General features: G+C 67.8%; 59 protein-coding genes, 1 tRNA gene and 1 pseudogene (2 of these 61 running past the window's edge). 20 read left to right on the top strand and 41 right to left on the bottom strand.

What is annotated here, in order from left to right; genetic code table 11:
• From purU to BP68_RS05145, 3 genes are all read left to right on the top strand, one after another.
• Window positions 1–743 carry the 3' portion of a formyltetrahydrofolate deformylase gene (gene purU / locus BP68_RS05155; protein ID WP_496369540.1) on the top strand. It extends 106 nt beyond the left edge of the window, so only the last 743 of its 849 coding nucleotides appear in the window; its start codon lies beyond the left edge, outside the window; it ends in the stop codon at window positions 741–743.
• A gap of 14 nt (window positions 744–757) precedes the next feature.
• Window positions 758–1,681: a LysR substrate-binding domain-containing protein gene (locus BP68_RS05150; RefSeq protein WP_496369539.1), complete on the top strand. Its 924-nt coding sequence runs from the start codon at window positions 758–760 to the stop codon at window positions 1,679–1,681.
• A gap of 144 nt (window positions 1,682–1,825) precedes the next feature.
• Entirely contained in the window at window positions 1,826–3,313 is a 1,488-nt protein-coding gene (locus BP68_RS05145; protein ID WP_496369538.1) for an FAD-linked oxidase C-terminal domain-containing protein, read from the top strand.
• A 63-nt stretch (window positions 3,314–3,376) separates the two neighbouring features.
• Here BP68_RS05145 and BP68_RS05140 read toward each other — a convergent pair whose 3' ends face one another.
• The 3 genes from BP68_RS05140 to BP68_RS05130 all read right to left on the bottom strand — a co-directional run bounded on the left by BP68_RS05140 (window position 3,377) and on the right by BP68_RS05130 (window position 6,717).
• Entirely contained in the window at window positions 3,377–4,723 is a 1,347-nt protein-coding gene (locus BP68_RS05140; protein ID WP_496369537.1) for a DUF445 domain-containing protein, read from the bottom strand.
• A gap of 87 nt (window positions 4,724–4,810) precedes the next feature.
• Entirely contained in the window at window positions 4,811–5,950 is a 1,140-nt protein-coding gene (locus BP68_RS05135; RefSeq protein WP_496369536.1) for an aminotransferase class V-fold PLP-dependent enzyme, read from the bottom strand.
• Window positions 5,951–5,994: 44 nt separating this feature from the next.
• Complete coding sequence (locus BP68_RS05130) at window positions 5,995–6,717, bottom strand: YggS family pyridoxal phosphate-dependent enzyme (RefSeq protein ID WP_496369535.1); 723 nt, start codon at window positions 6,715–6,717, stop codon at window positions 5,995–5,997.
• 39 nt (window positions 6,718–6,756) lie between these two features.
• Between BP68_RS05130 and BP68_RS05125 the strand changes: the two genes are divergently transcribed.
• The 4 genes from BP68_RS05125 (at window position 6,757) to BP68_RS05110 (ending at window position 10,703) form a co-directional block, all read left to right on the top strand.
• On the top strand, window positions 6,757–7,800 hold the full coding sequence (locus tag BP68_RS05125; RefSeq protein ID WP_496369534.1) for a type IV pilus twitching motility protein PilT: 1,044 nt from the start codon (window positions 6,757–6,759) through the stop codon (window positions 7,798–7,800).
• Between the two features lie 76 nt (window positions 7,801–7,876).
• A complete protein-coding gene (locus tag BP68_RS05120) occupies window positions 7,877–8,506 on the top strand; it encodes a cyclic nucleotide-binding domain-containing protein (protein ID WP_496369533.1) in 630 nt (209 codons plus the stop codon).
• A 52-nt stretch (window positions 8,507–8,558) separates the two neighbouring features.
• On the top strand, window positions 8,559–9,695 hold the full coding sequence (locus BP68_RS05115) for a PilT/PilU family type 4a pilus ATPase (protein ID WP_496369532.1): 1,137 nt from the start codon (window positions 8,559–8,561) through the stop codon (window positions 9,693–9,695).
• 81 nt (window positions 9,696–9,776) lie between these two features.
• The gene (locus tag BP68_RS05110) at window positions 9,777–10,703 is read left to right on the top strand and encodes an NAD(P)-dependent oxidoreductase (RefSeq protein WP_496369531.1); all 927 of its coding nucleotides are present in this window, start codon (window positions 9,777–9,779) and stop codon (window positions 10,701–10,703) included.
• Window positions 10,704–10,793: 90 nt separating this feature from the next.
• On the opposite strand, the gene BP68_RS05105 is transcribed toward BP68_RS05110, so the two are convergent.
• From BP68_RS05105 to BP68_RS05095, 3 genes are all read right to left on the bottom strand, one after another.
• On the bottom strand, window positions 10,794–11,462 hold the full coding sequence (locus BP68_RS05105) for a BON domain-containing protein (protein WP_496369530.1): 669 nt from the start codon (window positions 11,460–11,462) through the stop codon (window positions 10,794–10,796).
• A complete protein-coding gene (locus BP68_RS05100) occupies window positions 11,459–12,061 on the bottom strand; it encodes an SIS domain-containing protein (RefSeq protein WP_496369529.1) in 603 nt (200 codons plus the stop codon). Before BP68_RS05100 ends, BP68_RS05105 begins: the two co-directional genes overlap by 4 nt.
• Before the next feature lie 75 nt (window positions 12,062–12,136).
• Window positions 12,137–12,535, bottom strand: coding sequence for a YraN family protein (locus BP68_RS05095; RefSeq protein WP_496369528.1), 399 nt, complete (start codon window positions 12,533–12,535; stop codon window positions 12,137–12,139).
• Here BP68_RS05095 and rsmI point away from each other — a divergent pair.
• From rsmI to BP68_RS05070, 5 genes are all read left to right on the top strand, one after another.
• Complete coding sequence (gene rsmI / locus BP68_RS05090; RefSeq protein ID WP_496369527.1) at window positions 12,535–13,464, top strand: 16S rRNA (cytidine(1402)-2'-O)-methyltransferase; 930 nt, start codon at window positions 12,535–12,537, stop codon at window positions 13,462–13,464. The two genes, BP68_RS05095 and rsmI, sit on opposite strands and share 1 nt — an antisense overlap.
• A 124-nt stretch (window positions 13,465–13,588) precedes the next feature.
• Window positions 13,589–15,916 (top strand): ATP-binding protein, encoded by a 2,328-nt coding sequence (locus BP68_RS05085; protein ID WP_496369526.1) that lies wholly within the window; start codon window positions 13,589–13,591, stop codon window positions 15,914–15,916.
• A gap of 21 nt (window positions 15,917–15,937) precedes the next feature.
• Window positions 15,938–16,645, top strand: coding sequence for a methyl-accepting chemotaxis protein (locus tag BP68_RS05080; protein WP_496369525.1), 708 nt, complete (start codon window positions 15,938–15,940; stop codon window positions 16,643–16,645).
• Window positions 16,642–17,208: a hypothetical protein gene (locus tag BP68_RS05075; protein ID WP_496369524.1), complete on the top strand. Its 567-nt coding sequence runs from the start codon at window positions 16,642–16,644 to the stop codon at window positions 17,206–17,208. The genes BP68_RS05080 and BP68_RS05075 overlap by 4 nt, the downstream gene beginning before the upstream one ends.
• A gap of 49 nt (window positions 17,209–17,257) precedes the next feature.
• Window positions 17,258–17,626 (top strand): response regulator, encoded by a 369-nt coding sequence (locus BP68_RS05070; protein WP_496369523.1) that lies wholly within the window; start codon window positions 17,258–17,260, stop codon window positions 17,624–17,626.
• Window positions 17,627–17,653: 27 nt separating this feature from the next.
• On the opposite strand, the gene BP68_RS05065 is transcribed toward BP68_RS05070, so the two are convergent.
• Together BP68_RS05065 and BP68_RS05060 are read right to left on the bottom strand one after the other, a co-directional pair.
• Window positions 17,654–18,583: a lysylphosphatidylglycerol synthase transmembrane domain-containing protein gene (locus tag BP68_RS05065; RefSeq protein ID WP_496369522.1), complete on the bottom strand. Its 930-nt coding sequence runs from the start codon at window positions 18,581–18,583 to the stop codon at window positions 17,654–17,656.
• On the bottom strand, window positions 18,580–19,611 hold the full coding sequence (locus tag BP68_RS05060) for a glycosyltransferase family 2 protein (RefSeq protein ID WP_496369521.1): 1,032 nt from the start codon (window positions 19,609–19,611) through the stop codon (window positions 18,580–18,582). The genes BP68_RS05065 and BP68_RS05060 overlap by 4 nt, the downstream gene beginning before the upstream one ends.
• Window positions 19,612–19,718: 107 nt before the next feature.
• Between BP68_RS05060 and BP68_RS05055 the strand changes: the two genes are divergently transcribed.
• Genes BP68_RS05055 through BP68_RS05045 form a run of 3 tightly spaced genes read left to right on the top strand, consistent with a single transcriptional unit; the run spans window position 19,719 to window position 23,574 of the window.
• Entirely contained in the window at window positions 19,719–21,236 is a 1,518-nt protein-coding gene (locus BP68_RS05055; protein WP_496369520.1) for an ArnT family glycosyltransferase, read from the top strand.
• Entirely contained in the window at window positions 21,233–22,246 is a 1,014-nt protein-coding gene (locus BP68_RS05050) for an NAD-dependent epimerase (RefSeq protein ID WP_496369519.1), read from the top strand. The genes BP68_RS05055 and BP68_RS05050 overlap by 4 nt, the downstream gene beginning before the upstream one ends.
• Window positions 22,243–23,574, top strand: coding sequence for a UDP-glucose dehydrogenase family protein (locus BP68_RS05045; protein WP_496369518.1), 1,332 nt, complete (start codon window positions 22,243–22,245; stop codon window positions 23,572–23,574). The genes BP68_RS05050 and BP68_RS05045 overlap by 4 nt, the downstream gene beginning before the upstream one ends.
• A gap of 227 nt (window positions 23,575–23,801) precedes the next feature.
• On the opposite strand, the pseudogene BP68_RS05040 reads toward BP68_RS05045, so the two are convergent.
• The 20 genes and pseudogenes from BP68_RS05040 to BP68_RS04945 all read right to left on the bottom strand — a co-directional run.
• Window positions 23,802–23,945: pseudogene (locus BP68_RS05040) on the bottom strand (IS3 family transposase); the annotation flags it as partial.
• A gap of 154 nt (window positions 23,946–24,099) precedes the next feature.
• Window positions 24,100–24,176: transfer RNA gene (locus tag BP68_RS05035), tRNA-Met, on the bottom strand.
• A gap of 24 nt (window positions 24,177–24,200) precedes the next feature.
• Entirely contained in the window at window positions 24,201–24,599 is a 399-nt protein-coding gene (gene rplQ, locus BP68_RS05030) for a 50S ribosomal protein L17 (RefSeq protein WP_496369517.1), read from the bottom strand.
• Window positions 24,600–24,689: 90 nt separating this feature from the next.
• Entirely contained in the window at window positions 24,690–25,682 is a 993-nt protein-coding gene (locus tag BP68_RS05025) for a DNA-directed RNA polymerase subunit alpha (RefSeq protein WP_496369516.1), read from the bottom strand.
• 112 nt (window positions 25,683–25,794) lie between these two features.
• Window positions 25,795–26,418, bottom strand: coding sequence for a 30S ribosomal protein S4 (gene rpsD / locus BP68_RS05020; protein ID WP_496369515.1), 624 nt, complete (start codon window positions 26,416–26,418; stop codon window positions 25,795–25,797).
• Window positions 26,419–26,508: 90 nt separating this feature from the next.
• Entirely contained in the window at window positions 26,509–26,913 is a 405-nt protein-coding gene (gene rpsK / locus BP68_RS05015) for a 30S ribosomal protein S11 (protein WP_011793799.1), read from the bottom strand.
• A gap of 15 nt (window positions 26,914–26,928) precedes the next feature.
• Window positions 26,929–27,294, bottom strand: a complete 366-nt coding sequence (gene rpsM / locus BP68_RS05010; protein WP_020227961.1) for a 30S ribosomal protein S13 — start codon at window positions 27,292–27,294, stop codon at window positions 26,929–26,931.
• Between the two features lie 23 nt (window positions 27,295–27,317).
• Window positions 27,318–27,431, bottom strand: coding sequence for a 50S ribosomal protein L36 (gene rpmJ, locus BP68_RS05005; protein ID WP_003050535.1), 114 nt, complete (start codon window positions 27,429–27,431; stop codon window positions 27,318–27,320).
• Between the two features lie 145 nt (window positions 27,432–27,576).
• Window positions 27,577–28,896 carry a preprotein translocase subunit SecY gene (gene secY / locus BP68_RS05000; RefSeq protein ID WP_496369514.1) on the bottom strand — a complete coding sequence of 440 codons (1,320 nt, stop codon included), beginning with the start codon at window positions 28,894–28,896 and terminating at the stop codon, window positions 27,577–27,579.
• A gap of 23 nt (window positions 28,897–28,919) precedes the next feature.
• Complete coding sequence (gene rplO / locus BP68_RS04995; RefSeq protein WP_496369513.1) at window positions 28,920–29,351, bottom strand: 50S ribosomal protein L15; 432 nt, start codon at window positions 29,349–29,351, stop codon at window positions 28,920–28,922.
• A 10-nt stretch (window positions 29,352–29,361) separates the two neighbouring features.
• Window positions 29,362–29,544: a 50S ribosomal protein L30 gene (gene rpmD, locus BP68_RS04990; RefSeq protein WP_496369512.1), complete on the bottom strand. Its 183-nt coding sequence runs from the start codon at window positions 29,542–29,544 to the stop codon at window positions 29,362–29,364.
• Window positions 29,545–29,558: 14 nt separating this feature from the next.
• Window positions 29,559–30,080, bottom strand: a complete 522-nt coding sequence (gene rpsE, locus BP68_RS04985) for a 30S ribosomal protein S5 (protein ID WP_496369511.1) — start codon at window positions 30,078–30,080, stop codon at window positions 29,559–29,561.
• Between the two features lie 15 nt (window positions 30,081–30,095).
• Complete coding sequence (rplR, locus tag BP68_RS04980) at window positions 30,096–30,461, bottom strand: 50S ribosomal protein L18 (RefSeq protein ID WP_496369510.1); 366 nt, start codon at window positions 30,459–30,461, stop codon at window positions 30,096–30,098.
• 11 nt (window positions 30,462–30,472) lie between these two features.
• On the bottom strand, window positions 30,473–31,006 hold the full coding sequence (gene rplF, locus BP68_RS04975; RefSeq protein WP_496369509.1) for a 50S ribosomal protein L6: 534 nt from the start codon (window positions 31,004–31,006) through the stop codon (window positions 30,473–30,475).
• Between the two features lie 24 nt (window positions 31,007–31,030).
• Window positions 31,031–31,426, bottom strand: a complete 396-nt coding sequence (gene rpsH, locus BP68_RS04970; RefSeq protein ID WP_496369508.1) for a 30S ribosomal protein S8 — start codon at window positions 31,424–31,426, stop codon at window positions 31,031–31,033.
• A 20-nt stretch (window positions 31,427–31,446) separates the two neighbouring features.
• Window positions 31,447–31,752, bottom strand: a complete 306-nt coding sequence (gene rpsN, locus BP68_RS04965; RefSeq protein WP_011803856.1) for a 30S ribosomal protein S14 — start codon at window positions 31,750–31,752, stop codon at window positions 31,447–31,449.
• Between the two features lie 9 nt (window positions 31,753–31,761).
• Window positions 31,762–32,301, bottom strand: coding sequence for a 50S ribosomal protein L5 (gene rplE / locus BP68_RS04960; RefSeq protein ID WP_496369507.1), 540 nt, complete (start codon window positions 32,299–32,301; stop codon window positions 31,762–31,764).
• A gap of 9 nt (window positions 32,302–32,310) precedes the next feature.
• Window positions 32,311–32,631, bottom strand: a complete 321-nt coding sequence (gene rplX, locus BP68_RS04955) for a 50S ribosomal protein L24 (protein ID WP_428163017.1) — start codon at window positions 32,629–32,631, stop codon at window positions 32,311–32,313.
• A 9-nt stretch (window positions 32,632–32,640) separates the two neighbouring features.
• Window positions 32,641–33,009 (bottom strand): 50S ribosomal protein L14, encoded by a 369-nt coding sequence (rplN, locus tag BP68_RS04950; protein WP_496369506.1) that lies wholly within the window; start codon window positions 33,007–33,009, stop codon window positions 32,641–32,643.
• A gap of 190 nt (window positions 33,010–33,199) precedes the next feature.
• On the bottom strand, window positions 33,200–34,798 hold the full coding sequence (locus tag BP68_RS04945) for a glycerol-3-phosphate dehydrogenase/oxidase (protein WP_496369505.1): 1,599 nt from the start codon (window positions 34,796–34,798) through the stop codon (window positions 33,200–33,202).
• Between the two features lie 138 nt (window positions 34,799–34,936).
• On the opposite strand from BP68_RS04945, the gene glpK reads away from it, so the two are divergent.
• Entirely contained in the window at window positions 34,937–36,442 is a 1,506-nt protein-coding gene (gene glpK / locus BP68_RS04940; protein ID WP_496369504.1) for a glycerol kinase GlpK, read from the top strand.
• A gap of 157 nt (window positions 36,443–36,599) precedes the next feature.
• A complete protein-coding gene (gene proC, locus BP68_RS04935) occupies window positions 36,600–37,430 on the top strand; it encodes a pyrroline-5-carboxylate reductase (RefSeq protein WP_496369503.1) in 831 nt (276 codons plus the stop codon).
• 21 nt (window positions 37,431–37,451) lie between these two features.
• Here the strand turns inward: proC and ubiA are convergent, their stop codons facing one another.
• The 5 genes from ubiA to recG all read right to left on the bottom strand — a co-directional run bounded on the left by ubiA (window position 37,452) and on the right by recG (window position 43,692).
• Complete coding sequence (ubiA, locus tag BP68_RS04930) at window positions 37,452–38,324, bottom strand: 4-hydroxybenzoate octaprenyltransferase (protein WP_496369502.1); 873 nt, start codon at window positions 38,322–38,324, stop codon at window positions 37,452–37,454.
• Between the two features lie 54 nt (window positions 38,325–38,378).
• Complete coding sequence (locus tag BP68_RS04925; protein WP_496369501.1) at window positions 38,379–39,893, bottom strand: CYTH and CHAD domain-containing protein; 1,515 nt, start codon at window positions 39,891–39,893, stop codon at window positions 38,379–38,381.
• 32 nt (window positions 39,894–39,925) lie between these two features.
• Entirely contained in the window at window positions 39,926–40,444 is a 519-nt protein-coding gene (locus BP68_RS04920; RefSeq protein ID WP_496369500.1) for a Dps family protein, read from the bottom strand.
• Between the two features lie 85 nt (window positions 40,445–40,529).
• Entirely contained in the window at window positions 40,530–41,495 is a 966-nt protein-coding gene (locus tag BP68_RS04915) for a LysR substrate-binding domain-containing protein (RefSeq protein WP_496369499.1), read from the bottom strand.
• 70 nt (window positions 41,496–41,565) lie between these two features.
• Window positions 41,566–43,692 (bottom strand): ATP-dependent DNA helicase RecG, encoded by a 2,127-nt coding sequence (gene recG / locus BP68_RS04910; protein WP_496369498.1) that lies wholly within the window; start codon window positions 43,690–43,692, stop codon window positions 41,566–41,568.
• A gap of 164 nt (window positions 43,693–43,856) precedes the next feature.
• Between recG and queA the strand changes: the two genes are divergently transcribed.
• Both queA and BP68_RS04900 read left to right on the top strand, forming a co-directional pair.
• Entirely contained in the window at window positions 43,857–44,957 is a 1,101-nt protein-coding gene (gene queA / locus BP68_RS04905) for a tRNA preQ1(34) S-adenosylmethionine ribosyltransferase-isomerase QueA (RefSeq protein WP_496369497.1), read from the top strand.
• 92 nt (window positions 44,958–45,049) lie between these two features.
• Window positions 45,050–45,934 carry a DMT family transporter gene (locus tag BP68_RS04900; RefSeq protein WP_496369496.1) on the top strand — a complete coding sequence of 295 codons (885 nt, stop codon included), beginning with the start codon at window positions 45,050–45,052 and terminating at the stop codon, window positions 45,932–45,934.
• Between the two features lie 20 nt (window positions 45,935–45,954).
• Here the strand turns inward: BP68_RS04900 and BP68_RS04895 are convergent, their stop codons facing one another.
• The 8 genes from BP68_RS04895 to trpE form a co-directional block, all read right to left on the bottom strand.
• Window positions 45,955–46,695, bottom strand: coding sequence for a uracil-DNA glycosylase (locus tag BP68_RS04895; RefSeq protein WP_496369495.1), 741 nt, complete (start codon window positions 46,693–46,695; stop codon window positions 45,955–45,957).
• A gap of 45 nt (window positions 46,696–46,740) precedes the next feature.
• Window positions 46,741–49,398: a diguanylate cyclase gene (locus tag BP68_RS04890; protein ID WP_496369494.1), complete on the bottom strand. Its 2,658-nt coding sequence runs from the start codon at window positions 49,396–49,398 to the stop codon at window positions 46,741–46,743.
• 163 nt (window positions 49,399–49,561) lie between these two features.
• A complete protein-coding gene (trpC, locus tag BP68_RS04885) occupies window positions 49,562–50,362 on the bottom strand; it encodes an indole-3-glycerol phosphate synthase TrpC (protein ID WP_496369493.1) in 801 nt (266 codons plus the stop codon).
• A 28-nt stretch (window positions 50,363–50,390) separates the two neighbouring features.
• Window positions 50,391–50,558: a hypothetical protein gene (locus BP68_RS04880; protein WP_496369492.1), complete on the bottom strand. Its 168-nt coding sequence runs from the start codon at window positions 50,556–50,558 to the stop codon at window positions 50,391–50,393.
• Between the two features lie 11 nt (window positions 50,559–50,569).
• Window positions 50,570–51,613, bottom strand: coding sequence for an anthranilate phosphoribosyltransferase (gene trpD / locus BP68_RS04875; protein ID WP_496369491.1), 1,044 nt, complete (start codon window positions 51,611–51,613; stop codon window positions 50,570–50,572).
• 120 nt (window positions 51,614–51,733) lie between these two features.
• Window positions 51,734–52,309: an aminodeoxychorismate/anthranilate synthase component II gene (locus BP68_RS04870; RefSeq protein ID WP_496369490.1), complete on the bottom strand. Its 576-nt coding sequence runs from the start codon at window positions 52,307–52,309 to the stop codon at window positions 51,734–51,736.
• Window positions 52,306–52,647 (bottom strand): chorismate mutase, encoded by a 342-nt coding sequence (locus BP68_RS04865; RefSeq protein WP_496369716.1) that lies wholly within the window; start codon window positions 52,645–52,647, stop codon window positions 52,306–52,308. Before BP68_RS04865 ends, BP68_RS04870 begins: the two co-directional genes overlap by 4 nt.
• Window positions 52,647–54,146 (bottom strand): anthranilate synthase component I, encoded by a 1,500-nt coding sequence (gene trpE, locus BP68_RS04860; protein ID WP_496369489.1) that lies wholly within the window; start codon window positions 54,144–54,146, stop codon window positions 52,647–52,649. Before trpE ends, BP68_RS04865 begins: the two co-directional genes overlap by 1 nt.
• Before the next feature lie 377 nt (window positions 54,147–54,523).
• Between trpE and BP68_RS04855 the strand changes: the two genes are divergently transcribed.
• On the top strand, window positions 54,524–54,700 hold the 5' portion of the coding sequence (locus BP68_RS04855) for a chalcone isomerase family protein (RefSeq protein WP_496369488.1). 426 nt of this gene lie beyond the right edge of the window; the window shows 177 of its 603 coding nt (coding positions 1–177); it begins with the start codon at window positions 54,524–54,526; its stop codon lies off the right edge, out of view.

Genomic DNA, 54,700 nt, shown 5'->3' with positions numbered 1-54,700 from the left:
CCCAATACAACGACCAGGGCACCGGCCTGTTCTTCATGCGCGTGCAGTTCGCCTGCACCGGCGCCGACGAAGCCACCCTCAAGAGCGAACTGGCCACCTTCGCCGAGAGCCACGCCATGCGCTGGAGCCTGCACGCCGCCAGCGAGTCCATGAAGACCGTGCTGATGGTCAGCAAGGAAGGGCACTGCCTCAACGACCTGCTGTTTCGCTGGAAAAGCGGCCTGCTGCCCATCGACATCCGCGCCATCATCAGCAACCACCGCGACTTCTACCAGCTCGCGGCCAGCTACAACATTCCGTTCCACCACATCCCCGTCACCAGCGCCACCAAGGCGCAAGCCGAGGCCAAACAGTACGAAATCATCCAGGCCGAAGGGGCCGAGCTGGTGGTGCTGGCCCGCTACATGCAGGTGCTGTCCAACGACCTGTGCACCAAGCTGGCCGGCCGCGCGATCAACATCCACCACAGCTTCCTGCCCAGCTTCAAGGGCGCCAAGCCGTACTACCAGGCCCATGACCGTGGCGTCAAGCTGATTGGCGCCACCGCGCACTACGTGACGGCCGACCTCGATGAGGGGCCGATTATCGAACAAGACGTTACAAGAGCGGATCACACGGATACTGTCGAAGACCTCACCGCCCGCGGCCGCGACACCGAAAGCCTGGTGCTGGCCCGCGCCGTGAAATGGCACAGCGAGCACCGCGTGCTGCTCAACGGGCACAAGACCGTCGTCTTCCGCTGACCCCTCAGCCCGCCATGGCCACCCACTCCAGCGCCCACCTCTCGGCCAAGGCGGCGCTGGACGCCGCGAGCCTGCGGCGCATCCCGCCCATCCAGTGCCTGCTGACCTTCGAGGCCCTGGCGCGCCTGCGCAGCGTGACGCAGACGGCCGACGAGCTGTGCGTGACGCCCAGCGCCGTGAGCCACCGCGTCAAGCAGCTCGAGCAGATCCTGGGCACGCGCCTGTTCGGGCGCTCCGACTTTTCCCTGACCACCGACGGCAACGCCTACCTGGCCCATGTGCGCGAGGGGCTGACCGCGCTGCAGCGCTTTCCGGGCGCGGCCATCGCGCCGGGCAAGCGCCGGCTCAAGCTGGCCGTCACGCCCACGTTCGCGCGCGCCATCCTGATTCCGCGCCTGCGCCAGTTCACCGAGACCTACCCCGAGATCGACCTGGCGCTGCAGGTCTCCATTCCGCTGCTGGACGTGGTGGCCGAGGACGCCGACCTGGTCGTGCGCTTCGGCACCGGCCACTACGCCGACATGGAGCATGTGGAGATCGCGCGCGATGTGGTCACCCCGCTGGCCTCGCCCGCCTTCGTGCGCGAGCACGGCCCGTTCGACCGCCCCGCGGACCTGCAGGACATTCCCCTGCTGCGCAGCCCGCTGGAGCCCTGGCGCAGCTGGTTCGACGCCTGCGGCCTGGACTGGCCCGCGCCCACCGAGGGCTCGCAGTTCAACGACATCGGCCTGATGTGCGACGGCGCCGCCGCCGGCATGGGCGTGGCGCTGGTGCGCCTGAAGCTGGGCGCGCCCTGGCTGGACCAGGGCTCGCTGGTGCGCCTGTTCGACATCGACGCGCCCAGCCCGCACGCCCACTACCTGTGCTGGCGCACCGGCACCATGGACCGCTGGGAATGCGCCGCGTTCGCCGAGTGGCTGCGGCGCTCCATGGCCTGAACCGCAGGCCAAATCGGCCTGCAGCGCTTATCCAGCAAGCGCAAGTAGCTATAAATAACATAGCAAACAACGCAATCCGGCTCACGCCCGCCTGCAAGAAAACTCACGCCGCGCAGGGCCACCATGGCCTACAGTCACGCCACCATGTCCACCAGCCCCACCCCCACCGAACGCGCCCGGCGCCAGGCCGAGGTCGTGCAGGCCCTCTCGGCCTGCGTGCCGCAGCACGCGCTGCTCTGGCAGTCCGAGGACACCACGCCCTATGAATGCGACGGCCTCACGGCCTACCGCCAGCGCCCGCTGGTCGTCTGCCTGCCCGAGACAGAAAGCGAAGTGCAGGCCGTGCTCAGGGCCTGCCACCGGCTGCAGGTGCCGGTGGTCGCGCGCGGCGCGGGCACGGGCCTGTCGGGCGGCGCCATGCCCCACGCCATGGGCGTGACGCTGTCGCTGGCCAAGTTCAACCGCATCTTGGACGTGGACCCTGTCAGCCGCACGGCGCGCGTGCAGTGCGGCGTGCGCAACCTGGCCATCAGCGAGGCCGCCGCGCCCCACGGCCTGTACTACGCACCCGACCCCAGCAGCCAGATCGCCTGCACCATCGGCGGCAACGTGGCCGAGAACTCGGGCGGCGTGCACTGCCTGAAGTACGGCCTGACGGTGCACAACGTGCTGCGCGTGCGCGGCTTCACCATGGAGGGCGAGCCCGTCACCTTCGGCAGCGAGGCGCTGGACGCGCCCGGCTACGACCTGCTGGCCGCCGTGATCGGCAGCGAGGGCATGCTGGCCGTGGCGCTGGAGGTCACCGTGCGGCTCATCCCCAGGCCCCAGCTGGCGCGCTGCATCATGGCCAGCTTCGACGACGTGCGCAAGGCCGGCGATGCCGTGGCCGCCGTGATCGCGGCGGGCATCATCCCGGCCGGGCTGGAGATGATGGACAAGCCCATGACCGCCGCCGTGGAGGACTTCGTCAAGGCCGGCTACGACCTGACGGCCGAGGCCATCCTGCTGTGCGAATCCGACGGCACGCCCGAGGAGGTGGAGGAAGAGATCGGGCGCATGAGCGAGGTGCTGCGCGGCGCAGGCGCTACCGCCATCAGCGTGAGCGACAGCGAGGAGGAGCGCATGCGCTTTTGGAGCGGGCGCAAGAACGCCTTCCCCGCCAGCGGCCGCATCAGCCCCGACTACATGTGCATGGACTCGACCATCCCCAGGAAGCGCCTGGCCGACATCCTGCTGGCCATCCAGGAGATGGAAAAGAAATACCAGTTGCGCTGCTGCAACGTGTTCCACGCGGGCGACGGCAACCTGCACCCGCTGATCCTGTTCGACGCCAACGACCCCGACGAGTTGCACCGCTGCGAGCTGTTCGGCGCCGACATCCTGGAGACCAGCGTGGCCATGGGCGGCACGGTGACGGGCGAGCACGGCGTGGGCGTGGAAAAGCTGAACAGCATGTGCACCCAGTTCACCACCGAGGAGAACGCGCAGATGGCCGCCCTGAAGACGGCATTCGACCCGGCCGGCCTGCTCAACCCCGGCAAGGTCATCCCCACGCTGAACCGCTGCGCCGAGTACGGCAAGATGCTGGTGCGCGGCGGCAAGCTCAGCCACCCGGACCTGCCACGCTTCTGATTGAAAGCAAAATTAGCCCGAAGCGCTTGATGGACAAGCGCTGACAGCTATCAAATCAGGAGTTCAAGGGCGCGCCACCAGGGCCCAGAGCTCGCCCGCGTGCGAGACCGCGAACAGCAGCAGCCCGATGCAGCCGCCCACCACCGTGCCGTTGATGCGGATGAACTGCAGGTCGCGGCCGATGTGCAGCTCGACCAGCCGGGCCATCTCCTGCGCGTCCCAGCGCTGCATCGTGGCGCGGATATGCTCGGCCACGGACTGCGCCACGTCGGGCGCGAACGTGGCGGCCCACAGTTCCAGCCGCACGTTCAGGCGCACACGCAGGGCCGCATCGCCGGCCAGCGACATGCCCAGCCACTGCCCCATGCCGGCCACGCGGCGCGACAGCTGCGAGTCCTCGTCGGCCAGGTCCGCGCGCAGCCGCTCGCGCAGGCCCTGCCACAGGTCGCGCACATAGCGGCCCAGCACCTCGTCGTTCTGCAGGTAGCTGCGAACCTCCTCGCCGCGGCGCGCCCAGTCGGGGTCGGTCTGCAGGCGGGCGATGAGGCGCTGCACGGCGCCGTCCAGCGCCTCGCGCAGCTCATGCTGCGGGTCCTCGGCCACGGCCTGGAGCAGCGTCTCCACCGCATGGGTGATGGCCGCCGCACCCTTGCCCGACAGCCAGTCGGTGGGCAGCACCTTCTGCTTGAGCGGGTGCTCGCGCTTGATCCACTGCACCAGCGTGTCGGCCACGAAGGCGCGCGTGTCCTCCGACCGCACCATGGCGCCCAGGCGCTCCAGCAGATCGTCCAGCAGCGCCTGGTGGCGCCCCTGGTAGGTGAGCGCGCCCAGGGCCGAGGCCATGGAGCGCGTCAGATCGATCTGCCCCACGAGGGTGCGCGCGGCCTGGCTCAGGAAGGCCTGGATCTTGGCGTCCTCCACCGTCTCCAGCGCCGTGAGCGCCAGGCGCGCCACCTGCCGCCCCAGCAGCCCCGCGTTGGCGGGCGACGTGAGCCATTGCGCCAGCAGATTGGCCGGGTCATGGCGGCGGATCATGGCCACGAGCGAGGGCGCGTCGAGGAACCGGTCGCGCACGAACACCGCCAGGTTGCCGCCGATGCGGTCCTTGTTGCGCGCAATGATGTCGGTGTGCCGCTGCAGCAGCGGCAGCGGTATGCGCCGAAACAGCGCCGACACCGCGAACCAGTCGGCCAGCGCGCCCACCATGGCGGCCTCGGCCACGGCGCGCACGCAGGCCACGCCCAGGCTGCGCGGGAACAGATAGGTCAGGGCGAAGACGAAGACCACCGCCAGCAGCAGGCCCGTGGCCTGGCGCTTGGCGCGGGCCAGCTGGCCCGCGCGGTCTGCGAGCGCGGAGGCTTCAAACGGCGCGGCGGCGGGCGCGTCCGGCTCCAGGGGAGAGGCTTGCATGGCGGGGAGCATAGCCCCAGGGCCGCGGCGGCGTCCACCCTGCGGCTGTAGGAGGCGGGCGCGTCCGGCCCCGCCCTGGGCACCGGTTTACGGCGCGGCGGGTGCCACCTTGTCCAGCGCCGCGGCCAGCTGGCCCACGGTGCGGTCCACGTTGTGCCACTTCTCCAGGCCGAACAGGCCGATGCGGAAGCTCTGGAAGTCCGGCCCCTCGTCGCACTGCAGCGGCACGCCCGAGGCGGTCTGCAGGCCGGCCTCGATGAACTTCTTGCCGCTCTGGATGCCGGGGTCGGTGGTGTAGCTCACCACCACGCCCGGCGCCTGGTAGCCCTGGGCCGCCACGCTGGGAAAGCCGCGCGATGCGAGCAGCGCGCGCACCTTGGCGCCCAGCGCGACCTGCTCGGCCCGCACCGTGTCGAAGCCGTAGTCGCGGGTCTCCAGCATCACGTCGCGCAGGCGCACCAACGCGTCCGTGGGCATGGTGGTGTGGTAGGCGTGCTGGCCCTTTTCGTAGCCCTCGGCGATCTGCATCCATTTCTTGAGGTCGCACGAGAAGCTGGAGCTTTGCGTGTCCTCGATGGCCTGGCGCGCGCGCTCCGACAGCATCACCATGGCGCAGCAGGGCGAGCCGCTCCAGCCCTTTTGCGGCGCGGAGATCAGCACGTCCACGCCGGTCTGCTCCATGTCCACCCACATGGCGCCCGAGGCCACGCAGTCCAGCACGAAGAGCGCGCCCACCTCGTGCGCGGCCGCGCTCACGGTGCGCAGATAGTCGTCGGGCAGGATGATGCCGCTGGCCGTCTCCACATGCGGCGCGAACACCACCCGCGGCCTTTCGGCGCGGATGGCGGCGGCCACCTCGTCGGCCGGGCACGGCGCCCAGGGCGCCTGGGGGCCGTCGCCCAGCTGGCGCGCCTTGCACACGACCGCGCCGCCGCCCAGGCCGCCCGCGTCGAAGATCTGGCTCCAGCGGTAGCTGAACCAGCCATTGCGCACGATCAGCACCTTCTCGCGGTTGGCGAACTGGCGCGCCACTGCCTCCATGCCGAAGGTGCCGCTGCCGGGCACGAGCACGGCCGTGTGGGCGTGGTAGACCTGCTTGAGCGTCGCCAGGATGTCCTGCATCACGCCGGTGAAGCGGCGGGACATGTGGTTGAGCGCGCGGTCGGTATAGACCACCGAGAATTCGAGCAGGCCATCGGGGTCGATGTCGGGCAGCAGGCCGGGCATGTGTGCGTCTCCGTCAACAAAATTGAGCGGATCAGCTTAGCACCTCATGCGGTGGCGCCGTAGTCGCGCGCACCGAAGATGCCGCTGCCCACGCGCACCATGGTGCTGCCCGCGCGCACGGCGGCCTCCAGGTCGCCGGTCATGCCCAGCGACAGGGTGTCGAAGGCCTCGAACCCCGGCCCGCCCTCCGCACGCAGCGCGTCGAACACCTGGCGCACGCGCAGGAACACGGCCAGCTGCGCCTCGGCGGCAGGCGCTTCGTCGGGAATGCTCATGACGCCGCGCAGCCGCACCCGGGGCAGTTGCGCCACGGCCCGCGCCAGTTCCAGCGCATCGCCAGGGGGCACGCCGGCCTTGGTGGCGCCGCCGTCCACGTTCACCTGGATGCACAGCTGCAGCGGCGCCAGGTGCTCCGGACGCTGGTCGGACAGGCGCTGCGCCGTCTTCAGCCGGTCCACCGTGTGCACCCAGTCGAAATGCTGCGCCACCAGGCGCGTCTTGTTGCTCTGCACGGGGCCTATGCAGTGCCACTCCAGCGGCTGCGGCAGCCCCAGCGCCGCGACCAGGGCCATCTTTTCCACGGCCTCCTGGATGTAGTTCTCGCCGAAGCTGCGCTGTCCCGCCAGGGCCGCGTCGCGCACCGCCTCGGGGCGGAAGGTCTTGGAAACCGCCAGCAGGGCCACGGAATCCGGAGCCCGGCCCGCGGCCGCGCAGGCCCGCGCGATGCGCCCTTGAACGCGCTGGAGGTTGCTGGCAATCGTCGTCATAATGTTTGCCCAAGCGTATCAAACGATGAGAGGGAACCCGTGGACATCACCCAATTGCTCGCCTTCAGCGTGAAGAACAAGGCGTCGGACCTGCACCTTTCCGCCGGCCTGCCGCCGATGATCCGGGTCCATGGGGATGTGCGGCGCATCAACGTCGATGCGCTGGACCACAAGACCGTCCACGCCATGGTGTACGACATCATGAGCGACGCCCAGCGCAAGGCCTACGAAGAGTTCCTGGAGGTGGACTTCTCCTTCGAGATCGACGGCCTGGCGCGCTTTCGCGTCAATGCCTTCAACCAGAACCGCGGCGCGGCGGCCGTGTTCCGGACCATTCCCAGCAAGATCCTGACGCTGGAGCAGCTCAACGCGCCCAAGATCTTCGGCGACCTGGCGCTCAAGCCGCGCGGCCTGGTGCTGGTCACCGGGCCCACGGGCTCGGGCAAATCCACCACGCTGGCGGCCATGGTGAACTACCTCAACGAATCCGAGTACGGCCACATCCTCACGGTGGAAGACCCGATCGAGTTCGTGCACGAATCCAAGAAGTGCCTGATCAACCAGCGTGAAGTGGGCCCGATGACGCTGTCGTTCGCAGCGGCGCTGAAGTCCGCTCTGCGCGAAGACCCGGACGCGATCCTGGTGGGCGAAATGCGCGACCTGGAAACCATCCGCCTGGCCATGACGGCCGCCGAAACGGGCCACCTGGTGTTCGGCACGCTGCACACGTCCAGCGCCGCCAAGACCATCGACCGGATCATCGACGTGTTCCCCGCCGAAGAAAAGGAAATGGTGCGCGCGATGCTGTCGGAGTCGCTGCAGGCCGTGATCTCGCAGACGCTGTGCAAGACCAAGGACGGCGCGGGCCGCGTGGCCGCGCACGAGATCATGCTGGGCACCAGCGCCATCCGCAACCTGATCCGCGAGGCCAAGGTGGCGCAGATGTACTCCACCATCCAGACCAGCAACAGCGTGGGCATGCAGACGCTGGACCAGAACCTCACCGACCTGGTGCGCCGCAACATCATCAGCCCCGCCGAGGCCCGCGCCAAGGCCAAGATTCCCGAAAACTTCCCCGGCTGACCCCTCCGGGGCGGCGCACCCCCATCCACCCCGCCGGGCCCGCGAGGAGGCAGGCCCGGCACTTCGGAGCCCCACCATGAAAGGCATTCTCAGCCTGCTCAAGTCCAGAACCCGCAGGACCGGCGAAGAGAACGGCGACTCCGTGTTCTTCACCACCGCGTTCGCCGGCCAGGGTGTGGACGAGTCGCAGCTCATCCCCTGGGAGGCGCGCGCGGTGGAGGTGGGCGCCAAGCGCCTGCCCAAGAGCCGCGGCGGCAAGCTGCTGCAGTCGCTCTGGGCCAAGGACAAGTACATGGCGCATCTGGACCAGAACGCCGTGGAGCGCATGGAGCGCTTCTTCGAGTTCGCGGCCGTTCCACCCAACCGGGATGTGATCCGCCAGGACGAGTACGGCAACTTCATGGTGGTGCTGCTCACCGGCACCATCGCCGTGGACCGCGTGCAGCCCTGGGGCGAGCACCTGCGCCTGGCCGAGACCCGCCCCGGCGACATCCTGGGCGAGATGTCGCTGCTGGACAGCGGCATCCGCTTCTCGGCCTGCACCACGCTCACCGATTGCGAGGTGGCCGTGCTGGGCGCCGAGGCCATGGACGACATGATGTCGCAGGACCCGCAACTGGCCGCCAGCCTGGTGGCCCTGCTGGCGCGCAAGCTCTCGCTGCGGCTGCGCGTAGTGAGCGCTCGCCTGAGCGACAATCAACGCTGAATAGTCGGGTAGTACAACAAAGCCGACAAGGCTGACATAAGGGGGTATCGGGATGGAACGGGATCAGGCCAGTAAATTCATCAATGATCTGCTCAAGCTGATGGTCAGCCGCGGCGGCAGCGACCTGTTCATCACGGCAGAGTTTCCGCCCGCGATCAAGGTGGATGGCAAGGTCACCAAGGTCTCGCCCCAGCCGCTCACCCCGACCCATACGCTCACGCTGGCGCGCTCCATCATGAGCGACAAGCAGGTGGCCGACTTCGAGCGCACCAAGGAGTGCAACTTCGCCATCTCGCCCGCGGGCGTGGGGCGCTTTCGCGTCAATGCCTTCATCCAGCAGGGGCGCGTGGGCATGGTGCTGCGGACGATTCCGCTCACGCTGCCCACCATCGACGGCCTGGGCATGCCCCAGGTGCTCAAGGAAGTCACCATGACCAAGCGCGGCCTGTGCATCCTGGTAGGTGCCACGGGCTCGGGCAAGTCCACCACACTGGCCGCCATGCTGGACTGGCGCAACGAGCACTCCTTCGGCCACATCATCACGGTGGAAGACCCGGTGGAATTCGTGCACCCGCACAAGAACTGCGTGGTGACGCAGCGCGAGGTGGGCCTGGACACCGACAGCTGGGAGGCCGCGCTCAAGAACACGCTGCGCCAGGCGCCCGACGTGATCCTGATGGGCGAAATCCGCGACCGCGAGACCATGGAGCATGCCGTGGCCTTCGCCGAGACCGGCCACCTGTGCCTGGCCACGCTGCACGCCAACAGCGCCAACCAGGCGCTGGACCGCATCATCAACTTCTTCCCCGAAGAGCGCCGCGCCCAGCTGCTCATGGACCTGTCGCTGAACCTGCGCGGCATGATCTCGCAGCGTCTGATCCCCAAGCAGGACGGCAAGGGCCGCGCCGCGGCCGTCGAGGTGATGCTGAACACGCCGCTGATCTCCGACCTGATCTTCAAGGGCGAGGTGGCCGAGATCAAGGAGATCATGAAGAAGAGCCGCAACCTCGGCATGCAGACCTTCGACCAGGCCCTGTTCGACCTGTTCGAGGCCAACGTGATCAGCTACGAAGACGCTCTACGCAATGCCGACTCGGTGAACGACCTGCGCCTGCAGATCAAGCTCGGCAGCCAGCGCGCCAAGACCACGGACCTGGCCTCCGGGACCGAGCATTTCGCCATCGTCTGACGCCCGGCCCACAGCGCCGCCCCCCGGCCCGCCCTCCTTCCGGTTCCGGGCGGGCCTTGTTTTTGATGGAGCCCCTTTGACATGAGCAGTATCAATCCACGCACCTACGAGCCGGCGCCCGCGCGCCGCGTGGCCTTCCTGGGCCTGGGCGTCATGGGCTACCCCATGGCCGGACACCTGGCAACGGCCGGCCATGCCGTGACGGTGTACAACCGCACCGCTACAAAATCAGAAGCATGGAGCGCTGAATTCGCGGGCGCCACAGGCGTAAAACATGCAAAAACGTCACGCGAGGCCGCACAGGGTGCCGAGATCGTCTTCTGCTGCGTGGGCAACGACGACGACCTGCGCTCCGTGGTGCTGGGTGCCGACGGTGCCTTCGCCGGCATGCAGCCGGGCGCCATCTTCGTGGACCACACCACGGCATCGGCCGCCGTGGCCCGCGAGCTGTACGGCGCCGCGCGCACGCTGGGCCTGCAGTTCATCGATGCGCCCGTCTCCGGCGGCCAGGCCGGCGCGCAGAACGGCCAGCTCACGGTGATGTGCGGTGGTGACCAGGCGGCCTTCGACGCCGTGCGGCCCACGGCCCTGGCGTTCTCCCGCGCCTTCACGCGCATTGGCGACAGCGGCGCCGGGCAACTCGCCAAGATGGTGAACCAGATCTGCATTGCCGGCCTGGTGCAGGGGCTGTCCGAGGCGATCGCCTTTGGCCAGCATGCGGGGCTGGACATGCCGCTCGTGCTCGACGTGATCGGCAAGGGCGCGGCCCAGAGCTGGCAGATGGACAACCGCGGCAAGACCATGGTTGAGGGCCGCTTCGACTTCGGCTTTGCCGTGGACTGGATGCGCAAGGACCTGGGGCTGGTGTTCGACGAGGCCAAGCGCAACGGCGCACGCCTGCCGGTGACGGCGCTGGTGGACCAGTTCTACGCCGACGTGCAGCGCTCGGGCGGCAACCGCTGGGACACCTCCAGCCTGATCACACGCCTGGCCCCCCAGAAGTCCTGACCCGCAAGGCACACTGCCCGCGCGAGGCGGGCAGTGCTGCTGGGGATGCGCCGCGGGCCGGCGCAGCCCGTCAACGCCAGGGGCGCGTGCTCAGGGCTTGGCCGGTTGCCCCGCTGCGGCCGGGTCCTGCGACACGGGCGCCGGCTGCGTGGCAGAGCGGCTCAGCTCCTCCTCGGTGATGACCTCGAACACCCGCACCACCTTGTGCACGCCGTCCACGCCGCGGGCGATTTCGGCGGAGCGTTTGGCCTCGCGCGGCGTCACCCGGCCCATCAGGTAGACCACATTGCGCTCGGTCACCACCTTGAACGCATTGGCGGTCAGGTCCTTGGCGTCCACCAGGCTGGCGCGCACCTTGCCGGTGATGAAGGTGTCGCTGGAGCGCTGCTTCAGCGAGGAATGGGGCATCACGCCGATATCGTTGACCACCGAGCGCACGTTCTCCACGCTCAAGGCGATCTGCTCCGCCTTCTGGGCATCGGCGGCCGCGGACGCCTCGCCGGTCAGCAGGACCTGGCGGTTGTAGCTCGTCACGTTCACATGCACGCGGTCGCCCAAGGCCTCGCGGATGCGGTTGACGGTGCGCAGCTCGATGCCCTCGTCCTCCACCTGTGTACCCGTCGTGCGCCGGTCGGTGGCCATCAGCGTGCCCATCACGGCACCACCGCCGATCACCAGCGGCGCACAGGCTGCCAAACTGCCCACCAGGGCGCCGGCCGCCAGCACGGAGCAAAGGGTTCGCAACATCGGGACTGTCATAGAGGAATCTCCTGTTCTCCAAGTAACTGGGCATCCACGCCATCGCACAGGCAGTGCAGCACCAGGGCATGCACCTCGCGCACGCGGGCGGCGCGGTCGTGCGGTACGCAGATCTGGACATCGGTTTCGCGCAGCAGCGTGGCCAGTGCGCCGCCGTCGCGGCCGCACAGCGCCACCACGGTCATGTCGCGCTCATGGGCGGCCTGCACGGCCTCCAGCAGGGCAGGCTCGTTGCCCCCGATGGTGATGGCCAGCAGCAGATCGCCGGCCTGGCCCAGCGCGCGCACCTGGCGCGCCAGCGTGGCGATGTCTGCGCCCGCGCCCAGCGCGGACGAGGCCATCCACATCGCGTCCGGCACCAGGGCCAGGGCGGCCAGTTCCGGCCGCTCCCGCTCGAATCCAGTGACGCAGAAGGCCGCGAACTGCTGCGCCTGCGCCGCCGACGGGCCGCTGCCGCAGGCGAGCACCTTCGCGCCATTGGTCACGCAGGCCAGGACGGCCTGTACCGCGGCGCTGATGGGGTGGCTGAGGGCTTGCGCCGCCTGGTATTTCAGGTCGGCGCTGTCGATGAAATGCTGTTGGACACGTTGCTCAAGCATGGGCCGTGAATGATACCCGCCGGCCCCGCGCCTTCTGTAGCAAACGGTAGGCGGCCGCCTACCCGCGGGCCGCGGTCATGCGGCCTCGAACGCGGCGCGCAGCCATTGCACGCGGTCCTGCTCGATGAGCACCGCATCGAAGCGGCAGGGCGGCGGCGCGGGCCAGCGCATCAGGTAGTGCCGCGCCGCCAGGATGATGCGCCGCTGCTTGGTGGTGCCAATGCTCCCCGCAGCGCCACCAAAGCCGGCGCCGCAGCGGCTGCGCACCTCCACGAAGACCAGCGTACCGTCGCGCTCGCGCATGATGAGGTCGATCTCTCCTCCACCCCGCCCGGGGGTCCGATAATTGCGTTCCACCAGCGCCAGGCCCGCCGCGGCCAGATGCGCCAGGGCGTGGTCTTCCGCCGCCTGGCCCATGGAACGCGTGGTGCGCGCGGGCGCGTTGCCGCTGACTTTCTTGCCAAGGAACCCCATTGAGCGCATCCTTTGCCTCCGCCCTGAATGCCGCGCACGACGCCGCGGCCGCCCAGCATTATCCGCAGGGCACCCTGTACGTGGTGGCCACGCCGATCGGCAACCTGGCCGACATCACCCTGCGCGCCCTGCATGTGCTGCAGTTGGCCGATGCCATCGCCTGCGAAGACACGCGCCACACCCAGGCCCTGCTGCGCGCCTACGGCATCGACAAGCCTGCCGACCGGCTGCTGGCCGTGCACCAGCACAACGAGGCCCAGGCCGCGCAGGCCGTCGTGGAGCGCCTGCGCGCCGGCCAGCGCATTGCCTATGTGAGCGACGCCGGCACGCCCGGCGTGAGCGACCCCGGCGCGCGCCTGGTCGCCGCCGTACAGGCCGCGGGCCTGCGCTGCACGCCCCTGCCCGGCGCCAGCAGCGTGACCAGCGCGCTCAGCGCCGCCGGCGCCATCGCCCACGCGCCGGAGACCGGGGGCTTCCTGTTCGCCGGCTTCCTGCCGACCAAGAGCGCGGAGCGCGCGGCGGCGGTGCAGCGGCTGGCCGCCGAGCCGCGCTGCGTCGTGCTGCTGGAGGCCCCGCACCGCATACAGGAGCTGGCCAACGCCCTGGCCGTGCTGGACGAGCGTCCTGTGACGCTGGCACGCGAAATCACCAAGCAGTTCGAGGAAATCTCCACCCACGCCGCCAGAGACCTCGCGGCATGGCTGCAGGGCTCCCCGCAGCGCATCAAGGGGGAGTTCGTCGTCCTGCTCCATCCCGTGCCCGTGCAGCACGACGACGGTGCCGCCGCAGAGCGGGTGCTGCGCCTGCTGCTGGCCGAGCTGCCCACCAAGACCGCCGTGAAGCTGGCGGCCGACATCACGGGCGCGCCGCGCAACACGCTCTACGAGCGGGCGCTGCAAATCAAGCGCGACGCCGACGCCCCAGCCTAAAGCCGTGCGGCCGCCCCGGCGGCGATGACCCTGGCGGGCCTCGGCGGCCCGCTTCGTCATGAAGTTGAAACCCGCGTGTCGAACAATTTGCATCAAATTGTTAATGCGCCAAGGCCCTCTGCTCATGACCGTACGACAACGCATCGTCCTTCTCATCGCCCTCACCTTCGCGGCACTGGGTGGCATCGGGGGCTTTGCGCTCTACCAATCGCACCTGGGCGCACGGGAGGTCAAGTCCGTGACCGAAGGGGTGGTGCCCAGCACCATCCAGTCCGTGGAGCTGATGGGGCAGCTCAAGGACATCCAGATCACCACCCTCTCCATGCTGGGGGCCCCCGACAAGGCCGCCGCCCAGCACCTGCACGAAGAACTCAGCGCGCGCAAGGCCAGCCTGCACAAGGCGCTTTCGGAGCAGCGCCAACAGGCCGACAGCCCGGCGCAGCGCGGCCTGATCGAAGAGGCGCAGCACAGCCTGGACAACTACTTCGCGGCCATCGACGACACGGCGCGCTTCAAGCTCGCGGGCCAGCAGGATGCGGCCGAGGCCACCATGGCCGCCACCGTGGACCAGTACCTGCGCGAGCAGGGCCAGATGATCGATGCCGTGCAGGTAGAAAAGCGCCGCAGCAAGGACCAGGCGATCGAAGCACTCAACCAGAACCTGCGCAACACCAGCGCCACGCTTGCCGTGGTCACCGTGGTCTCGGTGCTGGGGCTCGCGCTCATCGGCGTGCTGCTGTACCGCCAGATCATCCTCCCCATCGGCGAGATGGAGCGCAAGATGACGGCCATCGCCACCAGCCAGGACTTCACACACCGCGTGCCCGTGGCGCGCCAGGACGAGATCGGCCGCTCGATCATGGCCTTCAACACCATGATCGAGAAGATCCAGCACAGCAGCGAGCTCGTACGGCAAAAGAGCGCCGACATCCAGGCCATGCTGCACTACATCCCCCAGGGCATCCTCACGCTGCAGGCGGGTGGGCGCATCCACCCCGAGTTCTCGGAGCATCTGACCACCCTGGTCGGCACGCGCGATCTCGCCGGCCGTGCCGTGCAGGACGTGCTCTTCGCGGGCTCCCGCCTCGGCGCCGATGCCGTGGACCAGGCCCTGGCCGCCATTGGCGCGTGCATCGGCGAGGACGCGATGAACTTCGACTTCAACGCCCACCTGCTGCCGCGCGAGATCGTGCGCGTGCAGCCCGACGGCAGCGCCCGCACCTGGGAGCTGGGCTGGTCGCCCATCACCGACGCGCACGGCACGACAGAGCGGCTCATGCTCTGCATCCGCGACGTGACCGAGCTGCGCCAGCTCGCACATGCCGCCCAGGCGCAGCAGCAGGAGCTGTCCATCATCGGCGAGATCCTCGCGGTGGAGCGGTCCAAGTTCCAGTCCTTCGTGGCCGGCACCGCTGCCTTCGTGCAAACCAACGAGCGCCTCGTGCGCGAGGCGGCGGACGCCGCCGACGCCCGCCCCGCGGCCGTAGCCGAGCTGTTTCGCAACATGCACACCGTCAAGGGCAACGCCCGCACCTACGGCCTGCTGCAGCTGGCCGACGTGGCCCACCTGGCGGAGCAGCGCTACGACGCGCTGCGCCAGGACCCGGCCGCCTGGGATACCACCGCCCTGCTCGCCGACCTGGCCGCCGTGCGGGACATGCTGGACCGCTACCAGGCCATCGAGGCCGGCAAGCTGCGCGGACACGGCGCGGGCGACGCCGCCACGCAGGGCATTGCACTGCCGCCCGCGCAGATCGAGGCCCTGGCCCTGCAACTGCGCGACGCGGCCCAGGCCGGCGATGCGCACGCCCTGCAGGCCACGGCGGCCCGGGCCGCCCAGACGCTGCAGCAGTGGACCAGCGTGCGCCTGGCGGAGGCGCTGGACGGCGCCCTTGCCTCCCTGCCCTCACTGGCCGCAGAGCTCGACAAGGAGGCCCCCGTGGTGCGGCTGAACGATGACGGCATCGCCCTGCACCACGCCATCGCGCCCATGCTGCGCGACGTGTTCACGCATTTGCTGCGCAACGCCATGGACCATGGCATCGAGGATGCCCAGGCCCGCGTGCGCGAGGGCAAGCCCGCGGCCGGCCAGATCGTGATCGACATGGCGCTGCAGCCCGAGTCGCTGCAACTGCGCATGGCCGACGACGGCCGCGGCCTGAACCTGGAGCGCATCCGCGCCAAGGCGCTCGAAGCCGGCCTGCTCGCCCCGCACGAAGCGCCGGGCGAGGAGGCCCTCGCACAGCTCGTCTTCGAGCCGGGCTTCTCCACGGCCGGCGCCGTCACCGCGGTGTCGGGCCGGGGCGTGGGCATGGACGCGGTCAAGGCCTTCGTGGCGGCCCATGGCGGCGATGTGGCGCTGCGGCTGCGCGCCGCCCCGGCCAACGCCCACCGCGCGTTCGACATCCTGATCCACCTGCCGGCGCGGTTCGCACTGCGCCCGCAGGGCTGACCGCCGCAGGAGCATCGCACCATGGACATGCTGCTGTCATTCGCAGGTGGCGTCCTGGCGGGCGCACTGGCATCCGGCTGGTGGCTCGCGCGCCTGGCGCGCCAGCGCGCCGCGCAAGCCATCGTCATCACGCACGACCCGGCCCGGCACGAGGCCGAGGCGCAGCTGCAGGCCCAGGTCGCGCAGCTGCAGCAGGCGCTGCATGGCGCGCAGCAGGCGCTGGACCAGAACCGCCAGCGCCTGTCGAGCGAGCTGCAGGCGCTGGAAGGCGACGCCCTGGCCAGAACGCAGGCGCTGGCCGACGGCGCCATGGCGCACACGAACACCCTGGCGGCCTCGCTGGCGGAGCTGCAGGGCATCAGCAAGACCTTCGAGCGCTGGCATGCCGACATGAGCCAGCTCGTCGCCCACAACAAGGACATGCACCTGAAGAACGACGAGTTCGCGCGCATCGTCTCGCAGATGGTCATCGTGGCGCTCAACGCCTCCATCGAGGCCGCGCGCGCCGGCACGGCGGGCCAGGGCTTTTCCGTGGTGGCCAACGAGATGCGCACGCTCTCCGTGCGCGCGGAAACACTGTCCAAGCACTACCGCGACAACCTCTACCAGAACGACCTGATCGCCACGACGGTTTTCCAGGACATGCAGGCCGGCGGCAAGATGGTCATCAACGCCGCCATCGGCCTGGAACTCACGAACCAGAAGGTGCAGGCGGCACTCAACGCATGACCCCGTTTCCCGAGATCACGCCCCGCACCCGCGACAGCCTGGACCGCATGATGGCGCTCGGCCTGCGCCAGGGCATCGCCGACAGCGCCACCGCGGCCGACATCGCCCCCGTCGATCGGCTGGAGCCCAGCCGCTGCACCCACATGGTGGTGCTGTCCATCGCCTCGTACACGTTCCGCATCGTCACCGCGCTGCATTTCGACGAGTCGCCGACCCTGAAGGCCCATATGGCGCGGCTGGGGCGCAAGTCCCCCGAGGCCATGACCCCGCAGGACTTCATCGACGCCATCTGCGAGAGCGGCAACATGTGCTGCGGCGCCATCAACCGCGAGCTGGGTGCTTTCTACAGCGGCCTGGGGCTCTCCACGCCCCAGATCCTGGACATCCGCAGCCTGCCGCACTTCGAGCGGCTCGCGGCGCAGCACCTGCGGCATTTCCGCATCGACCTGCCCTCGGACCTGCGCCTGTACGCCTCGCTGTGCGCACGGGCCTACGAGCCCATGGACTTCGACTGGCAGGCCGCGGAGCAGCCCGTGAGCGCCGGCGAGCTGGAGCTTTTCTGAGCGCACCCTTCCCCACGCAATTCACAGCCTCATCAAGGACCAGACCCCCATGGCAAACGTACTCGTCGTCGACGATTCGAGCACCGTGCGCAACGAGCTCGGCAACTTCCTCACCCAGAACGGCTTCAGCGTGGCCCTGGCCGTCGACGGGCTGGACGGCCTGAACAAGCTGCGCCAGGACTCCGGCATCAAGCTCGTGGTCTGCGACGTGAACATGCCCCACATGGACGGCCTCACGATGGCCGAGAAGGTGCGCGGCGAGCTGCGCAACGCCACCGTGAACATCGTCATGCTGACCACCGAGAACTCGCCCGCGATGAAGGAGCGCGGCAAGGCCGCCGGCATTCGGGGCTGGATCGTCAAGCCCTTCAACGGGCCCGCGGTGCTCGGCTCGTTCAAGTCGCTGGCGGGGGTCTAGCGCGCATCGGCGCGCGGCCCGCGCCGCTCACCGTTCGGCGTTGCGCGGCAAGCCGAATGCCAGCGCGCCCAGCGCGCCCTGCGCCAGGCCGTAGATGCCGTAGATCATCCCCACGCCCACGGCCACCGGCGCCGCCACGCCGAAGGGCGCCAGCGCGGCCACGGCCGCGGCCTCGCGGGTGCCCCAGCCGCCCACGCTGACCGGCAGCGCCGCCATCAGGAACACCGGCGCAATCGCCCAGGCCCATACGCTGGCCGGCTGCACCGCCCCCAGCGCCAGGCCGCCGGCCGCCAGCGCGGCGGCCGACAGCAGCTGCACCGCCGCCGAGGCCAGCGCCTGCCAGAGCCACTGGCGTTCAAACCCCGGCCGCGCCACCGCCACGCGCAGCGGCGCGAGCCAACCGCGCGGCGTACGGCTCCGGCGCAGCAGCGCCGGCAGGCACCAGGGCAGCGCCAGCCACAGCGCCGTGCCCGCCAGCACCAGCGCGGCGAAGACGCCCGGCGGCAGCCGCACCCAGGGCGCCAGCGCCCCGGCGCATGCCGCGGCGCCCATGCCGCCGATGGCGCACAGCATCCACAGGCCGCTCATCCGGTCCAGCACCACGGACCAGCCCGCCGCCGCCGCGTCCTGCCCGGCGCGGCGCAGCGCCACGGCGCGGTACACGTCGCCGCCCACCACGGCGCCCGGCAGCAGCGCATTGAGCCCGATGGCCTGGAAGTACCAGCGGCAGGCATCGTGCACGCGGGCCGGCGCACCCAACCAGCAGGCCAGCGCGCGCCAGCGCAGGGCCGAGACGATGTTGGAGGCCACGGCGGCCAGCAGCCCGGCCAGCAGCCAGCCCGGCTGCGCGTGGCGCAGCTGCACCAGCACGCCCGCGGGGTCGGCCAGGGCCAGCACCGCGGCCAGCAGCGCCAGCCCGAGGAGGCCGCGCACCAGCGCCTTGCGCGCGCGCCTCATGCTATTGTTTTAATAGCTGTTTGCGCTTGATTGGCGGTCGCTGCAGCCTTATTTTCCTCATGATCCGGCACATATTCTTCGGCATGGAACTGCGGTGCCCCGCCGGCCTCGTGGTAGATGCGTGTCAGCAGCTCGCCGATCAGCCCGGCCACGATCATCTGCGCGCCCATCAGCAGCAGCATCACGCCCACCAGCAGCAGCGGCCGCCCGCCGATGTCGTGCCCCAGGATCTTGACGACCAGCAGCCAGAACAGGATCAGCGCCCCCGGCGCCGCCAGCCACAGGCCCAGCCCGCCAAAGGCGTGCAGCGGCCGCTGGCGGTAGCGCATGATGAACACGATCAGGATCAGGTCGAGGACGACGCGGAAGGTGCGGTCGATGCCGTACTTCGACACGCCGCGCGTGCGCGCGTGGTGGCGCACCGGCACCTCGGTGATGCGCGCGCCGGCCTCCTTGGCCAGCGAGGGGATGAAGCGGTGCAGCTCGCCGTACAGGCGAATGCGGTCGATGATCGGGCGCCGGTAGGCCTTCAGCGCGCAGCCGTAGTCGTGCAGGTGCACGCCGGTCGCGTTGGAGATGAGGCGGTTGGCGATGCGCGAGGGGAGCTTGCGCGACAGCTCGGCGTCCTGCCGGTCCTTGCGCCAGCCGCTCACCATGTCCACGCTGGCGTCGGCCTCCAGGCGTTCGAGCAGCAGCGGGATGTCGCCTGGCTCGTTCTGCAGATCGGCGTCCAGCGTCACCACGTAGCGGCCGCGCACGCGGTCGAAGCCGGCCTGCAGGGCGCTGGACTGGCCGTAGTTGCGCGCCAGGAACACCGGGCGCAGCCAGGGCCGCGTGGCGGCCAGCTCGCGCAGCGCGTCGGCGCTGCCGTCCTTGGAGCCGTCGTCTACCGCCAGCAGCTCGAAGCTGAGCGGCTGCGACGCCATCGCCCCGGCAATGCGCTCCACGAGGTCAGGCAGGTTTTCAACCTCGTTGAAGATCGGCACCACGATGGAAACGTCGGGTGCGGGGGTACGGGCGGTGGTCATGAAGGAAACGGGATGTGGCGGGATAATGCACGAATTGTGCCTTGCGTGACCACGCTCGCGCCCCTGTGGGGACGCAGCCTGCGCGCCTGCCATTTGCGATCTGCCCCATGAATGTCTCCACCGCGCCCGGCGCGCTTTCCTCACGCCAACCCTTCGCCCACCCACTGTTCTGGCTGGTGGCCTTCGCCCTGGCCCATGTCGCCGTACGGGTGGCGGCGTCACCGGCGCTGAAGTGGGACGAGGCCGAGCAGATGCTGTGGTCGCAGCAGCTGGCCCTGGGCTACGGCGCGCAGCCCCCGCTCTACACCTGGCTGCAATGGCTGATGAACCAGGTCTTCGGGCCCAGCGTGCTGGCGCTGTCGTTGCTCAAGCATTCGCTGCTGGCCCTGACCTACGCGCTGATGTATCTGGCGGGGCGTGAGTTGCTGGGCGAGCGCGGCGCCTTCTGGGCGTCCGCCAGCATGCTGCTGCTGCCGCCCCTGGGCTGGTATTCGGTGCGCGACCATACCCACACCGTCCTGGTCACGGCCATGACCTGCGGCGCCTGGTGGCTGCTGCTGCGCATCGCGCGCCGGCCCAGGCCTCTCGATTTCGCGCTTCTGGGGCTGGTGTGCGGCATGGGCATGCTGGCCAAGTACAGCTTTGCGCTGGTGGCGGCAGCCATGCTGCTGGCGGCGCTGTCGGTGCCGGAAACGCGCCGCGCGCTGCTGTCCCGGGGCTGGTGGTGGGCGCCCGTGGTGGGCCTGCTGGTGGTGCTGCCGCATGCGGTCTGGCTGCTCTCGCACTTGAGCGAGGCGACCGCGGAAACCATCGGCAAGATGAACATCCAGCCAGACAACGGCCTGGGCAAGGGCCTGCTGAAACTGCTGGAGGGCGGCCTGGCCGGCACCCTGCTGCTGTGGGCCCTGTTCGCGCTGTGGGCCTTCCGCTCGGCCTGGTGGCAAAGGCCCCTGGCACCCGCGTCGGCCCCGATCCATCGGGTGTTCATGCGCTATCTGGCGCTGGTCACGCTGGCCCTGCTGGGCATGGTGCTGTTCGCGGGGATCACCAACTTCAAGGGGCGCTGGATTCTGCCGCTGCTGTGCATGGTGCCCCTGGCCGCGTTTGCGGCGCGGCCCGAGCTGCAGCGGCATCCGCGTGCCGGTCGCTACACGCTGGCCATCATCCTGATGGCCGTCCTCATCCTCATGGCAGGCGGCCTGCGGCCCTGGTTCGGCGGCCTGCGCGGCGAAGTGGACGAGCTGAACCACCCGGCGGCCGAGCTGGCCGATGCGCTGCGCGCGGCGGGGTACGACGGCACGAGTCCCATCATCGCCTCGGACCACATGATGGCCGGCATGCTGCGGCTGCGCTTCCCGCAGGCCAGTGCCGCCAGTTGCACGTCGCCCGAGAAGCAGGTGTCGGCCTGCGTGGCGGCCCAGGCCGAGCGCAGCAGGCAGGCAGGCACGGGCCTGCTGCTGATTTCCCGCACCGACCATCTGGAGCCGGACTGGTGGACCCAGGTGCGGTCCGGCATCGCGCCGCAAGCCGTCCAGTCCATCCGTCTGCCATTCCACATGGTGCGCGAGGGCACGCCCCCCGCCCATTACCAATACATCTGGCAAGCGCCGCAGAGCCGCCCATGAGCACCACCACCCTCGTCACCGGCTGCGCCGGCTTCATCGGCATGCACTGCGCGCAGCGGCTGCTGGCGCGCGGCGAGCGCGTGGTGGGCATCGACAACCTCAACGCCTATTACGACGTTGCCCTGAAGCAGGCCCGCCTGCAGCGCCTGCAGGCAGATGCGGGCTTTGCCTTCGAGCATATCGACGTGGCCGACCGCGCCGCCATGCGTGAGTTGTTCGCGCGCGTCCGGCCCACGCGCGTGCTGCACCTGGCCGCGCAGGCCGGCGTGCGCTACTCCATCGACCAGCCCGACGACTACACCGACTCCAACCTGCTCGGCTTCGGGAACATCCTGCAGGGCTGCCGAACGCAGCAGGTGGCGCACCTGGTGTTTGCCAGCAGTTCGAGTGTCTATGGCGGCAACGCCAAGCTGCCGTTCTCCGAACGCGACGCGGTGGACCACCCCATCAGCTACTACGCCGCGACCAAGAAGGCCAACGAGGTGATGGCGCACACCTATGCCCATCTGTACGGCATTCCGGTCACGGGCCTGCGCTTCTTCACCGTGTACGGCCCCTGGGGGCGGCCAGACATGGCGCTGTTCAAGTTCACGCGCGCCATGCTCGCCGGCCACGCCATCGACGTCTATGGCCAGGGCCAGCTGGTGCGCGACTTCACTTACATCGACGACATCGTCGAAGGCGTTCTGCGCGTGCTGGACAAGCCCGCCACACCGGATGCGGGCCACGACCCGATCGCCCCTCATCCCGGCACCAGCAGCGCGCCGTATCGCATCTTCAACATCGGCAACAGCACACCCACGGTGCTGATGGACTACATCACAGCGCTGGAGTCGGCGCTGGGGATAGCGGCGAACAAGCGTATGCTGCCCATACAGCCCGGCGACGTGCACAGCACGGCCGCCGACACCTCCGCGCTGGCATCCTGGGTCGGCTTCACGCCTTCCACCGCCATTCACGAGGGGGTGGAACGCTTCGTCCACTGGTACAGGGATTTCTACAAGCCATGAAAGTCACAATTTTCGGCACCGGTTACGTCGGCCTCGTACAGGGTGCGGTACTGGCCGATGTCGGCCACGACGTCATGTGCGTGGATGTGGATGCTGCCAAGGTAGCGGCCCTGCAGGCTGGCCATGTCCCGATCCACGAGCCGGGTCTCGAACCCATGGTGCGCGCCAATCAGAACGCCGGCCGGCTGCGCTTCACCACCGACGCCGCCCAGGGCGTAATGCATGGCGAGTTGATTTTTCTGGCCGTCGGCACCCCGCCCGACGAGGACGGTAGTGCCGACCTGCAGCATGTGCTGGCCGTGGCCCGCACCATCGCCACCCATATGACGGGGCCAAAGACCATCGTCAACAAGTCCACCGTGCCGGTCGGCACGGCAGACAAGGTCGCCGACACCGTGCGCAAGGTACTGGCCCAACGCGGCACCGCGATTTCCTTCGAAGTGGCCTCCAATCCCGAATTCCTCAAGGAAGGCGCGGCCGTCAGCGACAGCAAGCGCCCCGACCGCATCATCATCGGCACCGACAGCGAATTGGCCGAACGCCAGCTGCGCGAGCTGTATGCACCGTTCAACCGCAATCACGACAAGATCGTGGTGATGGACGCTCACAGCGCCGAGCTGACCAAATACGCCGCCAATGCCATGCTGGCGACCAAGATCAGCTTCATCAATGAAATAGCCAACCTGGCCGAGCGCCTGGGCGCCGACATCGAAGCCGTGCGCCGCGGCATCGGAAGCGACCCCCGCATCGGCTACCACTTCATTTACCCGGGCGTCGGCTACGGAGGCAGCTGCTTTCCAAAGGACGTCAAGGCGCTCATCCACACGGCGCAATCCATCGGCTTCACGCCCGAAGTGCTGCTGGCAGTGGAACGACGCAACGCCGCCCAGCGCGAAGTCCTGGCCGAGCGCATCATTAGCCACTACGGCGGCAGCCTGCAGGGCAAAACGATCGCCGTATGGGGCCTGGCGTTCAAACCCGAAACCGACGACATGCGCGAGGCGCCAAGCCGCAACCTGTTGCAAGCCCTATGGGCCGCAGGCGCCCAGGTCCGCGCATACGACCCAGTCGCAATGAACGAGGCTCGCCGGATCTTCGGCGACCGCCCCGACCTGGGCCTGTGCGCCAACCCTGAAGAGGCCCTGGAAGGAGCGGATGCCCTTGCCATCGTCACCGAATGGAAGATTTTCCGGGTACCGGATTTCGAGCAGATGGCACATCAACTCGCGGACCGCATGGTGTTCGACGGTCGCAACCTGTACGACCCGGCCATCGTGACGCGGCATGGGCTGGGCTACGTATCCATTGGCCGCCCCCCGCGGGGCTGAGCGGTCTCCAACGGATCAAGGCCTCAGGCTTGGCAGGCACGCACGGAACTGATGGGCGCCGTGCGCCATGACCTGCTGCATGCAGCACCATGCGTGATGCCCGCCTCGGCGGTGAAGTCGTGGTACACAGCATTGGCATTGCTCACCAGCAGCGCATCATCGTAGTAGCACCGGTTGCAGGTACTTGCGCAGCTGTGTGGGCTACCGCAGGCCGCATAGACACGGATCTAAGCTTTTCGAGCTTCCTCGAACCGCATGCAGTTGAACACATTGGGCCTGACTTGCTCGCGTGAGCAGTAGGCCTTGCGGACCGTGCGCTCCGCCTTCAAGCTGCTGAAGAAGTTTTCCATCGCCGAGTTGTCCCCGACCTTGCGGACAGCGGCTTGGCACTGGTACGGCCCGCGCTTGTTGACAGTTGGCATCCGTGCTCCTGGTTGCTGAAGGAAAGGCGCACAGCTCAAGTGCAAGTAAAGTACCGCCACAACGAAAAAAGGCTTACGACGTATCGTAAGCCTTTGATCTTTTTGGTTGCGCGAGAAGGATTTGAACCTCCGACCTTTGGGTTATGAGCCCAACGAGCTACCAGACTGCTCCATCGCGCGGTAAGGTTAAATTATAGCTTATTTTTAGGCTTGTTCGCCAGAAACTGCTGCTTCCGTGGATTTTTCTGCACGTTCCACGAATTCGACGAATGCCATGGGCGCGTTGTCGCCAACGCGGAAACCCATCTTCAGAATACGGGTGTAGCCACCGGGACGTGCCTTGAAACGGGGACCCAGTTCATTGAACAACTTGGTCACGCTGTCGCGGTCACGCAGGCGGTTGAACGCCAAGCGGCGGTTGGCCACCGAGTCTTCCTTGGCCAGGGTGATCATGGGTTCGATCACGCGACGCAGTTCCTTGGCCTTTGGCACTGTGGTTTTGATGGCCTCATGCTCAATGAGCGAGTTCATCATGTTCTGCAACATCGCGAGGCGGTGCGATGTGGTGCGGTTCAATTTACGGAGACCGTGTCCGTGGCGCATGGTGCTTTCCTTTTAAGTAATTAAATCGGGCAGCCGTATCAGGTACTGCCCGATGCACTAAGGGCTCTCAGGAGAGCCCGAAATTATAACTCAACGCTTGTCGAGGCCCGCTGGCGGCCAGTTCTCGAGCTTCATGCCCAGCGTAAGGCCACGCGAGGCAAGAACTTCCTTGATTTCATTGAGCGATTTGCGTCCGAGGTTCGGCGTCTTGAGCAGCTCGTTCTCCGTGCGCTGGATCAGGTCGCCGATGTAATAGATATTTTCGGCCTTGAGGCAATTGGCAGAACGGACCGTGAGCTCCAGCTCGTCCACCGGGCGCAGCAAAATCGGGTCGAACGTGGCAGCGCCACGCGAACTTGCCGGAGCATCGAACGCTGCCAGTTCTCCGCCCTCCAACTGCGCAAACACGGCCAGCTGTTCCACCAGAATCTTGGCGGAAGCACGAACCGCGTCCTCAGCGGAAATCGCACCGTTGGTCTCAATTTCGACTACCAGCTTATCCAAGTCCGTACGCTGCTCAACACGTGCACTTTCCACCGTATAGCTCACGCGCTTCACCGGCGAAAAGGATGCGTCCAGCACAATGCGCCCGATCGACTTGGTGGACTCATCTGCATAACGACGCAGATTGCCGGGCACATAGCCGCGGCCTTTCTCAACCTTGATCTGCATGTCCAGCTTCCCGCCGGCAGACAGATGCGCAATCACATGATCTGGGTTGACGATTTCCACGTCGTGAGGCGTCTGAATATCGCACGCGGTCACAACGCCCTCGCCGTCCTTGCGCAAACTCAGGGTGACTTCGTCACGGTTATGGAGCTTGAACACAACGCCCTTAAGGTTCAGCAGGATGTTGACCACGTCTTCCTGAACACCGTCAATGGACGAGTACTCGTGCAAAACGCCGGCGATCGTCACTTCCGTTGCTGCGTAACCCACCATGGACGAGAGCAGTACACGGCGAATGGCATTGCCCAGCGTGTGGCCGTAACCGCGCTCAAAAGGCTCCAACGCCACCTTGGCACGATTTGGGCCAAGTTGTTCGACATTGATTGCCTTGGGTTTCAGCAAATTGGTTTGCATGCAGACTTCCTCTCAATACCCCCAGCTCGTTACACCGGTAAGGCTGGTGAAGCGCCTAAACCGCGATGCCTCGCGGTTTAGGGACGATTTCGGCTAACGAAACAACTATGGATTAACGCGAATACAACTCAACGATCAGGGATTCGTTTATGTCTGCGCCGAACTCATCGCGATCCGGCACCTTCTTGAAGGTACCTTCCGCCTTGTCGGCATTCACCTCAACCCAAGCGGGCATGCCCACCTGCTGAGCGAGTTGCAGCGCCTCGACGATGCGAGCCTGCTTCTTGGACTTTTCACGCACTGCCACGACATCACCAGCCTTCACGAGATAGGAGGCAATGTTGACAGATTGACCGTTTACCGTGATGGCCTTGTGGGAGACCAACTGGCGAGCTTCCGCACGCGTAGAGCCAAAGCCCATGCGGTACACGACGTTGTCCAAGCGAGTCTCAAGCAATGCCAGCAGGTTAGCACCCGTATTGCCCTTACGACGCTCTGCTGCCTCGAAGTAGCGGCGGAACTGCTTTTCCAGTACGCCGTACATGCGCTTGACTTTCTGCTTCTCACGCAGCTGCAGACCGTAGTCGGAGGTACGTGCGCCAGAGGTGCGGCCATGTTGACCAGGCTTGGAATCAAACTTTGCCTTGTCCGCGATGGAGCGACGCGCGCTCTTCAGGAAAAGGTCTGTGCCTTCACGGCGAGAGAGTTTGGCCTTGGGGCCGATATAACGTGCCACTTGTGTATCCTTGAAATTTCAGCTGCCGCAGAGACCTGCGGGAGCCACCATCGCGCAAGGCGATCGGTGGCGGTGGGCTTATGGAATAGATTAGATGCGGCGGCGCTTCTGGGGGCGGCAGCCGTTGTGCGGAACAGGCGTCACATCCGAGATGGAAGTAATCCGAATACCCAGGGCACCCAGCGCTCGCACGGATGATTCGCGGCCGGGACCGGGGCCCTTGATCTCGACATCCAGATTCTTGATGCCTTGCTCAATGGCAGCACGACCCGCCACTTCAGACGCCACCTGTGCAGCGAAAGGCGTCGACTTGCGAGAACCCTTGAAACCCTGACCACCGGAGGATGCCCATGACAGAGCATTACCCTGGCGATCAGTGATCGTGATGATGGTGTTGTTAAAGGAGGCGTGCACGTGGGCAATGCCATCCGATACGTTCTTGCGAACCTTCTTACGCACACGCTGCGCAGCGTTGTTGGCAGGAGACTTAGCCATATTGATCTTCCAATCTTACTTCTTCAGTGCCGCTGCGCCCTTGCGCGGCCCCTTACGAGTACGTGCGTTGGTACGAGTACGCTGACCACGCATCGGGAGACCACGACGATGGCGGAAACCACGGTAGCACCCGATGTCCATCAGGCGCTTGATGTTCATCGTGGTTTCACGACGCAGGTCACCTTCGATAGTGAACTGAGCGATCTGGTCGCGGATCTTCTCCAGATCGGCGTCGGTCAATTCCTTGACCTTCTTGGAATAAGCAATTCCGCATGCCTCGCAAATTTTGCGAGCACGGGTGCGCCCAATGCCATAGATAGCCGTCAGGCCAATCTCGGCATGCTGATGGGGCGGGATGTTGATACCAGCGATACGAGCCATGTGCGTCCTCTAATATTTCCCAATCAACCTTGGCGCTGCTTGTGACGCTGATCTGTACAGATCACACGCACCACGCCCTTGCGGCGGATGATTTTGCAGTTGCGGCAGATTTTCTTGACCGAAGCCGAAACTCTCATTGCATTCTCCTAAACTTGTCCAATCGTTCCGGCCCAGTGCGCGGAACACAAAACACGTGCCCGCGATGGATCGAAGGGCATTAATAAACCGCTGCTTCTCTGGCGAACCCGCGACTATAGCGCATTCGCCAAAGATACGTCGGCGTCAAGTACCTGGTGTCGTTTTAAAGTTCGCCTTCTTCAGCAGCGACTCGTACTGCTGCGACATCATGTAGTTCTGCACCTGAGCCATGAAGTCCATCGTCACGACAACGATGATCAGTAACGATGTGCCACCGAAATAAAACGGCACGTTGTACTTCAGGATCAAAAACTCAGGCAACAAGCACACAAAGGTGATGTAGACAGCACCCGCCAGCGTCAGTCGCACCAGGATCTTGTCGATGTAGCGCGCCGTGTGCTCACCTGGCCGGATTCCCGGGATGAATGCACCGCTCTTCTTCAGGTTGTCAGCTGTTTCCCGGCTATTGAACACCAGAGCGGTGTAGAAGAAGCAGAAAAACACGATGGCGGCCGCGTAGAACATCACGTACACCGGCTGGCCGGGCGTCAGTGCCGCGGAAATGTCCCGCAACCAACGCATAGACTCACCAGCGCTGAACCAGTTCACGATCGTTGCGGGCAGCAAAATGATGGACGACGCGAAGATCGGAGGAATCACACCGGCCATGTTGAGCTTCAAAGGCAGGTGGGACGATTGCCCGCCATACACCTTGTTGCCCACCTGGCGGCGTGCGTAGTTCACCAAGATCTTGCGCTGACCACGCTCGACAAACACGACAAAGTACGTCACCAGCGCCACGAGGATCACGATGAAGATGGCAGCCAGAATGCTCATCGCACCCGTGCGCACCAACTCCAGCAATCCGCCGATGGAACTCGGCAGCCCCGCCGCGATTCCCGCGAAGATCAGGATGGAAATACCATTGCCCAACCCGCGCTCGGTGATCTGCTCACCCAGCCACATCAGGAACATGGTGCCTGCCGTCAGGCTAACGACCGCCGTCATACGGAAGCCAAAACCCGGGCTCAGCACAAGGCCTGCAGAGCTTTCAAGTGCTATAGCAATGCCCAGCGATTGAAAAATCGCCAAGCCCAGCGTCCCGTAACGGGTGTACTGCGTAATCTTGCGACGACCGGCTTCCCCTTCCTTCTTCAACTGCTCGAACGTGGGAACCACGTACGTCATCAATTGCATGATGATCGATGCCGAGATATACGGCATGATCCCCAAGGCAAAGACTGTGAAGCGCGAAAGCGCCCCACCCGAAAACATGTTGAAGAGGTTGAGGATGCCGCCCTGCTGGCCACTGAACAGCTGCTGCAGCTGCGCAGGGTCAATCCCCGGTACGGGAATGTGCGCGCCCACGCGGTACACAACCAACGCGAGCAGCAAGAAGACCAGTCGCCGACGAAGATCGCCAAACTTCCCGGTTTTTGCCAGTTGAGCTGCGTTAGTAGCCACAGATGCCTTTCGTCAGAACCAAATCAGGCCAGGCTACCGCCAGCAGCCTCGATGGCAGCCTTGGCACCTGCGGTCGCGGTAACTCCCGAAAGCTTCACAGCCTTGGAGATCTCACCGCTCTTGATCACCTTCACCACCTTGGCCAGTTCACTCACCAGACCGGCCTTCTTCAGCGCCAGTACATCGACCTCGGACAGGCCCAGCTGATCCAGCGCCGAAAGAGAGACTTCAGCATTGAACTTCAGCAGATGCGACTTGAAACCCCGCTTGGGAAGGCGACGCTGCAAAGGCATCTGACCGCCTTCAAAGCCCACCTTGTGGTAACCGCCGGAGCGCGACTTCTGGCCCTTGTGACCGCGACCAGCGGTCTTGCCCAGGCCGGAGCCAATGCCGCGACCAACGCGGCGCTTAGCGTGCTTGGCTCCTTCTGCGGGCTTGATGCTATTGAGTTCCATCATCAACCTCTCAGAGGATCTTGACCAGATAGCTGATCTTGTTAATCATGCCGCGCACCTCAGGCGTGTCCTTGAGTTCGCTGGTGCTGTTGAGCTTGCGAAGCCCCAGGCCACGGACCGTAGCGCGATGCGATTCCTTGGTGCCGATGGGGCTGCGCACCAATTGAATCTTGATGGTTTGTTGCGTTGTCATTTATCGCCTCCCTATCAGGCAGCGAAGAGGTCTTCGACCGTCTTGCCACGCTTGGCGGCCACCTCGGCCGGCGTAGTGGAATTGGTCAAGGCATCAAACGTTGCGCGGACCATGTTGTACGGGTTGGACGAACCATGGCTCTTGGCCACGATGTCGGTAATGCCCATCACCTCGAACACAGCGCGCATCGGACCACCAGCGATGATGCCGGTACCCTTGGGGGCCGGGGCCATCATCACGACGGCAGCACCATGATGACCCGTCACGTTGTGATGGATCGTGCCGTTCTTGAGCGACACCTTCACCATGTTGCGGCGAGCCTCTTCCATGGCCTTCTGCACGGCAGCAGGCACTTCCTTGGACTTGCCCTTGCCCATACCAACGCGGCCGTCACCGTCGCCAACCACCGTCAGTGCAGCGAAGCCCAGAATACGGCCACCCTTCACGACTTTGGTCACGCGGTTCACCGCGATCATTTTTTCGCGCAGACCGTCGTCACGACCTTCGTCTTGCACCTTGGGTTGAAATTTAGCCATTTTTATCCGCTCCGCTTAGAACTGCAGGCCGGCTTCACGGGCCGCGTCAGCCAGGGCCTTCACGCGACCGTGATACGCAAAACCTGCGCGATCGAATGCAACCTTCTCGACACCGGCAGCCTTCGCCTTTTCAGCGATTCGCTTGCCGATGATCTGGGCTGCGGCGGCGTTGCCACCCTTGCCGGAACCGCCGAGCGTCTTGCGCACATCGGCTTCGGCGGTGGACGCGCTGGCGAGCACCTTGCTGCCATCGCCGGAGATCACACTGGCGTAGATATGGAGATTCGTACGGTTGACCGTCAGGCGCGCAATACCTTGCTGGGCAATGCGAATACGAGTCTGACGGGCACGACGAAGACGCTGCTCTTTTTTGGTCAACATGCTGCAGCTCCTTACTTCTTCTTGGTCTCTTTGATCGTGACTTTTTCGTCCGCATAGCGGATACCCTTGCCCTTGTAGGGTTCGGGCGGACGAACGGCACGGATCTCGGCTGCCAGCTGGCCCACCACTTGGCGGTCAGCACCCTTAATCACGATTTCGGTGGGCGTCGGAGTCGCCACGGTGATGCCAGCAGGCATCTCGAAATTCACAGGGTGCGAGAAGCCGATGGCCAGGTTCAGCTTGCTGCCAGAGGCAGCCGCCTTGAAACCCACGCCGATCAGCGTGAGCTTCTTCTCGAAGCCCTTGCTGACGCCGACCACCATGTTGTTCACCAACTGGCGCACGGTACCGCTCATGGCATTGGCTTCACGCGAGTCGTTGACCGGCTCAAAGCTCAGCTTGCCATCATTGCTGGACACCTTCACCAGTGCATTCTGTGCCAGCGACAGCGTGCCGCCGGTACCCTTGACATTGATTTGGTCGTCCTTGATGGACACATCCACGCCTGCGGGGATGGTCACAGGGGATTTACCTACACGGGACATTTCAGTTTTCTCCTCAATGCCACGTTAGGCGACGTAGCAAAGCACTTCACCACCGACACCGGTAGCACGCGCCTTGCGATCGGTCATCACACCCTTGGGCGTCGTGACAATTGCCACACCCAGGCCGTTCATGACTTGCGGGATGGAATCGCAGCCCTTGTACACGCGCAGGCCAGGACGGCTCACACGCTCGATACGCTCGATGACGGGACGTCCGGCGTAGTACTTCAGTGCGATTTCGAGTTCAGTCTTGCCACCGTCGGTCTTCACTTCGAAGCCGTCGATATAACCTTCGTCCTTCAGCACTTGCGCAATGGCAACCTTCACCTTAGAGGAAGGCACCAGCACGGTGGCCTTGGACACCATTTGCGCGTTGCGGATGCGGGTCAGCAAGTCAGCGATGGGATCACTCATGCTCATGTTGTATCTCTCCTGCCTGCTTACCAGCTGGCCTTGGTGACACCGGGGATGTCACCGGCAAAAGCCAGTTCACGGATCTTGGCGCGGCCCAGACCGAATTGACGGAACGTGCCACGGGGGCGACCGGTGATCTCGCAACGGTTGCGCTGGCGCGTGGGGTTTGCGTTGCGGGGAAGCTTCTGCAGTCCCAGACGTGCAGCTTCACGCTCTTCGTCGCTGCGCTTGGCGTCACCGGCAATCGCCTTCAGCTCCGCGTACTTAGCGGCGTACTTGGCGGCCAGTTTTTCGCGCTTCAGTTCGCGCTGGATCAAAGCTACTTTAGCCATACGCTGCCTTTAGTTCTTGAACGGGAAACGGAAGCCGGAGAGAAGCGCCTTGGCTTCTTCGTCGGTCTTGGCCGTCGTGGTGATGCTGATATTGAGGCCGCGCAAGGCATCCACCTTGTCGTACTCGATCTCAGGGAAAATGATCTGCTCTTTGACGCCGATGTTGTAGTTGCCACGGCCATCAAAAGCACGGCCGGAGATACCACGGAAGTCACGCACGCGAGGCAGAGCGATCGTCACGAAGCGGTCCAGGAACTCATACATCTGAGCGCCGCGCAGCGTCACCATGCAGCCAATGGCCTGACCTTCGCGGATCTTGAAACCAGCGATAGCCTTCTTGGCCTTGGTCACCACAGGCTTTTGGCCGGCGATCTTCGTCAGATCGGCCACGGCGTTGTCCATGACCTTCTTGTCCGCCACAGCCTCGCTCACGCCCATGTTGAGCGTGATCTTGGTCAGACGCGGAACCTGCATAGGCGAGGTGTAAGCGAACTGCTTGACCAGTTCGGGAGCGATCTTGTCGCGATAGATTTGTTGCAGTCGTGCCATGTGGACTCCTTAGGCAGCCTTGATTTCGGCGCCGCTGGACTTGAACACGCGAACGCGCGTGCCGTCGGCCTGCACCTTGATGCCCACGCGATCAGCTTTGCCGGTAGCGGCATTGAAGATGGCCACGTTGGATTGGTGGATGGGCATGGCCTTTTCCACGATGCCGCCGGTGGTGCCCTTCATGGGGTTCGGCTTGACGTGCTTCTTGACCAGGTTGATGCCTTCGATGACCAGATGAGAGTCATCCTTGCGCAGCGCAACTGTGCCGCGCTTGCCCTTGTCGCGCCCGGTGAGCACGATGACTTCGTCGCCCTTGCGGATCTTGTTCATGGTGCGTCCTTAGAGAACTTCGGGAGCCAGGGACACGATCTTCATGAAGCGTTCCGTGCGCAGCTCGCGCGTCACGGGGCCGAAGATGCGGGTGCCGATCGGCTCCAGCTTTGCATTCAGCAACACAGCTGCGTTGCCATCGAACTTCACGAGCGAGCCATCGCCACGACGAATACCCTTCGCCGTACGAACGACCACAGCACTGTAAACCTCGCCCTTCTTGACGCGGCCACGCGGAGCTGCTTCCTTCACGCTCACCTTGATGATGTCGCCAACGCTTGCATAGCGACGCTTGGAACCGCCCAGCACCTTGATGCACAGGACAGACTTCGCGCCGGTATTGTCGGCAACGTCTAACCGAGATTCTGTTTGGATCATTTCAATATTCCCAACTTGCACCAGCGTTCGGAGCCCCGGAAACATCCAAGGCGGCCGACCTGCCAGTCAGTCTTGGGCCCGTCGTCCGCACCGCAAACCATTTGCGGCGCTTCCCGCTGGGCAGAAACCTCGCGCCTATAACGCGAAGCCCGTTAGTGTCGCAAAACAAATTGTGTGCGTCAAGCACTATTTACACGGGAACGGCTGCGTACTGCTGGGCCAGGTCCAGGAACGGCTGCAGTTGCGGGTCCCGCCCAGGCGCTTCCTCGCGCAGGATCGCCGCCACCCGAGGCGCCACGGAGGCCGCCCGCCGTGCATCCAGGAACAGGAGACGGCTGCGCCGCGCCAGCACGTCTTCCACCGTGCGTGCATATTCATGGCGGGTCGCAAAGCGCACCATGGCCTCGGTCAGCCCCTCCGAGAGCACGGCCTCGGCCCCCGGCAGGCTGGCCACCAGGGGCGCCTCCCCGCCGTACGAATGCAGCCCCTGGGGCGCATTCAGGCCCCGCCTGTTCTTGCCGGCATCGGCCCCGACCATGGGCAGCGACACGGTCACCCCTGCGGGCTTGTGCGGCAGCAGGTGGTCGTCCATACACTTTTGCAGCACGTCTTCCGCCATGGCCCGGTAGGTGGTCCACTTGCCGCCCGTTACCGTCACCAGCCCGCTGCGGCTGGTCATCACCGTGTGCTCCCGGCTGATGCTCTTGGTGTTGGCGCCGTCTTCGTCCTGCGGCTTGACGAGCGGGCGCAGTCCCACCCAGATGCTGCGCACATCGCTGGCCTGCGGCGCACGCCGCAGGTAGCGCGCCGACTCGCCCAGGATGAAGGCCACCTCCTCGCGCATGGCCCGGGGCTCGCGCGCTAGGTCTTCGCGCGGGCTGTCGGTGGTGCCCAGGATCAGCTTGCCCAGCCAGGGCACGGCGAACAGCACCCGCCCGTCGGCCGTCTTGGGCACCATCAGCGCATGGTCGGAGGGCAGGAACTCGCGGTCCACGACGATGTGCACGCCCTGGCTGGGCGCCACCATCGGCTGGACCCTCTGCCCGCACGCCTCACCGTCGCGCTGGCGCAGGCCGTCCACCCACACGCCCGTGGCGTTGACCACGCAGCGCGCGCGCACCTCATAGCGGCGCGCGGTCTCGGCGTCTTCGCAGACCAGCCCCGCCACCTTGCCGGCGTCGTACAGCAGATCGACCACCGGGCAATAGTTGAGTACCAGCGCGCCATGCAGGGCCGCCGTGCGCGCCAGCGCCAGTGCCAGGCGGGCGTCGTCGAACTGCCCGTCCCAGTACTTCACCCCACCCTTGAGACCGTCGGCCACGACCGTGGGCAGGCAGCGCAGGGTTTCCATGCGCCCCAGGAACTCCGTAGGGCCCAGCCCGGCCTTGCCGGCCAGTGCGTCATACATCTTCAGGCCCGCGCCGTAGAACGGGGTCTCCCAGAGCTTGTAGGACGGCATGACGAACGCCAGGGGCTGCGCCAGGTGCGGCGCGTTGCGCAGCAGCGTGGTGCGCTCGTGCAGCGCCTCGCGCACCAGCGCGATGTTGCCCTGGGCCAGATAGCGCACGCCGCCATGCACCAGCTTGGTGGCCCGCGACGAGGTGCCCTTGGCGAAATCATGCGACTCCAGCAGCACCACCGAGAAGCCGCGGGCCGCGGCGTCCAGCGCCACGCCCAGCCCGGTCGCCCCGCCGCCGATGACCGCCAGGTCATAGGTCACGGGGCGCGCCAGCCGCTCCAACAATTCGGCACGCTGGGTGGTCAAAGGAGTAGGTACATCGCCATTCATGGGGGCCGATTGTCCACGCTCCCGGCGCCCCTCGCCGCCTGGCCCACGATGTCCGAGGAGCCGACTCAGCGAACGCCGCGCCCGCCCGCCGGGGCCGCCGGCTGACGCCGCCCCCAACCTCCCCTATGCTTGCCCGCCATGACCTACCTGCTCGCACTTGACCAAGGCACCTCCAGCTCGCGCAGCATCGTGTTCGACGAACGCGGGCGCATCGCAGCCCAGGCGCAGCTCGAACTGCCACAGATCTACCCGCGCCCAGGCTGGGTGGAGCACGACCCGCTCGAGATCTGGCGCACCCAGCTGGCCACCGCGCGGGACGCGCTGCAGCGCGCCGGCATCCAGGCCAGCGACGTGCGCGCCCTGGGCATCACCAACCAGCGCGAGACCACGGTGCTATGGAACCGCCGCACGGGCCAGCCCGTGCACCACGCCATCGTCTGGCAGGACCGGCGCGCCGAGCCGGCCTGTGCGCAGCTGCGCGCGCAGGGCCATGCGGACGCCATCCAAGCCAAGACGGGCCTGCTGATCGACGCCTACTTCTCCGCCACCAAGCTGCAGTGGCTGCTCGACAACGTGCCCGGCGCGCGCGAGGCCGCCGACCGCGGCGAGCTGGCCTTCGGCACCGTGGACAGCTGGCTCATCTGGCAGCTCACGGCCGGGCAGCGCCACGTCACCGACGTGAGCAACGCCTCGCGCACCATGCTGTTCAACGTGCGCACCAACCAGTGGGACGAAGACCTGCTGGCGCTGCTGCGCATTCCGCGCTCGCTCATGCCCGAGGTGCTGCCCTCCAGCGGCGACTTCGGCCGCACCGACGCGGGCGTGCTGGGCGGCTCCATCGCCATCGGCGGCGTGGCGGGCGACCAGCAAAGCGCCCTCTTCGGCCAGGCCTGTTTCTCGGCCGGCATGGCCAAGAACACCTACGGCACGGGCTGCTTCATGCTCATGCACACGGGTGGCAGCTTTCAGACCAGCCACAACGGCCTGCTCACCACCAGCGCGGCGCAGACCGGCCGCACGCCCGCATACGCCATGGAAGGCAGCGTCTTCGTGGGCGGCGCCGTGGTGCAGTGGCTGCGCGACGGGCTGCGCGCCATCTCGGCCAGCTCCGAGGTGCAGTCGCTCGCCGAAAGCGTGCCCGACTCCGGCGGCGTGATGATGGTGCCCGCCTTCACCGGCCTGGGCGCGCCCTACTGGAAGCCCGACGCGCGCGGCACCATCACCGGCCTGACGCGCGGCACCACGCTGGCGCACATCGCGCGCGCCGCGCTCGAATCCATCGCCTACCAGAGCGCGGCCCTGCTCTCGGCCATGAGCCGCGACGCCGTGGCCGCCGGCGGCGCGCCCGTGAGCGAGCTGCGCGTGGACGGCGGCGCCTGCGTGAACGACCTGCTGATGCAGTTCCAGGCCGACCTGCTGGGCATTCCCGTGGTGCGCCCCGCCGTGGTGGAGACCACGGCCCTGGGCGCCGCCTACCTGGCGGGGCTGGCCAGCGGCGTGTACGCCGGCACGGCCGAGCTGTCGGCCCTGTGGCAGGCCGAACGCCGCTTCGTCCCCACCCTGCCCCGCAGCGAGGCCGAGGCGCTCATGGCGCGCTGGGAGCACGCCGTCGCGCAGACCGTGCTGCCGCCGCCGGCGCCTTGATCGCCACAAAAAAGATAGCTGCCAGCGATTGATGGACGGGCGTTTTCATGCAAAACACCATGAAAATGCCCACGCAACAAGCGCTAAGCGCTATGTTTTTGGGGTATTTCCGGCGGCGCACAATGCAGCCCACCGCTTTTTGCACACCATCGCATCCATGACAACCAGCGCATCTTCTCTTCCTGCCATCGCCTTCATCGGCGGCGGCAACATGGCCAGCGCCATCATCGGCGGCCTGCTGGGCCAGGGCCTGCCCGCCAGCCAGATCGAGGTGGTCGAACCCTTCGAGCCCGCGCGCGCCGCGCTGGCCGACAAGTTCGGCATCACTGCGCAGCCCGCCGCCACGGCCGCGCTGGCACGCGCCGGCCTGGTGGTCTGGGCCGTCAAGCCGCAGACCTTCAAGGACGCTGCCGCCGCCGCGCGCGCGCACACCGCCGCCGCCCTGCACCTGAGCGTGGCCGCCGGCATCCCCTCGGACAGCATCGCGCAGTGGCTGGGCACGCAGCAGATCGTGCGCGCCATGCCCAACACGCCCGCCCTGGTGGGCAAGGGCATCACCGGCCTGTTCGCGCGCCCGCAGGTCTCGGCCCAGGGCCAGGCGCTGGTGGAGCAGGTCATCGGCACCACCGGCCAGTGCGTCTGGGTGGACGCCGAGGACAAGCTCGACGCCGTCACGGCGCTGTCGGGCTCCGGCCCCGCCTACGTGTTCCTGTTCCTGGAGGCCATGACCCAGGCCGGCGTGGACATGGGCCTCACGCCCGCGCAGTCCTACCAGCTGGCCGTGGCCACCTTCCAGGGGGCGTCGGAGCTCGCCGCCCGATCGGACGAGGGCGCCGAGGTGCTGCGCCAGCGCGTGACCAGCAAGGGCGGCACCACCCATGCGGCCATCACCCACCTGCAAGGCAGCCAGGTGCCCGCGCATTTCATCGCCGCCATGCGCGCCGCCGAGGCGCGCGCCAAGGAGCTGGCGGCCGAGTTCGGCGCCTGAACGCCGCGGGGCCGGCGCCGCTCAGCGCAGCGCAAAGCCCAGCGCGACGCCGGCGAAGATGGCCGCACCGATCCAATGGCTGCGGCTGAAGGCCACGAAGCAGCCCTCCCGCGCGCGGTCCCTGATGAGCGTGTAGTGCCACGCCACCTGCGCCGCGGCGGCCCCCAGCCCCAGCCACAGCGGCCAGCCCAGCCCATAGGGCAGCAGCACCCAGAGCGTGAGCGCCAGGCACAGCACGAAAAACAGCATGATGGCCGCCACGTCGCAACGCCCCAGCGTGATGGCCGAGGTCTTCATGCCGATCTTCAGGTCGTCGTCGCGGTCCACCATGGCGTACTCGGTGTCATAGGCCAGCACCAGGAACAGGTTGGCCAGCCACAGCACCCAGGCCCCGGCCGGCACGCTGCCCGTCACCGCCGCGAAGGCGATGACGATGCCGAAGTTGAACGCAATGCCCAGGAACGCCTGCGGCATGGCGAAGAAGCGCTTGGTGAACGGGTAGAGGATGGTGAACAGCACGGCCGGCACCGACCAGGCCACCGCCTCCCAGCGCGTGGTGAGCACCAGCGCGAAGGCCGCCAGCGTGAGCACCAGGCCCACCATGGCGGCCTCCTTCACGCCGAGCTGCCCGCTGGTGATGGGGCGCTGCGTGGTGCGCTTCACATGGCGGTCGAAGTCGCGGTCGGCGATGTCGTTGATGGTGCAGCCGCTGCTCCGCATCAACACCGTGCCGGCCACGAACACTAGCAGCAGGTGCCAGCCCGGGAAGCCCTCCGCCGCCACCCACAGCGCCGCCAGCGTGGGCCACACCAGCACCAGCCAGCCCGCGGGGCGGTTCCAGCGGATCAGATCCAGATACAGGGAAAGACGGGAGCGCGGGGCGGCTGCAGACATGCGGAAGGGGTGAGAACGACGAAGGAACGGGCCGGCGCGGTGCGGCGCCCGTGTTTATACGCCATGCAAGCCCGCCCATCCCCGGCCCAGGGCCGCGCCGCGCAGAAAGGCCGCCACGGCCGCATCGCCGCCGTGGGCCGCCACCAGGGCGCCCGCCTGGGCCCAGTCGCGCTGGGCGCCCAGCCGCTCCTGCCACTGCTCGGCCGCGCCGCGCTGGCGGGCCAGGCGCGGCGGCAGCAGCGGCGCCAGCGCCGTACAGCCATAGCGCAGGCGCTTGGCCAGGATGCGGGCATGGTGCAGGCCCTCGTCGTCGCCCGCAGCCTCGAGCGCGGCCCCCAGGCGGCGCACCAGGCGCCGGATGCGCTCGCGCACCCAGGGCCGCGCGGGTGCGGCCGCCAGGGCGCTGCCGTTGCAGGCATCCACCCCGGGTGCCACCCGCGCCGCCAGCTCCCAGCCGTGCAGCCAGGCCTGCCAGGCCAGCAGGGCCGCGCCCACGGCGGGGCGCTGCAGCGCCGCGCGCACCTCGGCCCGGGCCTGCAGCGCCGCGGCATCGAGCGCGATCTGCGCCGCCTGCCAGGCCGCGGCCCGCCCGGCTTCGCCCCGCGCATGATGCGCGGCCAGCGCGGGCAAGGTCTGGGTGCGTGCCACGTCCAGGTCGCGCAAGCGGCCCAGGGGCTCCAGCAGCGGCGCCAGCGCGGCCGTGGCGGGCGCCGGGCGCTCGGTGCAGGCCGGGCCGAACAGGCGCACCAGGCTGCGCAGGCGGCGCCAGCCCACGCGGGCCTGGTGCACCACCTCGGGCTCGTCGGCGCCCTGCTGCAGCGCGAACAGGTTGGCGCAGAACTGGTGGTAGGCCTCGCCCAGCACACGCTGGGCCACCTGCGCCACCGTCATGCGGCGCTCCAGCGCCGGCGGGCATGCGGGCACGGCCCGGCTGGCGGGCGGTTGCAGCAGGGCGTAGCCCCGCGCCGCCTTGCTGGCCGCCAGCGGCAGCACGGCCACATGGCGGGCAATGCGCCGCGCCAGCGCCAGCAGCGCCTCGGGCGGGCCTTGCTGCAGTTCCAGTTCCAGCTCGCACAGCGGCGTGCTGCGGCTGTCGCCGAGGATGGCGCCGACATCCAGCGCCACCTCGATCACGGCGCCGCCGCGCACGCGCAGCAGCCAGCGCGTGCGTTCGAAATCGGTGGTGAAGCAGGGCCTCAGGGCCGCGCCCCAGCGCCCCTGCGGGTCCATGCCGGGCCAGGGCGTGTCGCCCAGCCGCTGCAGCTCCAGCGCCGGGCCGGCGACGGGCATCTCCCATTCGCCGCGCTGGCTCAGGGCCGAGGTGGCGTCGCCCGCCGTCTTGAGCGTCTGCACCCAGCGGGCCTGGGCGCCGTCGCCCTCGCGGCGCAGGCGCAGGGCCACGCGCTGGCGCAGCAGGTCCAGCGCGGGCGTGTCGTGGTAGATGCTGTGCAGGCGCTCGCGCGTGGGCGTGGTGCGCGCCAGTGCCGGCACGCGCTCCAGCCGCGCCGCCAGCGTGGCGGCGTCCAGCGCGGGCAGTGCCAGCTTGAGTTCGGTCTCGGTGGCCGGCATGGGTCTGGCGGCGTGGTCGCGCCGGCGGCCGCTCAGTCTTCGAGCAGCGAACGCAGCATCCAGGCCGTCTGCTCATGCACCGTGAGGCGCTGGGTCAGCAGGTCGGCCGTGGGCTCGTCGCTGGCCTTGTCGGCCAGCGGGAACAGCTCGCGCGCGGTGCGGGCCACGGCCTCGTGGCCTTCGACCAGGATGCGCACCATCTCCAGCGCCTTGGGCGGGGTCTCGGGCACATCGGCCAGGCTGGTGAGCTTGCCGAACTGGGCGTACGAGCCCGGCGCGACATGGCCCAGGGAGCGGATGCGCTCGGCCACAGGGTCCACGGCGTTCCACAGCTCGGTGTACTGCGCCATGAACATGGTGTGCAGCGTGTTGAACATGGGGCCCGTCACGTTCCAGTGGAAGTTGTGGGTCGTCAGGTACAGCGTGTAGGTGTCCGCCAGCAGGCGCGACAGGCCCTGGGCGATGGCGGCGCGGTCCTTGTCGCTGATGCCGATGTTGATGCGCGGCGCGGCGCTCTTGGCGCTGGCGGATTTGCTGCTGGGCTTGGCCATGGTGCGTCCTTTCTGGGTGGATGGCAGAGTGCGAAATGACTGCAGGGACTGTACCCGCTGCGGCACGCCGCAGCGCCGTGCTGGGTCAAGACAGGCGCGTGACGCCCTGCAGCTCGCAGGCGTAGACCGCGTTGCGCAGCGCGGCGATGGCCTCGTAGCGCGTGAAGCTGCGCCGCCAGGCCAGCACCACGCGGCGCATGGGCGGGGCGCTGCCGTCGTCCTCCTGGATCGGCAGGTAGCGGATATGGGTGTCGTCGCTCTTGCGCCGGCGCGCGCCCGTGTGCAGCGCATCGCGCGGCACCGACAGGCGCGGCACCAGCGTCACGCCCATGCCGGCCGACACCATGTGCTTGATGGTCTCCAGCGACGAGCCCTCGAAGGTGCGGCGTATGCCCTCGGCATTGCTCGCGTAGCGCGCGAACTCGGGGCAGACCTCCAGCACATGGTCGCGAAAGCAGTGGCCCGCGCCGAGCAGCAGCATGGTCTCGTTCTTGAGCTCCGAGGCCGAGACCGACTTGCGCTCGGCCAGCGGGTGGTTGGACGGCACGGCCGCCATGAAGGGCTCGTCGTACAGCGGGGCGATCGCCAGGCCGGTGTCGGGAAAGGGCTCGGCCATGATGGCGCAGTCGATCTCGCCGGTGCGCAGCATCTCCAGCAGCTTGATGGTGAAGTTCTCCTGCAGCATCAGCGGCATCTGCGGCGTGCGCGCGATGGCGTGGCGCACCAGCTCGGGCAGCAGGTAGGGGCCCACGGTGTAGATCACGCCCAGCGTGAGCGCGCCGGCCAGCGGGTCCTTGCCGCGCTTGGCGATCTCCTTGATGGCCGAGGCCTGCTCCAGCACGCTCTGCGCCTGGCGCACGATCTCCTCGCCCAGCGGCGTGACCGACACATCGCCCGCGCTGCGCTCGAAGAGCTTGACCTCCAGCTCGTCCTCGAGCTTCTTCACCGCCACCGACAGGGTGGGCTGCGAGACGTAGCAGGCCTCGGCGGCACGGCCAAAATGTTTTTCACGCGCAACGGCGACGATGTATTTGAGTTCGGTAAGAGTCATGGCGGGTCCGGCCGTCTGGGCCGGCCATTGTGCAATGGCGCGCCGCACCGTGCGGCCCGTCGGTGCGGGTTCATGCTTTCAGGTAGTCCGATTTTCCGCCAAGCCAGCGCTGGATATGCCGCTCGGCCAGCGCCGGGTGGCGGTCGAGCATCTGCGGCGCGGCCTCGCGCGCCCATTCCAGCAGCACCGTGTCGGTGGCCAGGTCGGCGAAGCGCAGCAGCGCGTCGCCCGACTGGCGCGCGCCCAGGAACTCGCCGGGGCCGCGGATCTCCAGGTCGCGTCGCGCGATCTCGAAGCCGTCGGTGGTCTCGGCCATGGCCTTGAGGCGGTCGCGCGCCGTCTCGCCCAGGCGGCCGCTGTCGCCCGTGGAGTACAGCAGCACGCAGGCCGAGGCCGCCGCGCCGCGCCCCACGCGCCCGCGCAGCTGGTGCAGCTGCGACAGGCCGAAGCGCTCGGCATGCTCGATGACCATCAGCGAGGCGTTGGGCACGTCCACCCCCACCTCGATGACGGTGGTGGAGACCAGCACGCCCATGCGACCGCTCTTGAATTCCTCCATCACCGCCTTCTTCTCGGCGGACGGCATGCGCGAGTGCAGCAGGCCCACGGTCACGCCGGGCAGGGCCTCGCTCAGCTCCATGTGCGTGGCCGTGGCGTTGGACAGGTCCAGCGCCTCGCTCTCCTCGATCAGCGGGCACACCCAGTACACCTGCCGGCCCGCGGCCACCTGGGCGCCGATGCGCTCGACCACCTGGTCCTTGCGGCTGTCAGCGATGAGCTTGGTGACGATGGGCGTGCGCCCCGGCGGCAGCTCGTCGATGGTGGACACGTCCAGGTCGGCGTAGTAGCTCATGGCCAGCGTGCGCGGGATGGGCGTGGCGCTCATCATCAGCATGTGCGGCTCCAGCCCCAGGTGCTGCAGCTTCTGGCGCAGCGCCAGCCGCTGGGCCACGCCGAAGCGGTGCTGCTCGTCGATCACGGCCAGCGCCAGGTTCTTGAAGCGCACCTGCTCCTGGATCACCGCATGCGTGCCCACGACCAGGGCCGCCTCGCCGCTTTCGATGTCCGCCAGCATCTCGGTGCGCTGCTTCTTCTTTTGCCCGCCCACCAGCCACGCCACGCGCCGCCCGCGCGCGGCCAGCAGCGGCTCCAGCCAGCCGATGAGCTTGGCGAAATGCTGCTCGGCCAGGATTTCGGTGGGCGCCATCAGCGCGCACTGCCAGCCCGCGTCCATGCACACGGTGGCGGCCAGCGCGGCCACCACGGTCTTGCCCGATCCCACGTCGCCCTGCAGCAGGCGGTGCATGGGCACGGCCCGCGCCAGGTCGCGCGCGATCTCCTCGCCCACACGGCGCTGCGCGGCCGTCAGGCTGAAGGGCAGCACGGCCAGCAGCTGCTCGTGCAGCGCCAGCGCGCCGGCGGCGGCCTGCGGGCGCAGCTGCGGGGCGCGCAGCCGGTCGCGCTCGCGCTTGGCCGTGAGCTGCGACAGCTGCTGCGCCAGCAGCTCCTCGGCCTTCAGGCGCTGCCAGGCCGGGTGGCTGTGGTCTTCCAGCGTGGCCAGCGCCACGTCGGGCGCGGGGTGGTGCAAAAACAGGAGCGCCTCGCGCAGATTCCACGGGCGCTGCAGGCCTATTTGCCTATCAAACCGTGACGCCGGGGCCAGCGGCGGCTCCAGCCCCGGCGGCAGGGTCTCGGGCAGGTCCACGCGCGTGAGCGCGCTGGCGACGGCGCGGCGCAGGTAGGCCTGGGGCAACTGCGCCACCGTGGGATAGACGGGCGTGAGCGCCGCGGGCAGCGCGCCCTCGGCCTTGCGAAAGGCCGGGTGCAGCATCTGCCGGCCCCAAAAGCCGCCCTTGACCTCGCCGCGCACGCGCAGCCGCGCGCCCACGGCCATGGTCTTCTGGTGCGAGGGGTAGAAGCTGAAGAAGCGCAGCTCGCAGCTGCCGGTGTCGTCCTCCACCGTCACCACGAGCTGGCGGCGCGGGCGCGCCTGGATCTCGCTGGCCGTCACCGTGACCTCGATCTGCACGGTATCGCCCTCGCGCGCGTTGCGCAGGGGCGTGATGCGTGTCTCGTCCTCGTAGCGCAACGGCAGGTGCAGGGCCAGGTCGATGTCGCGCGTGAGCCCCAGCTTGTGCAGGGCCTTCTGGGCCGGACTGGGAGTGGCGGAGCGCGGTGCCGGTGGCGTGGCGGACATGCAGGGGCGAGAGCGGGAAGGAGTTGGGAAACGGGCGGCGGAAAGGCTATCACGCCGGCGCGGGGTACGGCGCCTGGCGGACGCACGCAGCGGCGCAATTTGCGAGAATCGCCGGCTTGTTTTGCCCGTCCTTGGAACGGGCCCGTCCGGCCCTCCCGCTTCCCATGCCCGCCCCCCGCGCCTTCACCCTCAGCGACTTCGACTTCGAGCTGCCCGAGCTACTCATCGCCCAGCACCCCGCCCCCGAACGCAGCGGCTCGCGCCTGCTCGACGGGCGCGCCAGCCCGCCCACCGACCGCATCTTCCGCGAGCTGCCCGGCCTGCTGCGGGCCGGCGACCTGCTGGTGTTCAACGACACCAAGGTGGTCAAGGCCCGCGTCTTCGGCGAAAAGGCCAGCGGCGGCAAGCTGGAGCTCTTGATCGAGCGCGTGCTCACCGGCAACGAGGTCGTGGCCCACATGAAGGTCAGCAAGAAGCCCCTGCCCGGCGCCACCATCCACATGGCCGGCGGCGCCGCCCGCGGCGGCTTCGACGCCACGCTGCTGGCGCGCTGGCCCGATGCCGACGGCCCGCTGTTTCGCTTCGCGCTGCGCGGCCCGGCGGGCGAGACGCCCTGGGAGCTGATGGAGCGCCACGGGCACCTGCCGCTGCCGCCCTACATCGAGCGCCAGCAAAACGCCGCGCACGACCCCGACGAGGCCGAGGACAGCGAGCGCTACCAGACCGTGTTCGCGCGCGCCCCCGGCGCGGTGGCCGCGCCCACGGCGGCGCTGCACTTCGACGACGCCCTGCTCGCCCAGCTGGCGCAGCAGGGCGTGGAGCGCGCCAGCGTCACGCTGCACGTGGGCGCCGGCACCTTCCAGCCCGTGAAGACCGAGAACCTGGCCGAGCACCAGATGCACAGCGAGTGGTACGACATTCCGCTGGCCACGCTGGCCGCGCTGGAGCGCTGCCGCCAGCGCGGCGGCCGCGTGGTGGCCGTGGGCACGACCACGGTGCGCACGCTGGAATCCTGGGCGCGCGGCGGCCAGACCACGGGCGACACCCGCATCTTCATCACGCCGGGCTTCCAGTTCCAGGTGGTGGACATGCTGGTCACCAACTTCCACCTGCCCAAGAGCACGCTGATGATGCTGGTGAGCGCCTTCGCGGGCTACGAGCATGTCATGCAGCTGTACCGCCATGCCGTGGACCAGCGCTACCGCTTCTTCAGCTACGGCGACTCCATGCTGCTGGAGCGAAAAGATGGGCAAACACCCCCCTGAGGCACCGTGGGCCTTCCCCCGCGCTCGCTGCGCTGCGCGCTGCGGGCGGGGGGGCGCCGCCGGCTTCATGCAACGCGCGGTGAACCACTGAGATGACCGCCCCCGCGAGCCGCCAGCGCTCGGCCCTGGCCGGCATCGCCCTCACCGTGGGGGCCTGCGCGGCCTTTGCGCTGCTGGACACGGCCACCAAGCTGGTGAGCGCCACCACCCCGCTGCTGCTGGCGCTGTGGCTGCGCTATGTGTTCCAGTCGCTGGCCACCTCGGCCTACGTGCTGCCGCGCGCGGGCTGGCGCCTGCCGCCCACCGCCCATCCGCGCTTTCAGATGCTGCGCGCGGCGCTGTTCGCCGCCACCAGCCTGTTCGGCATCTTCAGCATCCGCGCCATGCCGCTGCCCGAGTTCACCGCCATCGTGGCGGCCACGCCGCTGTGCGTGACCCTGGTGGCCGCGCTGTGGCTGCGCCAGCCGGTGAGCGCGCTGCGCTGGCTGCTGGTGGCCACGGGGCTGGCCAGCGTGCTGCTCATCCTGCGCCCGGGCGCGGGCGGCAGCGCCAGCTGGGCCCTCGTGCTGCCGCTGTGCATGCTGGCCTGCGGCACCGGCTACCAGATCCTCAGCAGCAAGATGGCCGGGCAGGAAGAGCCCGCCACCACGCAGTTCTATACCAGCTGGATCGCCACGGGCCTGATGAGCCTGGCGGCGCCCTTCGCGTGGACCGCCATCAGCGACCCCTGGGTGTGGCTGGGCCTGGTGGTCATGGGGCTGTCGAGTGCGCTGGGCCATCTGCTGCTGCTCAGGGCCTATGCGCGCACCACGCCGGCCACCATCGCGCCCTTTCTCTACAGCCAGATCGCCTTCGCCATGCTGGCCGGCTGGGCGGTGTACGGCCACATGCCCGACCGCTGGTCGCTGCTGGGCATCGCGCTGATCGCGCTCAGCGGCGCGGCCAGCACCTGGCTCACGGTGCGCGAGTCGCGGTAATCAGGGACGGCGCCGGGCCGTCAGTACCCGTGCTGCTCGCGGAATGCCCGCGCCTGCCCGAAATGCCCGTTGCCGATGAACGGCACCGGCGGACGCAGCGCCGACAGCGGCGAGGGGTGGTTGGAGGTGAGCACCAGGTGCCCCCGGTCCTGCGGGATGAGCGCGCGCTTGGACTGGGCGTGGCTGCCCCAGAGCATGAAGACCACGGGGCGATCGCCCTCGGCCACATGGCGGATCACGGCGTCGGTGAGCAGCTCCCAGCCCTTGCCGGAATGGCTGGCGGCCTGGCCCTCCTCCACCGTCAGGCAGGTGTTGAGCAGCAGCACGCCACCCTTGGCCCATTTCACGAGGCTGCCGCCGGGATCGGGAAAGGGCGGGAACGGCACGCCCAGGTCGCGCTGCATTTCCTTGAAGATGTTCTGCAGCGACGGCGGCAGGCGCACGCCGGGCGCCACAGAAAACGCCAGCCCCTCGGCCTGGCCGCGGCCGTGGTACGGGTCCTGCCCCAGGATGACCACCCGCGTGTCCTCGGGCGGCGTGAGCTGCAGCGCGCGCAGCGGCTGCGGCGGGAAGATGGCGGCGCCCGCCTCCAGGCGCGAGCGCAGAAAGGCCAGCAGCGCCTGGCCGCGCTCGCTGGCGAAGAAGCCGTCCACCAGCGGCTGCCAGCCCGGCGCCACGGGCCAGTCGGCCGGGTGGGCGCTGTGCAACTGCGTGGCGGTGGTGGCAGCAGCAGGAGAAACAGCGGGCGAGGGGGAATTCATGATCAATTCAGTCTCCAGCGCCCGTCCATCAAGCGCAAACAGCTATTATTTTAATAGCGAATCCATGCCGTCGTCCACCCGGTTGCGCCCGGCGCCCTTGGCGCGGTACAGGTTGGCGTCGGCGCGGGCCAGTAGCGCCTCTGGCGTGGTGTCGCCGTCGGGCACCTGGCAGGCCACGCCGGCGCTGACGGTGACCACGCTGGCCACGCGCGAGCCCTGGTGCGCGATGCCCTTCTCCTGCACCGCACGGCACAGGGCCTGGGCCTTGGCGCGGGCGCCGTCCAGGTCGCATTCGGGCATCAGGCAGACGAACTCCTCGCCGCCGTAGCGGGCCACGAGGTCGTGCGAGCGGCCAAACCCCTTGCGCAGGACGGCGGCCACGGTGCGCAGGCATTCGTCGCCCTGCTGGTGGCCATACAGGTCGTTGAACTGCTTGAAATGGTCAATGTCGAGCATCACCAGCGCCAGCGGGCGGCCGCTGCGGCGGCAGCGCCGCCACTCGGCCTGCAGCGCCTGGTCGAACTTGCGCCGGTTGGCCAGGCCGGTCAGGCCGTCCACATAGGCCAGCTTGCGCAGCAGCTCGCTTTGCGCCTGCTGCTCGGTGCGGTCCACGAAGGTGGCCATGAAATGGTCGCCGAACGACAGGCCGCCGATGACGATGGTGCGCAGCGTGCCGTCTTGCGCGGTGACGCGGTATTCCCGATCCGGCAGGTATCCGCCGCTGCCCGCCGCCTGCGCCCGCGCCGCGTTCCAGGCCTGCATCACCTTGGCGCGGTAGACGGGTTCGGGGTAGGCCTTGAGCCACCACTGCTCCAGCGTGGTCACGTCGGCCTCCGGGTAGCCGAACAGCTCCTGGAAGCGCCGGTTGCGAAAGTAGATGGCGCCGGTGGCATTGATCATGCACAGGCCGACGGGCATTTCCTGCATCAGGTGCCGGAGCAGGCGCTCCGTCTCCTGCAGTTGCAGGGACTGCTGCTTGGCCTGCGTCACATCGTGGATGTAGCCGTGCCAGAGCACCGCGCCCGAGGCGTCCCGCCGGGGCCGGGCCTGGCCGCTGAGCCAGCGCTCGCCGCGGCCGGGCAGGATCACGCGGTAATCGGCGCGCCACAGGTCGAGCGCCACCGCGGACTGCTGGATGCTCTCGCTCACCCGCTCCAGGTCGTCGGGATGGATGCGCCCGAACACCCGCGCGGCGTCCTGCCGCAGCTCCTCGGGCGCGAAGCCGTAGACATCCCGTGCGCCATGGCTGGCGTAGGGGAAGCGGCTGCTGCCGTCGCCGTCCAGCTGGTACTGGTACAGCATGCCGGGGACGTTCTCGGTCAGGCGGTCGAGCGTTTCCTGGTGCTGGCGCTGCGCGGTGACGTCCGTGTGGGTGCCGATCAGGCGCAGCGGGCGCCCGTTGGCATCGCGCTCCAGGGTCTGGCCGCGGTCCTGGATCCACTTGTAGCTGCCGTCCTTGCAGCGCACGCGGTGCACGTTCTCGTAGGACGGCGTCTCGCCATCGAAGTGGCGCCGCAGGTCGGCCTGCACGCGCTCGCGGTCGTCGGGGTGCAGCCGGCCCTCCCATTCGTCCAGGCCATCGCCGATCTCGTCCTCGGCATAGCCCAGCATGGACTTCCAGACAGGGGAAAAGTACACCTTGCCGCTGGCCACGTCCCAGTCCCACACGCCCTGGCGCGTGGCCTCCAGCACCGCGCGCCAGCGCGCCTGCAGCTCGGCGGACTGCTCGGCCAGTTCGGCCTCGCGCTGCCAGGTCTGGCGCCTGCGCCGCTGCGACACATGCAGCAGGGACACCGCGACCAGCACCAGCAGCGCATACCCCGCGCCCGCCGTCCACGCCAGGGTGCGCCAGCCCGCGAAGACGCTGTGCCAGTCCCGCCCCGCGGCGGCCACCAGGGGCTTGTCCATGTGCAGCTGCTCCGGCTGGATGGTCTGTATGGCCATCAGGCGCAGCGCCCCGCCGCCCGGCTCGATCGGCCCCAGCAGCACGCTGGCCTGCTGCCCGCTGTCGCGGTGCCGCGTGAACAGCGTGCCCGGCTGCGCCATGTTCTTGCCCGCAGGCCCCTCGCTCTCGGGCACCATGAGAAAGCGCAGCCCGCCGCCATGGGCCAGCGCGGTCAGCATGTCGGGGGCGTAGCGCACCGATTCGAGCAGGGTGCGGAACTCCTGCGGGTCCAGCGTGGCCACCACCACGCCGCCGAAGCCGCCGTCCGGCCCCGGCACGCGGCGCGCCAGCACCAGGGCCCACACGCCCAGCGCCGTGCTGAACGGCGGGCTCACGACCAGGGTGTCGGCCGACGCTGCGCTGCGGGCGGCCAGGAAATAGTCGCGGTGGCCGAAGTTGTCCCCCAGGAGCGCGTGGCGGCTGGAGGCGATCACCGTGCCCTGGGCGTCGAGCACGGTCAGCGTGCGCACGCCGATCATGGCCTCGCTGAAGGCACGCAGGCGCTCGTTGAGCCGCTCCAGGCCCTCGCCCCTGGAGCATGACTGCGGCTGGTCCTCGCCCAGGCTGGCGAGCGCGCGGTTCACCACGGTGAGCTGGCGGCCCAGGTTGTCGTGGATGGTGCGCACCTGGAGCGCCAACCGCTGGCGCTCGGACCTGTCGATGGCGGCATGCTCCACCCCGAGCAACGCAGCCAGCAGCACGCCGACGGTGATCCCGAAGGCCGCCAGCCACCACCACTCCCTGCGAAACCGTTCCACGGGCGGATGCAAACTTCCCACCAAAGCCCCTCTATCGCCAAACTGCGCCCGGCGGAGCTCCTTTCCCTGCCGCACCGCGGTCATAGAAAACCGCTATCGGCCCACCGTGTAACAAGTGTAAACAATCTTCCGCAAATCTGTCTTGCGGCAGGCGCCTGTCGCTTCAGGCAAACAGCTGGGCCAGCGCCCGGCCCGGGTCCTTGGCGCGCATGAAGGCCTCGCCCACCAGGAAGGCGTTCACGCCCGCGTCGCGCATGGTCTGCACGTCCTGCGGGCCGAGGATGCCGGATTCGGTCACCAGCAGGCGGTCGGCCGGCACCTCCTTCTTCAGCGCCAGCGTGGTCTGCAGGCTGACCTCGAAGGTGCGCAGGTTGCGGTTGTTGATGCCCACGAGCGACGTCTTGAGCCGCAGGGCGCGCTCCAGCTCGGCGCCGTCGTGCACCTCCACCAGCACGGCCATGTCCAGGCTGCGGGCGATCTGCTCCATCTCGGCCATCAGGCCGTCATCCAGGCAGGCGGCGATCAGGAGCACGCAGTCCGCGCCCATCGAGCGCGACTCGTAGATCTGGTAGGGGTCGACCATGAAGTCCTTGCGCAGCACGGGCAGCGGGCAGCTGGCGCGCGCCTGCTTCAGGTAGTCGGGCTGGCCCTGGAAGAACTGGCGGTCGGTCAGCACCGACAGACAGGCGGCACTGACCTTGCCGTCGCCCTCGGCGTAGCTTTGCGCGATGTCGGCGGGGATGAAGTTCTCGCGGATCACGCCCTTGCTCGGGCTGGCCTTCTTGATCTCGGCGATCACGCCAGCCTGGCCGGCCGCGATCTTGGCGCGCAGCGCGCCCACGAAGTCGCGCGTGAGCACGCGGCTTTCGGCGTCGCGGCGCATGTCGGCGAAGGGCATGCGCTTTTGCGCGGCGGCCACTTCCTCGACCTTCACGTCGCAGATTTTTTTCAGGATGTCGGACACGGCAGGGTTCCTTGGGCGGGGTCGGGGGTCAATGTTGCGAGGGCCGGTCCACCGGCGGGGCATCGGGCGGCGGCGTGCGCACCACCTTCATGATGATGCGGTGCATCACGATGCCCACGACGATGAACAGCAGCGACACGCCCAGCACGATCCACGTGCCGGGGTCATTCCAGATGGGGGCGTCGAGCAGGCTCATGGCGCGGCGGCTCAGGCCGTGAGCCGCTGCGTGTAGGCCACCAGCTGCTGCAGCTTGGCCAGGGCCGCGCCGCTGGCCAGGGCCTGCTGCGCGCGCCGCAGGCCGTCCTCCAGCGAATCGGCCACGTTGGCCGCGTACAGCGCGGCGCCGGCGTTCAGGCAGACGATATCGCGCGCCGGGCCCTCGTCGCCCTGCAGCACGCCCAGCAGCATGGCTTTGGATTCTTCGGGATTCTCTACCTTCAGCGCGCGCGTGCCGGCCATGCGCAGGCCGAAGTCCTCGGGGTGGACCTCGTATTCGCGCACCACGCCGTCCTTGAGTTCGCCCACCAGGGTACCGGCGCCCAGGCTGATCTCGTCCAGGCCATCGCGGCCATAGACCACCAGCGCATGCTCGGCGCCCAGGCGCTGCAGCGCGCGCACCTGGATGCCGACCAGGTCCTCGTGGAACACGCCCATCAGGATGTTGGGCGCGCCGGCCGGGTTTGTGAGGGGGCCCAGGATGTTGAAGAGGGTGCGCACGCCCAGTTCCTTGCGCACCGGGGCCACGTTCTTCATGGCCGGGTGGTGGTTGGGCGCGAACATGAAGCCGATGCCCACGTCGCGGATGCAGTCGGCGATTTGCTCGGGCGCGAGGTTGATGTTCACGCCCAGCGCCTCCATGGCGTCGGCGCTGCCGCTCTTGCTGCTGACGCTGCGCCCGCCGTGCTTGCTGACCTTGCCGCCGGCCGCGGCGATCACGAAGGTGGCGCAGGTGGAGATGTTGAAGGTGTTGGCGCCGTCGCCGCCGGTGCCGACGATGTCCACCAGGTGCGTGCGGTCGTGCACGTTCACCTTGTTCGAGAACTCGCGCATCACCTCGGCGGCGGCGGAGATCTCGCCAATGGTTTCCTTCTTCACGCGCAGGCCGGTGACGATGGCCGCCGTCATCACGGGCGAAAGCTCGCCGCGCATGATCATGCGCATCAGGTGCAGCATCTCGTCATGGAAGATTTCGCGGTGCTCGATGGTGCGTTGCAGCGCTTCCTGGGGGGTGATCTTGCTCGGGGTGCTCATGGTGTCCGTTTCGCTATCAATCGGAGAGCTATTCGCGCTTGCCACAAGGGAAATTCAGCATCAAAAGACCCTGAAACGCCCCACTGACAAGCGCAAGGCGCTACACAATTTGCAGCCGCCTCAGCGGGACTGCTCCAGGAAGTTCTTCAGCATCGCGTGGCCGTGTTCGGTCAGGATGCTCTCGGGGTGGAACTGCACGCCCTCGATGGCCAGCTCCTTGTGGCGCACGCCCATGATCTCGCCGTCCTCGGTCCAGGCCGTGATTTCCAGCACCTCGGGGCAGCTCGCGCGCTCGATGGCCAGCGAGTGGTAGCGGTTCACCGTGAACTGCCGGGGCAGGCCCGCGAACACGCCCTGCTGCGTGGTGGTGATGACGCTGGTCTTGCCGTGCATCAGCTCCTGGGCGCGCACGATGGTGCCGCCGAAGGCCGCGCCGATGCTCTGGTGCCCCAGGCACACGCCCAGGATCGGCAGCTTGCCGGCAAAGTGCCGTATGGCCGGCACCGAGATGCCGGCCTCGGTCGGCGAGCAGGGCCCGGGCGAGATCACCAGCCGGTCGGGCGCGCGGGCGGCAATGCCTTCGAGCGTGATCTCGTCGTTGCGGAACACCTCGACCTCGGCGCCGAGTTCGCCGAAGTACTGGACGATGTTGTAGGTGAAGCTGTCGTAGTTGTCGACCATCAAGAGCTTGGTCATGGCGTGGACTCCTGCGGTTTCTGGCCGGCGGCGACCAGGCGGTCGAACTCGCGGTGTTCGTAGGCGATGTACGCCTCCATCATGCTGCGGTAGATGGCCTCGATCACGTCGGGCTCGCCGCCCTCGGCCGCGGCGCGGGCGCGCACGCGCTCGACGATGTATTCGATGCGGGCCTCGTCGCGCACCTGCGATTGCAGCGGCTTGTTGCGGGCCGCCTGCGTCATGTAGCCGCCGCGCTCCACCAGCAGCGGCACCAGGATGTCGTCCAGCGCGTCGATGTGCGCCCGCACCTCGGCCATGCTGGCGCAGTGCTGTGTCTTGTCGATTGCTCGGGTCATCATTCGAGTCCTTCTTCCACCAGCTCGGCGGCGCGCAGCAGCGCGCGCGCCTTGTGCTCGGTTTCCTTCCATTCCAGCTCGGGCACCGAATCGGCCACCACGCCGGCCGCGGCCTGCACGTACAGCATGCCGTCCTTCACGATGCCGGTGCGGATGGCGATCGCCACGTCCATGTCGCCCGCGTAGCTCAGGTAGCCGCAGGCGCCGCCGTACAGGCCGCGCTTGGTGGGCTCCAGCCGGTCGATCAGCTCCATCGCATGCACCTTGGGCGCGCCCGTGAGCGTGCCGGCCGGGAAGGCGGCCTTGAGCACGTCCATGCTGGTCATGCCGTCGTTCAGCAGGCCTTCCACGTTGCTCACGATGTGCATCACGTGGCTGTAGCGCTCGATGGCGAAGGCCTCGGTCACCTTCACCGAGCCGGTCTTGGCGATGCGGCCGATGTCGTTGCGCGCCAGGTCGATCAGCATCACATGCTCGGCGCGCTCCTTCGGGTCGTTGACCAGCTCGTGTTCGGTGGCCTTGTCGGCCTCGGGCGTGGCGCCGCGCGGGCGCGTGCCGGCCAGCGGGCGGATGGTGATCTTCTGGCCCTCGGGCGTGCTCTCCTGGCGCACCAGGATCTCGGGGCTGGCGCCCACCACATGGAAGTCGCCGAAGTGGTAGTAGTACATGTAGGGCGACGGGTTCAGCGAACGCAGCGCGCGGTACAGCGACAGCGGCGACTCGGTGTAGCGCTTGTGGATGCGCTGGCCCACCTGCACCTGCATGAAGTCGCCGGCGGCGATGAGCTCCTTGGCCTGCTCCACGGCCGCCAGGTAGTCGGCCTTGGCGAAGCTGCGCTGCGCGGGATGCTGCTCGCTGGCGCGCACCACGGGCGCGCTCACCGAGTACTTGAGCTGCTCCTTGAGCTCGCGCAGGCGCTTCTTGCCCCGGGAATACGCCTCGGGTTCGCCCGGGTTGGCGTAGACGATGAGGTACAGCTTGCCCGAGAGGTTGTCGATGACGGCCAGCTCCTCGCACTGCAGCAGCAGGATGTCGGGGCAGCCCAGCGTGTCGGGCGGGCAGCTGTGCTCCAGCTTCTTTTCGATGTAGCGCACCGCGTCGTAGCCGAAGTAGCCCGCCAGGCCGCCGCAAAAGCGCGGCAGCCCCGGGCGCAGCGCCACCTTGAAGCGCTTTTGGTAGTCGGCGATGAAGTCCAGCGGATTGCCGGCGGCGGTCTCCACCACCTGGCCGTCGGTCACCACCTCGGTCCTGGCCGCGTCGCCGAAGCCGCTGGCGCGCAGCAGCGTGCGCGCCGGCAGGCCGATGAAGCTGTAGCGCCCGAAGCGCTCGCCGCCGACGACCGACTCCAGCAAGAAGCTGTGCTTGCCGTCGCCCTTGCCGTGGGCCAGCTTGAGGTAGAGGGACAGGGGGGTTTCCAGGTCCGCGAAGGCTTCCGCGATCAGCGGGATGCGGTTGTAGCCTTCCAGGGCCAGGCTTTTGAATTCCAGTTCAGTGATCACGAGGAGAGTTCCCAGCTCGTGCGGCGTGCAATGCGCGTGTGCGCTGGCGCCGCGGGTTCATTCGGTTTGTCGGCCCCACGCAGAGCGCAGAACGGGGCCACGGGCGCACGCTGGGATGTGCCCCAGGTGCCATCAGGAGTTCAACGACGCAGGCTTGCGCCAGGGCCAGGCTCCCCGGTCACTGCAACCTGTAATGAACGTGCGATGAATGAACATGGGCGCAAAGTGTAGCAAAGCGCCCGGCCCGCCGCTGCCGGACGGGCTGCGGCCGCCGCCGCGCAAGGGCGACAACCGGCACGCGAAAACCCTATTGCCCCGCCGTACGGCATGCCGGAACATTTTGAAACGCACGATCGTTCGTTCTTAAGGAGTTGCGCATGTCCATCGCCCGTCGTCGCGCCCTGCAGTGGGCTGCCCTGGCCCTGCCCTGCTTCGCGGCCCTGCCCTCCGTGGCGGCCACGGAGCCGACCCAGCTGGGCGGCGTGAAGTTCGACCCCACCCTGGAGCTGCAGGGCAGCCGCCTGCTGCTCAACGGCGCGGGCCTGCGCTACAAG

It is taken from the genome of Diaphorobacter oryzae DSM 22780, from assembly GCF_059568935.1.
The sequence above is the reverse complement of the archived record's forward strand: the minus strand, read 5'-3'. Positions and strand labels throughout refer to the sequence as shown.

Bases quoted from the DNA above. Each gene is read 5' to 3' on its own strand.
- rplX (WP_428163017.1), bottom strand. From the start codon at position 32,631: ATGAACAAGATCCGCAAGGGCGACGAAGTCATCGTGCTCACCGGGCGC.
- BP68_RS05105 (WP_496369530.1), bottom strand. From the start codon at position 11,462: ATGACAGTCCCGATGTTGCGAACCCTTTGCTCCGTGCTGGCGGCCGGC.
- rplE (WP_496369507.1), bottom strand. From the start codon at position 32,301: ATGGCACGACTGCAACAAATCTATCGCGACAAGATCGCTCCCGAACTG.
- ubiA (WP_496369502.1), bottom strand. From the start codon at position 38,324: ATGTCTGCAGCCGCCCCGCGCTCCCGTCTTTCCCTGTATCTGGATCTG.
- BP68_RS05050 (WP_496369519.1), top strand. From the start codon at position 21,233: ATGAGCACCACCACCCTCGTCACCGGCTGCGCCGGCTTCATCGGCATG.
- BP68_RS04880 (WP_496369492.1), bottom strand. From the start codon at position 50,558: ATGAGCCTGCTCGACGCCCCCATCTGGAATGACCCCGGCACGTGGATC.
- BP68_RS05080 (WP_496369525.1), top strand. From the start codon at position 15,938: ATGGACATGCTGCTGTCATTCGCAGGTGGCGTCCTGGCGGGCGCACTG.
- rplF (WP_496369509.1), bottom strand. From the start codon at position 31,006: ATGTCCCGTGTAGGTAAATCCCCTGTGACCATCCCCGCAGGCGTGGAT.
- rpsH (WP_496369508.1), bottom strand. From the start codon at position 31,426: ATGAGCATGAGTGATCCCATCGCTGACTTGCTGACCCGCATCCGCAAC.
- BP68_RS04870 (WP_496369490.1), bottom strand. From the start codon at position 52,309: ATGACCAAGCTCTTGATGGTCGACAACTACGACAGCTTCACCTACAAC.
- rplQ (WP_496369517.1), bottom strand. From the start codon at position 24,599: ATGCGCCACGGACACGGTCTCCGTAAATTGAACCGCACCACATCGCAC.
- BP68_RS05130 (WP_496369535.1), bottom strand. From the start codon at position 6,717: ATGACGACGATTGCCAGCAACCTCCAGCGCGTTCAAGGGCGCATCGCG.
- BP68_RS05085 (WP_496369526.1), top strand. From the start codon at position 13,589: ATGACCGTACGACAACGCATCGTCCTTCTCATCGCCCTCACCTTCGCG.
- BP68_RS05115 (WP_496369532.1), top strand. From the start codon at position 8,559: ATGGAACGGGATCAGGCCAGTAAATTCATCAATGATCTGCTCAAGCTG.
- recG (WP_496369498.1), bottom strand. From the start codon at position 43,692: ATGTCCGCCACGCCACCGGCACCGCGCTCCGCCACTCCCAGTCCGGCC.
- BP68_RS05140 (WP_496369537.1), bottom strand. From the start codon at position 4,723: ATGCAAGCCTCTCCCCTGGAGCCGGACGCGCCCGCCGCCGCGCCGTTT.
- BP68_RS04900 (WP_496369496.1), top strand. From the start codon at position 45,050: ATGACCGCCCCCGCGAGCCGCCAGCGCTCGGCCCTGGCCGGCATCGCC.
- BP68_RS05135 (WP_496369536.1), bottom strand. From the start codon at position 5,950: ATGCCCGGCCTGCTGCCCGACATCGACCCCGATGGCCTGCTCGAATTC.
- BP68_RS05065 (WP_496369522.1), bottom strand. From the start codon at position 18,583: ATGAGGCGCGCGCGCAAGGCGCTGGTGCGCGGCCTCCTCGGGCTGGCG.
- trpD (WP_496369491.1), bottom strand. From the start codon at position 51,613: ATGAGCACCCCGAGCAAGATCACCCCCCAGGAAGCGCTGCAACGCACC.
- BP68_RS05110 (WP_496369531.1), top strand. From the start codon at position 9,777: ATGAGCAGTATCAATCCACGCACCTACGAGCCGGCGCCCGCGCGCCGC.
- rpmJ (WP_003050535.1), bottom strand. From the start codon at position 27,431: ATGAGAGTTTCGGCTTCGGTCAAGAAAATCTGCCGCAACTGCAAAATC.
- BP68_RS05145 (WP_496369538.1), top strand. From the start codon at position 1,826: ATGTCCACCAGCCCCACCCCCACCGAACGCGCCCGGCGCCAGGCCGAG.
- BP68_RS04895 (WP_496369495.1), bottom strand. From the start codon at position 46,695: ATGAATTCCCCCTCGCCCGCTGTTTCTCCTGCTGCTGCCACCACCGCC.
- queA (WP_496369497.1), top strand. From the start codon at position 43,857: ATGCCCGCCCCCCGCGCCTTCACCCTCAGCGACTTCGACTTCGAGCTG.
- BP68_RS04915 (WP_496369499.1), bottom strand. From the start codon at position 41,495: ATGACTCTTACCGAACTCAAATACATCGTCGCCGTTGCGCGTGAAAAA.
- BP68_RS05060 (WP_496369521.1), bottom strand. From the start codon at position 19,611: ATGACCACCGCCCGTACCCCCGCACCCGACGTTTCCATCGTGGTGCCG.
- BP68_RS05095 (WP_496369528.1), bottom strand. From the start codon at position 12,535: ATGGGGTTCCTTGGCAAGAAAGTCAGCGGCAACGCGCCCGCGCGCACC.
- glpK (WP_496369504.1), top strand. From the start codon at position 34,937: ATGACCTACCTGCTCGCACTTGACCAAGGCACCTCCAGCTCGCGCAGC.
- rplR (WP_496369510.1), bottom strand. From the start codon at position 30,461: ATGTTGACCAAAAAAGAGCAGCGTCTTCGTCGTGCCCGTCAGACTCGT.
- rpsK (WP_011793799.1), bottom strand. From the start codon at position 26,913: ATGGCTAAGTCTCCTGCCAACAACGCTGCGCAGCGTGTGCGTAAGAAG.
- rpsM (WP_020227961.1), bottom strand. From the start codon at position 27,294: ATGGCTCGTATCGCTGGTATCAACATCCCGCCCCATCAGCATGCCGAG.
- rplN (WP_496369506.1), bottom strand. From the start codon at position 33,009: ATGATCCAAACAGAATCTCGGTTAGACGTTGCCGACAATACCGGCGCG.
- BP68_RS05075 (WP_496369524.1), top strand. From the start codon at position 16,642: ATGACCCCGTTTCCCGAGATCACGCCCCGCACCCGCGACAGCCTGGAC.
- rpmD (WP_496369512.1), bottom strand. From the start codon at position 29,544: ATGACAACGCAACAAACCATCAAGATTCAATTGGTGCGCAGCCCCATC.
- rpsE (WP_496369511.1), bottom strand. From the start codon at position 30,080: ATGGCTAAATTTCAACCCAAGGTGCAAGACGAAGGTCGTGACGACGGT.
- BP68_RS04945 (WP_496369505.1), bottom strand. From the start codon at position 34,798: ATGAATGGCGATGTACCTACTCCTTTGACCACCCAGCGTGCCGAATTG.
- BP68_RS05055 (WP_496369520.1), top strand. From the start codon at position 19,719: ATGAATGTCTCCACCGCGCCCGGCGCGCTTTCCTCACGCCAACCCTTC.
- BP68_RS04920 (WP_496369500.1), bottom strand. From the start codon at position 40,444: ATGGCCAAGCCCAGCAGCAAATCCGCCAGCGCCAAGAGCGCCGCGCCG.
- BP68_RS05150 (WP_496369539.1), top strand. From the start codon at position 758: ATGGCCACCCACTCCAGCGCCCACCTCTCGGCCAAGGCGGCGCTGGAC.
- BP68_RS05070 (WP_496369523.1), top strand. From the start codon at position 17,258: ATGGCAAACGTACTCGTCGTCGACGATTCGAGCACCGTGCGCAACGAG.
- BP68_RS05025 (WP_496369516.1), bottom strand. From the start codon at position 25,682: ATGCAAACCAATTTGCTGAAACCCAAGGCAATCAATGTCGAACAACTT.
- BP68_RS04925 (WP_496369501.1), bottom strand. From the start codon at position 39,893: ATGCCGGCCACCGAGACCGAACTCAAGCTGGCACTGCCCGCGCTGGAC.
- rpsN (WP_011803856.1), bottom strand. From the start codon at position 31,752: ATGGCTAAAGTAGCTTTGATCCAGCGCGAACTGAAGCGCGAAAAACTG.
- BP68_RS05100 (WP_496369529.1), bottom strand. From the start codon at position 12,061: ATGCTTGAGCAACGTGTCCAACAGCATTTCATCGACAGCGCCGACCTG.
- rplO (WP_496369513.1), bottom strand. From the start codon at position 29,351: ATGGAACTCAATAGCATCAAGCCCGCAGAAGGAGCCAAGCACGCTAAG.
- proC (WP_496369503.1), top strand. From the start codon at position 36,600: ATGACAACCAGCGCATCTTCTCTTCCTGCCATCGCCTTCATCGGCGGC.
- BP68_RS04865 (WP_496369716.1), bottom strand. From the start codon at position 52,647: ATGACCCGAGCAATCGACAAGACACAGCACTGCGCCAGCATGGCCGAG.
- BP68_RS05045 (WP_496369518.1), top strand. From the start codon at position 22,243: ATGAAAGTCACAATTTTCGGCACCGGTTACGTCGGCCTCGTACAGGGT.
- BP68_RS05120 (WP_496369533.1), top strand. From the start codon at position 7,877: ATGAAAGGCATTCTCAGCCTGCTCAAGTCCAGAACCCGCAGGACCGGC.